Annotated in this window: 51 protein-coding genes (2 of these 51 cut by a window edge); 20 read left to right on the top strand and 31 right to left on the bottom strand. The window is 66.5% G+C overall.

The genetic code is table 11. The features are described 5' to 3' along the window. A protein-coding gene (locus tag BBA01S_RS00505) for an ABC transporter substrate-binding protein (RefSeq protein ID WP_027814713.1) crosses the window boundary here: on the top strand, nucleotides 1–890 show its 3' portion. Its footprint begins 235 nt before the window's first position; only the last 890 of its 1125 coding nucleotides appear in the window; the start codon falls outside the window, past its left edge; it ends in the stop codon at nucleotides 888–890. Continuing rightward, a complete protein-coding gene (locus BBA01S_RS39555) occupies nucleotides 887–2749 on the top strand; it encodes a PAS domain S-box protein (protein WP_245641394.1) in 1863 nt (620 codons plus the stop codon). Before BBA01S_RS00505 ends, BBA01S_RS39555 begins: the two co-directional genes overlap by 4 nt. Nucleotides 2750–2778: 29 nt before the next feature. Here the strand turns inward: BBA01S_RS39555 and BBA01S_RS00495 are convergent, their stop codons facing one another. Together BBA01S_RS00495 and BBA01S_RS39550 are read right to left on the bottom strand one after the other, a co-directional pair. Beyond that, nucleotides 2779–3075: a hypothetical protein gene (locus BBA01S_RS00495; RefSeq protein ID WP_052391639.1), complete on the bottom strand. Its 297-nt coding sequence runs from the start codon at nucleotides 3073–3075 to the stop codon at nucleotides 2779–2781. A gap of 1 nt (nucleotide 3076) precedes the next feature. Then, nucleotides 3077–4645, bottom strand: a complete 1569-nt coding sequence (locus tag BBA01S_RS39550) for a methyl-accepting chemotaxis protein (protein WP_281176924.1) — start codon at nucleotides 4643–4645, stop codon at nucleotides 3077–3079. A 319-nt stretch (nucleotides 4646–4964) separates the two neighbouring features. Here BBA01S_RS39550 and BBA01S_RS00485 point away from each other — a divergent pair, with 319 nt between their 5' ends. Together BBA01S_RS00485 and BBA01S_RS00480 are read left to right on the top strand one after the other, a co-directional pair. Beyond that, on the top strand, nucleotides 4965–5159 hold the full coding sequence (locus BBA01S_RS00485; protein ID WP_027814711.1) for a hypothetical protein: 195 nt from the start codon (nucleotides 4965–4967) through the stop codon (nucleotides 5157–5159). A gap of 151 nt (nucleotides 5160–5310) precedes the next feature. Then, nucleotides 5311–7224: a tetratricopeptide repeat protein gene (locus BBA01S_RS00480; protein ID WP_027814710.1), complete on the top strand. Its 1914-nt coding sequence runs from the start codon at nucleotides 5311–5313 to the stop codon at nucleotides 7222–7224. Here the strand turns inward: BBA01S_RS00480 and BBA01S_RS00475 are convergent. Beyond that, nucleotides 7205–7612 carry a PRC-barrel domain-containing protein gene (locus BBA01S_RS00475; RefSeq protein ID WP_027814709.1) on the bottom strand — a complete coding sequence of 136 codons (408 nt, stop codon included), beginning with the start codon at nucleotides 7610–7612 and terminating at the stop codon, nucleotides 7205–7207. The genes BBA01S_RS00480 and BBA01S_RS00475 overlap by 20 nt on opposite strands. 211 nt (nucleotides 7613–7823) lie before the next feature. Between BBA01S_RS00475 and BBA01S_RS39545 the strand changes: the two genes are divergently transcribed. Further along, nucleotides 7824–8018, top strand: coding sequence for a hypothetical protein (locus BBA01S_RS39545; RefSeq protein WP_042295514.1), 195 nt, complete (start codon nucleotides 7824–7826; stop codon nucleotides 8016–8018). Nucleotides 8019–8042: 24 nt separating this feature from the next. Here the strand turns inward: BBA01S_RS39545 and BBA01S_RS45065 are convergent, their stop codons facing one another. Continuing rightward, on the bottom strand, nucleotides 8043–12434 hold the full coding sequence (locus BBA01S_RS45065) for an ATP-binding protein (protein ID WP_052391638.1): 4392 nt from the start codon (nucleotides 12432–12434) through the stop codon (nucleotides 8043–8045). 422 nt (nucleotides 12435–12856) lie between these two features. On the opposite strand from BBA01S_RS45065, the gene BBA01S_RS00460 reads away from it, so the two are divergent. Then, nucleotides 12857–13300, top strand: coding sequence for a thioesterase family protein (locus BBA01S_RS00460; RefSeq protein WP_027814708.1), 444 nt, complete (start codon nucleotides 12857–12859; stop codon nucleotides 13298–13300). A 70-nt stretch (nucleotides 13301–13370) separates the two neighbouring features. On the opposite strand, the gene BBA01S_RS00455 is transcribed toward BBA01S_RS00460, so the two are convergent. From BBA01S_RS00455 to BBA01S_RS39535, 3 genes are all read right to left on the bottom strand, one after another. Then, nucleotides 13371–13688 carry a YnfA family protein gene (locus tag BBA01S_RS00455; RefSeq protein ID WP_027814707.1) on the bottom strand — a complete coding sequence of 106 codons (318 nt, stop codon included), beginning with the start codon at nucleotides 13686–13688 and terminating at the stop codon, nucleotides 13371–13373. Between the two features lie 280 nt (nucleotides 13689–13968). After that, a complete protein-coding gene (gene phnX, locus BBA01S_RS00450; protein WP_027814706.1) occupies nucleotides 13969–14772 on the bottom strand; it encodes a phosphonoacetaldehyde hydrolase in 804 nt (267 codons plus the stop codon). 72 nt (nucleotides 14773–14844) lie between these two features. Continuing rightward, nucleotides 14845–16041, bottom strand: a complete 1197-nt coding sequence (locus BBA01S_RS39535; RefSeq protein WP_042295513.1) for a 2-aminoethylphosphonate--pyruvate transaminase — start codon at nucleotides 16039–16041, stop codon at nucleotides 14845–14847. A gap of 125 nt (nucleotides 16042–16166) precedes the next feature. Between BBA01S_RS39535 and BBA01S_RS00440 the strand changes: the two genes are divergently transcribed. Further along, nucleotides 16167–17024 (top strand): LysR substrate-binding domain-containing protein, encoded by an 858-nt coding sequence (locus tag BBA01S_RS00440; protein WP_027814705.1) that lies wholly within the window; start codon nucleotides 16167–16169, stop codon nucleotides 17022–17024. A 21-nt stretch (nucleotides 17025–17045) separates the two neighbouring features. Here the strand turns inward: BBA01S_RS00440 and BBA01S_RS00435 are convergent, their stop codons facing one another. Further along, entirely contained in the window at nucleotides 17046–17276 is a 231-nt protein-coding gene (locus tag BBA01S_RS00435) for a hypothetical protein (protein ID WP_027814704.1), read from the bottom strand. Between the two features lie 302 nt (nucleotides 17277–17578). Between BBA01S_RS00435 and BBA01S_RS00430 the strand changes: the two genes are divergently transcribed. Next, nucleotides 17579–18268, top strand: coding sequence for a phosphoribosyltransferase (locus BBA01S_RS00430; RefSeq protein ID WP_027814703.1), 690 nt, complete (start codon nucleotides 17579–17581; stop codon nucleotides 18266–18268). 52 nt (nucleotides 18269–18320) lie between these two features. Here the strand turns inward: BBA01S_RS00430 and BBA01S_RS00425 are convergent, their stop codons facing one another. After that, nucleotides 18321–18617 (bottom strand): YciI-like protein, encoded by a 297-nt coding sequence (locus BBA01S_RS00425; RefSeq protein WP_027814702.1) that lies wholly within the window; start codon nucleotides 18615–18617, stop codon nucleotides 18321–18323. 197 nt (nucleotides 18618–18814) lie between these two features. Between BBA01S_RS00425 and BBA01S_RS00420 the strand changes: the two genes are divergently transcribed. From BBA01S_RS00420 to BBA01S_RS00410, 3 genes are all read left to right on the top strand, one after another. Next, nucleotides 18815–19135 (top strand): PsiF family protein, encoded by a 321-nt coding sequence (locus tag BBA01S_RS00420; protein ID WP_027814701.1) that lies wholly within the window; start codon nucleotides 18815–18817, stop codon nucleotides 19133–19135. A 284-nt stretch (nucleotides 19136–19419) separates the two neighbouring features. Beyond that, on the top strand, nucleotides 19420–19866 hold the full coding sequence (locus BBA01S_RS00415; RefSeq protein WP_027814700.1) for a hypothetical protein: 447 nt from the start codon (nucleotides 19420–19422) through the stop codon (nucleotides 19864–19866). Between the two features lie 204 nt (nucleotides 19867–20070). Further along, nucleotides 20071–20658: a BPSL1445 family SYLF domain-containing lipoprotein gene (locus BBA01S_RS00410; RefSeq protein WP_027814699.1), complete on the top strand. Its 588-nt coding sequence runs from the start codon at nucleotides 20071–20073 to the stop codon at nucleotides 20656–20658. A 42-nt stretch (nucleotides 20659–20700) separates the two neighbouring features. On the opposite strand, the gene BBA01S_RS00405 is transcribed toward BBA01S_RS00410, so the two are convergent. The 10 genes from BBA01S_RS00405 to mltG form a co-directional block, all read right to left on the bottom strand. Further along, nucleotides 20701–21768 carry a glycosyltransferase family 4 protein gene (locus tag BBA01S_RS00405; RefSeq protein ID WP_027814698.1) on the bottom strand — a complete coding sequence of 356 codons (1068 nt, stop codon included), beginning with the start codon at nucleotides 21766–21768 and terminating at the stop codon, nucleotides 20701–20703. Nucleotides 21769–22057: 289 nt separating this feature from the next. Next, a complete protein-coding gene (locus tag BBA01S_RS00400) occupies nucleotides 22058–23233 on the bottom strand; it encodes an AAA family ATPase (protein ID WP_027814697.1) in 1176 nt (391 codons plus the stop codon). A 69-nt stretch (nucleotides 23234–23302) separates the two neighbouring features. Continuing rightward, nucleotides 23303–24721, bottom strand: coding sequence for an alpha,alpha-trehalose-phosphate synthase (UDP-forming) (gene otsA, locus BBA01S_RS00395; protein ID WP_027814696.1), 1419 nt, complete (start codon nucleotides 24719–24721; stop codon nucleotides 23303–23305). A gap of 76 nt (nucleotides 24722–24797) precedes the next feature. Further along, the gene (locus tag BBA01S_RS00390; RefSeq protein ID WP_027814695.1) at nucleotides 24798–26099 is read right to left on the bottom strand and encodes a mechanosensitive ion channel family protein; all 1302 of its coding nucleotides are present in this window, start codon (nucleotides 26097–26099) and stop codon (nucleotides 24798–24800) included. A gap of 279 nt (nucleotides 26100–26378) precedes the next feature. Next, nucleotides 26379–26741, bottom strand: a complete 363-nt coding sequence (locus BBA01S_RS00385) for a Rap1a/Tai family immunity protein (RefSeq protein ID WP_027814694.1) — start codon at nucleotides 26739–26741, stop codon at nucleotides 26379–26381. 207 nt (nucleotides 26742–26948) lie between these two features. Then, nucleotides 26949–27662, bottom strand: coding sequence for an ankyrin repeat domain-containing protein (locus BBA01S_RS00380; RefSeq protein ID WP_027814693.1), 714 nt, complete (start codon nucleotides 27660–27662; stop codon nucleotides 26949–26951). An 89-nt stretch (nucleotides 27663–27751) separates the two neighbouring features. After that, a complete protein-coding gene (locus BBA01S_RS00375; RefSeq protein WP_027814692.1) occupies nucleotides 27752–28537 on the bottom strand; it encodes a TatD family hydrolase in 786 nt (261 codons plus the stop codon). A 101-nt stretch (nucleotides 28538–28638) separates the two neighbouring features. Next, nucleotides 28639–29679 (bottom strand): DNA polymerase III subunit delta', encoded by a 1041-nt coding sequence (locus tag BBA01S_RS00370; protein ID WP_027814691.1) that lies wholly within the window; start codon nucleotides 29677–29679, stop codon nucleotides 28639–28641. Nucleotides 29680–29721: 42 nt separating this feature from the next. After that, nucleotides 29722–30342, bottom strand: coding sequence for a dTMP kinase (gene tmk, locus BBA01S_RS00365; protein ID WP_027814690.1), 621 nt, complete (start codon nucleotides 30340–30342; stop codon nucleotides 29722–29724). Next, on the bottom strand, nucleotides 30343–31353 hold the full coding sequence (mltG, locus tag BBA01S_RS00360) for an endolytic transglycosylase MltG (protein ID WP_027814689.1): 1011 nt from the start codon (nucleotides 31351–31353) through the stop codon (nucleotides 30343–30345). Nucleotides 31354–31430: 77 nt separating this feature from the next. Between mltG and ygfZ the strand changes: the two genes are divergently transcribed. Beyond that, nucleotides 31431–32447 (top strand): CAF17-like 4Fe-4S cluster assembly/insertion protein YgfZ, encoded by a 1017-nt coding sequence (gene ygfZ, locus BBA01S_RS00355; RefSeq protein WP_027814688.1) that lies wholly within the window; start codon nucleotides 31431–31433, stop codon nucleotides 32445–32447. A gap of 45 nt (nucleotides 32448–32492) precedes the next feature. Beyond that, entirely contained in the window at nucleotides 32493–33338 is an 846-nt protein-coding gene (locus BBA01S_RS00350; RefSeq protein WP_027814687.1) for an NRDE family protein, read from the top strand. A 1-nt stretch (nucleotide 33339) separates the two neighbouring features. Here the strand turns inward: BBA01S_RS00350 and BBA01S_RS00345 are convergent, their stop codons facing one another. The 6 genes from BBA01S_RS00345 to BBA01S_RS00320 all read right to left on the bottom strand — a co-directional run bounded on the left by BBA01S_RS00345 (nucleotide 33340) and on the right by BBA01S_RS00320 (nucleotide 38762). Continuing rightward, nucleotides 33340–34302: an alpha/beta hydrolase gene (locus BBA01S_RS00345; RefSeq protein WP_027814686.1), complete on the bottom strand. Its 963-nt coding sequence runs from the start codon at nucleotides 34300–34302 to the stop codon at nucleotides 33340–33342. Between the two features lie 30 nt (nucleotides 34303–34332). Beyond that, entirely contained in the window at nucleotides 34333–35214 is an 882-nt protein-coding gene (locus BBA01S_RS00340) for an SDR family oxidoreductase (protein WP_027814685.1), read from the bottom strand. A gap of 109 nt (nucleotides 35215–35323) precedes the next feature. Next, nucleotides 35324–36322, bottom strand: coding sequence for an NADP-dependent oxidoreductase (locus BBA01S_RS00335; RefSeq protein WP_027814684.1), 999 nt, complete (start codon nucleotides 36320–36322; stop codon nucleotides 35324–35326). A gap of 68 nt (nucleotides 36323–36390) precedes the next feature. Next, on the bottom strand, nucleotides 36391–36873 hold the full coding sequence (locus BBA01S_RS00330) for a PaaI family thioesterase (RefSeq protein ID WP_027814683.1): 483 nt from the start codon (nucleotides 36871–36873) through the stop codon (nucleotides 36391–36393). 20 nt (nucleotides 36874–36893) lie between these two features. Next, on the bottom strand, nucleotides 36894–37196 hold the full coding sequence (locus BBA01S_RS00325) for a Dabb family protein (protein WP_027814682.1): 303 nt from the start codon (nucleotides 37194–37196) through the stop codon (nucleotides 36894–36896). Nucleotides 37197–37295: 99 nt separating this feature from the next. Beyond that, nucleotides 37296–38762: an aminotransferase-like domain-containing protein gene (locus tag BBA01S_RS00320; protein ID WP_042295507.1), complete on the bottom strand. Its 1467-nt coding sequence runs from the start codon at nucleotides 38760–38762 to the stop codon at nucleotides 37296–37298. Between the two features lie 183 nt (nucleotides 38763–38945). Between BBA01S_RS00320 and BBA01S_RS39530 the strand changes: the two genes are divergently transcribed. Continuing rightward, nucleotides 38946–39329 (top strand): hypothetical protein, encoded by a 384-nt coding sequence (locus BBA01S_RS39530; RefSeq protein WP_052391637.1) that lies wholly within the window; start codon nucleotides 38946–38948, stop codon nucleotides 39327–39329. A gap of 14 nt (nucleotides 39330–39343) precedes the next feature. Here the strand turns inward: BBA01S_RS39530 and BBA01S_RS00310 are convergent, their stop codons facing one another. From BBA01S_RS00310 to BBA01S_RS39525, 4 genes are all read right to left on the bottom strand, one after another. Then, entirely contained in the window at nucleotides 39344–40522 is a 1179-nt protein-coding gene (locus BBA01S_RS00310; protein WP_027814680.1) for an acetyl-CoA C-acyltransferase, read from the bottom strand. A 100-nt stretch (nucleotides 40523–40622) separates the two neighbouring features. Continuing rightward, nucleotides 40623–41258, bottom strand: a complete 636-nt coding sequence (pncA, locus tag BBA01S_RS00305) for a bifunctional nicotinamidase/pyrazinamidase (RefSeq protein ID WP_027814679.1) — start codon at nucleotides 41256–41258, stop codon at nucleotides 40623–40625. 29 nt (nucleotides 41259–41287) lie between these two features. Next, a complete protein-coding gene (locus BBA01S_RS00300) occupies nucleotides 41288–43384 on the bottom strand; it encodes a 3-hydroxyacyl-CoA dehydrogenase NAD-binding domain-containing protein (protein WP_042295504.1) in 2097 nt (698 codons plus the stop codon). Between the two features lie 216 nt (nucleotides 43385–43600). Then, on the bottom strand, nucleotides 43601–45352 hold the full coding sequence (locus tag BBA01S_RS39525) for a 3-(methylthio)propionyl-CoA ligase (RefSeq protein WP_042295502.1): 1752 nt from the start codon (nucleotides 45350–45352) through the stop codon (nucleotides 43601–43603). A 213-nt stretch (nucleotides 45353–45565) separates the two neighbouring features. Here BBA01S_RS39525 and BBA01S_RS00290 point away from each other — a divergent pair, with 213 nt between their 5' ends. The 5 genes from BBA01S_RS00290 (at nucleotide 45566) to BBA01S_RS00270 (ending at nucleotide 49368) form a co-directional block, all read left to right on the top strand. Further along, nucleotides 45566–47131 (top strand): protein adenylyltransferase SelO family protein, encoded by a 1566-nt coding sequence (locus BBA01S_RS00290; protein ID WP_027814677.1) that lies wholly within the window; start codon nucleotides 45566–45568, stop codon nucleotides 47129–47131. A gap of 52 nt (nucleotides 47132–47183) precedes the next feature. Then, on the top strand, nucleotides 47184–47603 hold the full coding sequence (gene msrB / locus BBA01S_RS00285; RefSeq protein ID WP_027814676.1) for a peptide-methionine (R)-S-oxide reductase MsrB: 420 nt from the start codon (nucleotides 47184–47186) through the stop codon (nucleotides 47601–47603). Nucleotides 47604–47695: 92 nt separating this feature from the next. Then, entirely contained in the window at nucleotides 47696–48229 is a 534-nt protein-coding gene (locus tag BBA01S_RS00280; protein ID WP_027814675.1) for a septation protein A, read from the top strand. Continuing rightward, on the top strand, nucleotides 48226–48537 hold the full coding sequence (locus BBA01S_RS00275; protein WP_027814674.1) for a BolA family protein: 312 nt from the start codon (nucleotides 48226–48228) through the stop codon (nucleotides 48535–48537). The genes BBA01S_RS00280 and BBA01S_RS00275 overlap by 4 nt, the downstream gene beginning before the upstream one ends. A gap of 48 nt (nucleotides 48538–48585) precedes the next feature. Further along, nucleotides 48586–49368 (top strand): peptidylprolyl isomerase, encoded by a 783-nt coding sequence (locus tag BBA01S_RS00270; RefSeq protein WP_027814673.1) that lies wholly within the window; start codon nucleotides 48586–48588, stop codon nucleotides 49366–49368. A gap of 73 nt (nucleotides 49369–49441) precedes the next feature. Here the strand turns inward: BBA01S_RS00270 and BBA01S_RS00265 are convergent, their stop codons facing one another. Beyond that, complete coding sequence (locus BBA01S_RS00265; protein ID WP_027814672.1) at nucleotides 49442–50563, bottom strand: Fic family protein; 1122 nt, start codon at nucleotides 50561–50563, stop codon at nucleotides 49442–49444. A gap of 211 nt (nucleotides 50564–50774) precedes the next feature. After that, complete coding sequence (gene purL, locus BBA01S_RS00260) at nucleotides 50775–54860, bottom strand: phosphoribosylformylglycinamidine synthase (RefSeq protein ID WP_027814671.1); 4086 nt, start codon at nucleotides 54858–54860, stop codon at nucleotides 50775–50777. A 451-nt stretch (nucleotides 54861–55311) separates the two neighbouring features. Here purL and BBA01S_RS00255 point away from each other — a divergent pair, with 451 nt between their 5' ends. Next, nucleotides 55312–56540: the 5' portion of an FAD-dependent oxidoreductase gene (locus tag BBA01S_RS00255; protein ID WP_027814670.1), read on the top strand. Its footprint extends 67 nt past the window's final position; the window shows 1229 of its 1296 coding nt (coding positions 1–1229); it begins with the start codon at nucleotides 55312–55314; its stop codon lies beyond the right edge, outside the window.

The following is a 56540-nucleotide window of genomic DNA, read 5'->3' as shown; positions in this document are numbered from 1 at the left end:
ACCTGCTGATGCTGCGCCAGGCCGAGTCGATCGTCGCGCGCCGCGTGGCGCCCGACTACGTCGTCATCGTCAACGAGAAGATGACCGCGACCTCGATGCTGCGCACACTCGCGCGCTCGCCGGCCAGGGTGCTGCTGATCCACAACGACCTGACCGATGCGCAACGCGCCGTGACGGGCAACGAGCGCGGCGCGATCGCCAACTGGATCGGCACGGTGACCGCCGATGCGCAGCGCGGCAGCGCCCGCCTCATGGACGATCTCGTGCAACGCCATGGCGACGCGCCCGCGCGCGTGCTCGGCATTACCGGCGATCCTGCCACGCCGGTCTCGCACGAGCGCGCCAGCGGCGCACAGGCGGCGCTCGCCCGCCGCGCCCAGGATCACACCTGCCAGCTCGTCTACGGCGACTGGAGCTACGCCGACGGGCGCGACAAGGCCCTCGTGCTGCTCGCGCGCTACCCGGACGCCAATATCCTTTGGGCTGCCAACGATTCGATGACGCTCGGGGCGCTGAGCGCCGTGCGCGAGCGGCATTCGAACGTGATCGTGGGCGGGTTCGGCGCGCTGCCTGAAGCGGTGGAGTCGGTGATGCGCGGCGATATGGCGGCCATCGTCGCGGGCGACCAGTTCATCGGTGCGTGCGCGATGGTGCTGCTGCACGACTATCATCACGGCGCGGATTTCGCGCAGGCAGGCGGCGTGCGCCAGCGCCTCGACTACCTGAAGGTGCTGCACGACAAGGACGCGGCGCGCTACTACGAGATCGTGTTCGAGCGTCGCGAAGCCCCGGATTTCAGCGCTTTTTCGCGCCTCGCGCGCCTTCAGCACGGCGGCGCCTACGACTTCAACCTCCAGCCCATGCTGAACACTGCCGCAAGGATCGCATGATGTGGCGAACACGGTTGCGGCGCGCTTTTCCGCGCACCTTGCATGCACAGTTGATGCTGTCGCTCGTGGTGCTCGGCATGCTCGTGGCCAGCAGTTGCGCGCTGGTCGTGCTCCAGCACACGCGCGAGCGGCGTATCGTCGAACTCGACGAGCGCGCGAACCGCATCGCCGACCTGCTCGGCCAGTCGCTCGCGCAACCGCTGTGGAACGTCGATCGAGACGCCATCGACCGGCAGTTGAATACGCTCAGTCCGAATCCCGAAGTCGTGCGCCTCACGGTCACTGCGACCCATTACGGCGTGCTCGCCGATGTGCGTAATGCAAGCACGCCAGGCCCCGGCGAAGAGGTCGTGCGCGTGCGGCCGATCGAGTTCACGCCGCCGGGCGACGCGCCGCGCGAGCGTATCGGCGAGGTGCGCGTCGTGCTCACGCGGGCCGTGGCGGAAAGCGGCTTTTCGGCAGCGCGCGCCGTGGTGCTCTGCACGCTCGCGCTGGCGCTGCTGGTCGTCTATATCGTCACGTTCCTGCTGATCCGCCATCTCGTGCGCGAACCGATCCGGCGACTCGAAGAGATGGTCGACCGGATCGCGGGCGGCGACCTGGAGAGCCGCTGCGTGATCGAATCGAGCGCCGAACTGGGTCGCCTCGCCGCGCGCGTGAACCTGATGGCGGCGCGGCTGCACGACTCGACTGCGTCACTCAAGGAAAGCGAGCGCAAGTACCGCAGCATCGTCGAGAATGCGCTCGAAGGCATCTTCGTACTCGATCGCGACGGCGTGCTGCAGGAAGCCAATCCGGCGATGGCGCGTCTGTTCGGCTTTCCCAATGTCGCGGCGCTCATCGCCTCGCTCACGCCGCATGGACGATCGGCGGTGACGGCTGCCGCAGCGCCCTTCTCCACCGCCCAGGTCGAGCAGCTGTTCGCACTCGTGGGCCTGAACGGCGAGATCGCCGGGATGGAAATTGCGCTCGCACGCGCCGACGGCACGACGCTCTGGTGCCTGCTGAACGCGCGCGGCACGTATTGCGATTCGTCGAGCCTGCCCGCGCTGGAAGGCCAGCTCACCGACATCACCTCGCGCAAGCAGGCGATGGAAGACCTCACGCGCCATCGCGACCAGCTGGAGCAGGAAGTGCGTGAGCGCGTGCGAACCGAGCGCGCGCTGCGCGATTCGCGCGAGCAGTTGCGCGAGCTTTCGGCGCACCAGGAATCGATTCGCGAAGAAGAGCGCCGCCAGATCGCCATGACGATCCACGACGAGCTGGGCCAGTTGCTCACCGCCATCAAGATCAACGTCTCGCTGCTGAAGATGCGCCTGAGCCAGGGCAGCGACTGGACGCCCAAATGCAACGATATCGGCGACCTCGTCGAGCGAACCATCGACATCGTGCGCAACGTCGCGAGCCATCTGCGCCCGGCGGCGCTGAACTTCGGGCTGATCTCGGCGCTGGAATGGCTCGTGCAGGACTTCGCGAAACACAACGGGATTCGCTGCACGTTCCGGCTCGAAGGCGCGGAACCCGTGCTGGGCGACGATCGCGCAACCGCCGTGTTCCGCATCGTCCAGGAGGCGCTCACCAACGTGAGCCGCCATGCGCGCGCCTCGCGCGTGGACGTGATCCTGCGCACGCTTGAGCGCTTCGAGATCGAAGTGCGCGACAACGGCTGGGGCTTCGACGTCGCGCTCGCGACGCGCGGCGGCTCCTACGGCGTGCAGGGCATGAAGGAGCGCGCGCGCATGATCGGCGCGCAGTTCCATATCGTGAGCCAGGCGGGCACCGGATCGACGGTGCGGCTCGTGTTCGGCGAGGCGCTGGCGAGCCAGAGCCACGACACCGCGACGCAAACGGGCCGCTGAGCCCGCCGCAGCCTTAGGCCCTCAAGCCCTTAAGCTCCCGCCTTGAGCTTGCGCTCCAGTTCGCGCAGCAGTTCGTTCGTCTTGTCGAGGAAGGCCGTGTGATAGTCGGGCGGCAACAGCGCATCGTCCATCAGCGCCATCACGTCTTCGAGGGTCTTGCGCAGTTGCTGGTGAATCTCTGCGGCTTGCACCGGGCTTAGCGCGGGCATCGCCAGCTCGATGAACTTCTGCATGACCACGGCGCGTCCTGCAAGACGAGAGATACGCGCGGTGACCTCTGCCGTTTGCGCGGCGATCGCCTTCAAGGTGGGCTGACGTTCTTCCATCTCAGGCTCCGCCACGGCGCGCACGCGCGAACTGGAACACCGCGACCGCCTGGCGCAGGTTCACGGCCTGCTCGTCGAGCGAGAGCGCCGCAGCGGCCGCCTGTTCGACGAGCGCGGCGTTCTGCTGGGTGACCGCGTCCATCTGGCGCACCGCCTGGTCGATCTGCTCGATGCCGTCGCTTTGCTCGGACGACGCCGACGCGATCTGCTCCACGAACGCCGAGACCTGCTGGATCGCGTCGCGCACCTGCGCCATCGTCACGCCCACGCCCGCGGCCTGCTGAGAGCCCGCATCGACCAGTTGCGCCGACGTTTCGATCAAGCTCTTGATCTCCCTTGCCGCCGTCGACGAGCGCTGCGCCAGGTTGCGCACCTCGCTCGCGACCACTGCGAAGCCGCGCCCCTGCTCGCCCGCGCGCGCCGCCTCCACGGCCGCGTTCAACGCGAGGATGTTGGTCTGGAACGCGATGCTGTCGATCATCCCCGTGATATCGGCGATGCGCTTCGAGCTTTCGTGAATGCGGCCGATGGTCTGAACCATGTCTTCGACCGCACGGTTGCCTACCTCCGCCATGCCTGCGGCCTTGCTGGCAAGCAGGCTGGCTTCGCGCGCGTTGCCCGCGCTTTGCTGCACCGTGTGCGTGAGCTGCGTCATGCTCGCCGCGGTTTCCTCCAGTGAGGCGGCCTGCTGCTCGGTGCGCGCCGACAGATCGGTGTTGCCCATCGCAATCTCTTTGGTCGTGGTCGCGATCGCTTCACTCGATGCGTGCACCGACCCCAGCGCCTGGGCGATGCGCTCCATCAGCCGGTTGAAGGCCGCCGCGCTCTGCCCGAGTTCGTCCATGCGCGGCACCGGCGCGCGCAGCGTCAGGTCGAGCGATTCGCTGACATCGCCCAGCGCCGAGCGCGTGCGGCGCAAGCCGCCATCGACCACGCGAAACAGCGACACGGCCAGCGCCACGCTCGCGGCCAGTACGGCCGCCGTCAGGCCCGCCATGAACCAGAGCGACTGGGCGTACGCGCCGTCGCCGTCCTCGCGCGACTTGCGGCTGGCGTCGACGTTGTACGCGACGTGTCTGTCGAGCCCCGCGCGCACGGCCTGCGAAGCGGCATCGAGGTCGCCGCGAATCAGCATCGCCGACGCGGCAGCGGTATCGTTCGCGCGCGACGCCGCGAGAAATGTTTCGCGCGCCTGCCGGTAAGCCGCGATATTGGCGCGGTCGGCGAGCGCGAGGCGCTCGTCTTCGGGGTCGCCCTGCACGTCTTCGCGCTCGTACTGGGCAAGCAAGGTGTCGAGGCTATCGTCGGCGGCGTGCATACGGGTCTCGGCGGCACTTTTCGTGGCCGGGTCGCTCGTCAGCGCATGCCGGTACAGCGCGACGCGCAGATCGGTCATGGCCTGCCGCGTTTGATCGAGATTGATCAGGCCCGGCAGGATGTGGGTCTGCACATCGGTGAAACGCTGCTGGGCGCCGCGCAAATGCCAGAAAGAAAATGCGGACGTAACGACGAGTGCGCCCAATGAGAGGCACAAAGTCAGCGCCAGTCGCTGTGCAATGGATATTTTCAACGCCTGAGCCCTTGTAAAAAGTCCGACGATTCAACTATCTGAACTATCGGCGCAAGCGAGGCGGCGCTAAATGAGCGGAACGCTCAATTTGACTGGCGGATTAGCCGAAATTGCGTTCAGGAAATCCTGAAGATCGTGATGTGCGGGCCGCCTGGCTATACGTGCAGGCGCATGACGACGTAGACTGGGCCGGTTAGCATGGTCGCCGCATTGTCAAGAAATAGCCCCAGATGTCTTGCGGCCTTTTGCGGAGTCCAGCGCTGACAATGCGCGTGATAAGTTAGATTCGTCTGATCATTTCAATACTGAGAGACGCATCATGAATCAATCGCCCCAGCCCGACGCCCGACGCAAGACCTACTCGATGTACCGGCTGCGCAAGGCCATGGGCCGCCTGATGGACGCCGACGCGCCCGACGAGCAACAGGTCGCGATGCGCTGGGTCAATGCGTGGAGCGGCATCATCGGCGAACGTCAGATCGCCCAGTTGATCGCCGATCGCAACAACAGCTAGCCCCTGCCGGGCAACGACCTGGCAACCACCAGGCACCGACCAGGCAACCACCAGGACAAACTGGGCGCGCTGGACATCTCAGATTTGTCCGATACCCGTGTAGCCGCCGTGCGCCGATCATCCAGACGATCCCGCACTTCCCACCGCTACCGTGACGACCCAAGCCGTACCCCATCTCTACCAAAGCGCGCTCGCCCTGTTTTCCGGCGGGCGCCCCGCTGACGCCTTCGCCACGCTTGCACCGCTGCTCGGCCCGCAGGCGGCCGACGCCAGCGCCTTGAACCTCGCCGCGCTCTGCCTCGCCACCACCGGCAACAAGGCCGCCGCCGCCGCGCTGTGGCAGCGGGCGATCGCGGCAAAGCCCGATTTGGCGCACGCGCACCGCAATCTCGGCAACGTCCTCTACGAGCTGGGCGATCACGCGGCCGCCACCGCCGCGTTGCGTCACGCGGTCGCGCTCGAACCGCACACGCCTGTGGTGCATCACGACCTCGCGCGCGTGCTGCAAAAAAGCGGCCATCCCGTCGAGGCGGAGCACGAATACCGTCAGGCGCTGGCGCTACAGGCCACCGACGCCAGCCTGCACAACGATCTGGGCGCGCTGCTCAACGCGGCGGGCCGTCATGCCGAAGCCGAAGCCGCCTGTCGCGAGGCCATCCGGCTTCAGCCGGCGTTCGCGCAGGCGCACAACAACCTGGGGGCCGCGCTGCTCGAACTCGGCCGCCTGAGCGACGCCGAAGCGAGCCTGCTCCACGCCTTGACGCTGCTGCCCGACTACGCCACGGCCCACTACAACCTTGGCGCAGCGTATTTCCGGCAGCGCCTTCTGGCCCAGGCGGTGCACGCATGGCATCGCGCCATCGCGCTCCAGCCCGACTACGCCAACGCCTGCACGGCGCTCGGCCTCGCGCTCACCGAACTGGATCGCCACGAAGAAGCCGAAGCGCTCTGCCGTCACGCGGTGGCCATCCAGCCCGATCGATCGACGCTCAACAACCTCGGTCTCGTGCTCTACGAGCGCCAGAAGCTGGCCGAGGCGACCGCGTGTTTTCGCCGCGCCCTGGCACTCGAACCGGAATCGGCGCAGGTGAAGCTGAACCTGGCGCTGAGCCTGCTCGCCGATGGCGATTTCGCGCACGGCTGGCCGCTCTGGGAAGCGCGCTACGACGCCGGTCTCGCGAACCGGCAGACGGTTCCGCCCGCGCTGCCGTTCGCACACTGGCAAGGCGAATCGTTAGCGGGCAAGTCGCTGATCGTCTGGCACGAACAAGGCTATGGCGACAGTTTCCAGTTCAGCCGCTATTTGCCGCTGCTCAAGGCACGCGGCGTCGCGCACCTGAGCGTGGCATGCCTGGGCGCCGCGAAACGCCTGTTCGAGACGATCGAAGGTGTGGACGAATGGATTGCGCTGGACGGCACGCAGCCGATCGGCCGGCACGATTACTGGTGTTTCACGATGAGCCTGCCGCTGCGTTTTGGTACGACGGTCGCGACGATTCCCGCGAACGTGCCGTACCTGCACGCGACGCAGGACGACGTCGAGCGCTGGAAAGCACGGTTGCCTGCCGGAGGGCTCAAGGTCGGGCTAGTCTGGGCTGGCGACCCGCGCCCCGACCATGCCGATTCACGCGTGAGCGCAGCGGATCGGCGGCGCTCGATGACGGCGAGCACCTACCTGCCGTTGCTGACAATGCCGGGCATCGCTTTCGTGAGTCTGCAAAAGGGCGCGACGACGCAGGCGCAGATCGACGACCTGCCGCCCGCGTTGCGTCCGCTCGACCTCATGAACGATGTCCGCGATTTCGCCGATACCTCGGCGATCATCGAAAACCTCGACCTCGTCATTACCGTCGATACGTCGATCGCGCACCTGGCGGGTGCGCTCGGCAAGACGGTGTGGATTCTTTCGCGCTTCGACGGATGCTGGCGCTGGCTGCGCGAGCGCGACGATACGCCGTGGTATCCGCAGGCGCGCCTCTTTCGTCAGACGCGCCCGGGCGACTGGGACGAGGTCATCGCGCGCGTCGCGCAGGCGTTGAGGACGCTCAGTCCTTCGCGTAGTTGAATTCGGGCATCGCCTTCAGGGCGTTCTTGTCGGCATCGAGGACGATCTGCTTGGCGCTGACCTGAAGGTCGTTGAAGCGCACGGCGACCAGGTGCTTGCCCATGCCTAGAAAGCCGCCCACGGAAAGGATCGCGAACGCGCCGTCATTGGGCGATTCGAGCACGATATCGTCGATCTCGCCGATCTTGCTGCCGTGGGTATCGTAGACGTCGGCGCCAACCAGTTTCGACGCGCGAAAGCCGGTGCCCGATTGAACCGTCGCCATACGCTGGACGTTGATCGACTGCGGCGCGCCCTGTGCGTGGACGAGCGGCGACCCAGCGAGCCCCGCGGCTGCGAGGCTCAGCGTGGACAATGCAAAGACAAACGAACGGGCGCGAGTGCTCATGATGGTATCCCCCTGGATATCGATGGTTGTGCGCGATGGTGTGCGACTTGCAACTTCGGCGCGCAAGTCACGTGCCCATCGTCACAGCACACAGCTATCGTTTCCGGAAGGACAAACCATCACGAACACCGGCACAAACACGCCGCGGCACGCGACTTGCGGCGAACTGTCGAATGATTGGCGAACGCCCACAAGCCTTCAGGAGACGCTTATGCCGCATGCCCTGCACCTGAACCCTGGCGCGCGCGCGATCGTGATTCGCGCGCATCTGCCAACGGAGGAAGACCTTCCCGGCAATCCGAAGCCGAAACAACCGCCGCCCCTGCCCGATGGCGACGTGCCGCCGCCTGCGCCGCTAGGCGATCCGCCCTCGGAAGCGCCGCCGGAACGCGCTTTACCTTGCTGAGCGCTCAAGACGCGCAACGCAGTTTCACTCGCCGCGTGTGGGCGCAGCTACAGCGTCGCCGCGCTCGCCCAGCAACTCGCGGCGCGTTCGCGTGAGCAGCAGAATAATTTTCTCGGGATCGGCGGGCTTGGTGATGTGCCAGTCGAAGCCCGCTGCGATGGTCTTTCTACGATCTTCTTCCTGGCCCCAACCCGTGAGCGCGACGACCACCATCTCGCTCGAATCGGGCATGGCGCGCAGCGCGCGCGCCACGTCGTAGCCGCTCAAGCCCGGCATGCCAAGATCGAGCAGCACCGTCTGCGGGCGGAACACCGCGGCGAGTGCGAGCGCGTCCTCGCCCGCATGCGCGACGCGCACCTCATGTCCCGAGATCGAAAGCAGCAGCGCGAGACTTTCGGCGGCGTCGCGGTTGTCGTCGACGACCAGCACGCGGCGCGCGCCAGCCGGTGCGGTGGATGCGTCATCGCCGGTTGCGCCCGCGCGCTGCGTCGGCACGACGATCGGCAGGCTCACGCGGAATTCGCTGCCCAGATTTACGCCCGCCGAACGCGCGTGGATCGTGCCGCCATGCAGCCGAACCAGCCCCTTCGAGAGCGCGAGCCCGATGCCAAGACCGCCTTCCGCGCGCGGCGAACGCGCATCGACCTGCGCGAACATCGCGAAGAGCCGCTCGTGCGCGTCGGGCGGCAGGCCAATGCCGTCGTCCTTCACCGCAAGCTCGACGGTATCGCCCGCAATTGCGATCGTCAGTTCGATATGGCCGCCCGGATCGGTGTACTTGCCCGCGTTGTTCAGCAGGTTCGACACCACCTGGGCGAGGCGCAGCGCATCGGCGTCGATCAGCACGTCGGGCAGCGGCGCATGCACGACGAGCGCGTGATGCTTGCGCTCCAGCAGAGGCCGCGATGCCTCCACGGCGGTCTGGATCACGCCCGCGAGGCTCACCACGTCGCGGCGCAGATCGAGCTTGCCGCACGTGATGCGCGCGAGGTCGAGCAGATCGTCAAGAAGGCCCGACATATGCGTGACCTGACGCCGGATCACATCGGTCGCCCACGCAAGCTGCCCAGGCGTGAGCGAGGCCGAAGCGAGGATCGCGGCCGCGCTGCGGATCGGCGCAAGCGGATTGCGCAGCTCGTGCGAGAGCGTGGCGAGGAACGCGTCCTTCTGGTGATCGGCGGCTTCGAGTTGCTGGCGCACGCGCACGTGCAGCGAAATATCGCGGAAATAGCAGACCAGGCCGAACTGGTCGTCGGGCAGCGGCGTCCGGTGCACTTCCCATTCGTAGCATTCGCTCGTGTCGCGGTCGCGCCGCGCCTCGATGCGCTCGGGCGTGTGATACGGCTGGCCGGTTTCGAGCGTGCGCCTGAAAATATCGACGATTTCCTGCGCGTAGGCCGCATTCCAGACGCGCCGCATGACGACGCCTACGTCCTCGCCGATCAGTTGCGACGCGTCGCCAAAAAATGGCCGCGCCGCCGGATTCACTTCCCGGATGCGCAGGTCGCGGTCGACCAGATAGACGCCCAGCGGCGCTTCGTTCATGAGCGTCTCGAATTGCGCGGTGCGCAGGCGTATCGCTTCCTGGGCCTGCTTGCGCTCGGTCACGTCGGTCATCAGCACGGCCGCGCCTTCGGCGGCCGGATAGATGCGCGTGTCGAACCAGCGGCCTGTCGCCGTGCAGCGCGTTTCGAACTGGCGCGCCTCGCGCGCCGCGAGCGCGTCGCTCAAGGCGGCGGCAAAGCCGTTCGCGGCGCTCTCGGGGCAGACATCGACGAAGCGCTGGCCGAGCGCCTGCGCCGCCGTCATGCCCGCGAGTTCGAGAAAGCGCGGGTTCACGAGCGTCAGGCGCGCGTCCTGATCGAGCAGGAAGAACTGATCCTGGATGCTGGAAAGCGCGAGTTCGAGCAACTGTTCGTTGGCGCGGCGGATCTGCGTGCGCTCAAGCAGCGCGCCCACCCGCGCCGCGAGTTCGCGCGCCGAGAACGGCTTGACGAGATAGTCGTCCGCGCCCGCGTCGAGACCTTCGATGCGCGCGTCCTCGCCCGCGCGCGCGGACAGCAGGATCACGGGCACGTTGCGCAGCGCCGGATCGCGCCGCACCTGCTCAAGCAGGCCGAAGCCGTCGAGGCGCGGCATCATCACGTCCGACACGATCAGGTCGGGCTTGCTGGCGCGCGCGACGTCGAGCGCCTGCACACCATCGGCGGCAAGCTCGACCTGATACGCGCTCGCGAGCAGCGTGCCGACGTAGGCGCGCATATCGGCGTTGTCGTCGACCAGCAGCACGCGCGCGCCGAAGGTCGACGCGAAGCGCCGGTCGCGCAGGCCAGCCGCGAGCGCGCCTGAGGCGGACTCCAGGCGCAGCGCGTCGGTCTCGGCTGTGGCCGGGGTAGCGGACGTAGCGGAGATAGCGGCGGTGGCAGCCTTATCCGCTGGCATCAACGGAGTGAGCGGGTCTTGCCCCGCAGAGATGCGCTGCGTGCCCAGCCACCCCGCGGCCTCGGCGGCGAACGCCGCAGCGACTTGCATACCGCGCATGCCACCGTTGTGCGCCCCGCCCTCGCGCAGATGCGCCGCATCCAGATGCGCGCTGCCCAGCGGCAGGCTGACCGTGAAGCGCGACCCCTGGCCCGGCGCGCTCCACGCCTCGATCGCGCCGCCATGCAGCTTGACCAGTTCGTAGACCAGCGCGAGACCAATCCCCGAGCCCTCCTGGGTTCGCCCGTGCGCGCCCTCCACCCGATGAAAACGCTCGAACAGGCGCGGCATCGCCTGCTCCGGAATGCCGGTGCCGCTGTCCTCGACCGTAAGCAGCGCATGCGAGCCGTGCCGCGCGAGGCTCACGGCGATGCGCCCGTTCAGCGTGAACTTGAAGGCATTCGAGAGCAGGTTCAGGACGATCTTTTCCCACATCTGCCGGTCGACGAAGACGGGTTCGTCCAGGCGGCATTGCACGCGAAACGCGAGGCCGCCGCGTTCGATCGCCGAACGGAACGTGCTCGCCACGTCCTGGGTGAGGCGCGCGAGGTCGGTCGGCTCGTAGCAGACGTCAATGCGCCCGGCCTCGATGCGCGCGAAATCGAGCAGCGAATTCACGAGCCGCAGCAGGCGCTGGCCGCTGCGCCGCGCAAGACGCAGCAAGGCGAGGCGCGCGGGGTCGGCGTCGGCGGCGACCAGGTCGTCGAGCGGCGAGAGCATCAGCATGAGCGGCGTGCGCAACTCATGGCTCACGTTGGAGAAGAACGTGGTCTTGGCGCGGTCGAGCGCGGCGAGTTGCTCGACGCGTTGACGCTCGGTTTCGGCGGCGCGCGCACCTTCAATAATGCTGCTTGCCTGCGCCGCGACGACGTCGATGAAGCGGCGATAGTCGTCGTCGAAGACGAGGCGCGGACTCACGCCCGCGACGAGAAAACCGATGCACTCGCCGGCTGGCCCTGCAGCGGCGGCGCGCGTGAGCGGCACGACGACTGCGTGCGTCGCGGGTTCGGGCCAGGCCGACGGCGCGGGCAGCACGCCGTCGAGCTGGTACGCGTCGACCGCTGCGCCTGTGGTGGCCGCCTCGGCGAATGTGGCAGCCAACGGATCGGCTTGCGCGCCGTGCAGCGGGATATCGACGCCGAAGCGTGCGGCGTCGGGATGATTGGACGCGGCCCGGTGCGCGAAGCTGCCGTCCGCGCCCAGCAGATAAAGCGCGACGAACGGCAAATCGTGGCGATTGCCGTCGAGCGCGGCGACGACCTCGTCGCACGCCAGCGCCACGGACTGCGCGCTGCGAGCCGTGCCTGCCAGTTGCGCGACGCTCGCGAGGCGCCGCTCGGACAGGATCCGCCGGGTGTCTTCGGTCACCACGCAGAGCATGCCTTCGACGTTCCCGCTATCGCCGTGCACCGGGCCATACGAGAACGTGTGATAGGTCTCTTCCTTGAAACCGTTGCGCTCCAGAAACAGCAGCAGGCTTTCGTCCCACGTCGCCTCGCCCGTGGCGAGCACATGTTCGATGCGCGAGCCGGCTTCCGCCCACACTTCGGCCCACACGTTGCGCGACGGCAAGCCGATGAACTGCTGCTTCGCGCCGAGTGTCGGCCGGTAAGCGTCGTTGCACAGGAACGTAAGATCCGGCCCCCAGGCCATCCACATCGCGTAGCGCGAGGCGAGCATCAGGCGCACCACGCTTTTCAGGCTGTGCGGCCAGTGTTCGTACGCGCCTAGCGGCGTAGTTGACCAATCGAAGGCGCTGACGAGGTCGGCCATGCTGCGCGCGTCGCCCGCTTTCTGGACGTCACTGGCCTCGCGCGCGTCCTGCGCGCGCTGCTGCACGCTTTGCCCGACAGCGGCGATAGCCTCGTCGACGACCGTGCGGATCGCGTGCTGCCGCGCCGCGCTGTCGTCGTGGCGCTCTCCTTCACCTGTCATGTGGTCTCCCGCGTGGGCTGAATCGGGCGTGTCGCAAGCTCGTCGAAAACCTGTCGCAAGCGCGAGCGCGCATTGCGGGCGACCTTCATGCGCAATTTTCGCGCCCGCTGCCGAAACCCGTGAATTCGGGCCCGCACAGCGCGTCTGGCGAGCGTGCGCCCTGCTCGCGCGAACTGTCAACGACGGCCCGGCGGCCGCGCTGAAAGCCCTGATTGTGCAGACGAATACCGGGCGCTCGGCCTGCGATCGGGGGCGCCAGGAAACGCCCGAGCCGCTACAATCGCGCACTGCCTGCGGCAAAAGCGCACAGACGCGCATCCGGAATCAGCCCCCGGTCAGCGCACAATCATTGCCAGACGCGCCGCGGCAACGAAATCTGACGTCCAGAGACGCCCCGAGACACCCCAATCCCCGCATTCCCCATGGCCCGCATCGAGCTCCACTTCCCCGAAGACCAGTATTACTACTCGACCCACCTCACGGTGCGCGTCACCGACATCAACTCGGCGAACCACCTCGCGAACGATTCGATGATCTCGATGATTTCGGAGGCCCGTGCGCGCTTTCTGTTCGATGCCGGCATCGAGGAAATGAAGGGCCAGCACACCAGCATCATCGTGACGGATCTCGCGACGACCTACCGCGCCGAAGCCTACGCGCGCGACCAGTTGTGCTTCGAGGTCGGCATCATGGATTTCAACAAGTACGGCGGCGACATCATCTTCCGCATCACGCGGCCCACCGACGGCGCGCTGATCGCGATGGCGAAATCGGGCTTCGTGTTTTTCGATTACGAAGCGAAGAAGGTCGTTCCCATGCCGCACGCGTTCCGCGCGAAGTTTCCGGGCGTGAATACGCTGGTTTGACGCGCTGCGGTTTCGACGCGCGCTATCGATGCACGCTATCGATGCGCGTTTTCGACGGCTTTGGGCCGCCTCAGCGCGGCTGGAAGGCGATCAGCGCCATGCCGGCGAGCGTGAACGCAATGCCAGCCCAGTCCCAGGGGCTCGGGCGAATCGCCTCGACGCCCCACAGCCATAGAATCGCCACGCACACATAGACGCCGCCATAAGCGGCATACGTGCGGCCAGCCGCGCTCGGATGCAGCGTCAGGAGCCAGGCAAACAGGGCCAGCGACGCGGCGGCCGGAACCAGCCACCAGGCGCTCGCGCCCTCGCGCAGCCAGCGGTACGGCAGATAGCAGCCGACGATCTCGGCGAGCGCGGTAACCACGAAAAGCAGGAACGTCTTCATGAGCGAGCGGATATTGGCGGGCGCTCATGGTAACGCAGGCAGCGCTTTTACCTGGCGAAGCATGGGCCGCCGCTCCAATTGCCGGTTCAAATGCCGCTTCAATTGCCGCTTCAATTGCCGACCGAATAGCACCGCTCTGCCCCGCGTTGCCGGTCAGGCCGTCCTGCGGACGGCCAGCGCCTGCTAGGACTTCGCCGCGTCGTGTTGAACGCGCTGCAGGTAAACGGTAAATGGGCGGCACGCGCCGCCCATTTATCAAGCTTCAGCCATCAGCGCCGGATCAAGGACGCTCGCCGCGCGCGAGGCGCGTTTCGATTTCGGTGACCACGGGCAGCAGGTCGGCCACGCTGTCGATCACGTAATGCGCGCCAGCTGCACGCAGCCGCTCGACTGCCGCCGCGCGGCGCACAGCGAATTCGTCGGGCGCGAGCGCGTGGACTTCGCTCTCGGTCATGCCGAACGCGTTGCCGCTCACCGCCACGCCCACGGCCCACGTGCCGCCGTTGAGCCCTTCCTCGATACCGACTTCGGTGTCGTCCACCTTGATCGCGTCGCGGGCGAGCCACACGCCCAGTTGCGGCAGCGTGCGATAGATCATGTACGGCGACGGGCGGCCTTCGGGCGTGTCGCCGGTGCAGACGATGCTGTCGGCCTCGAAACCTTGCGCAGCCGCGCCCGGCACGATCTGGTCGATGATTTCGCGCGTGTAGCCCGTGGTGGAACCGATGCGCACGCCATCGGCGCGCAGTTGCCTCGTCACGGCCGCGACGCCCGGAATCACGTCGCTGTATTGCGCCGCGACGGCAACGTTCTTCGGCACGAAGACGTCGTAGACCGCGTCGATATCAGCGTCGCCCGGCACGTGGCCGTGACGCGCTTCCCACGCCTGCGCCACGCGCGGCAACGCCATCAGCGCGGCGATGTGCGGTCGCTTGGCCATGCCCATCGGGCCGCGCGCTTCGTCGATCGTGATGGGCACGCCGAATTCCTCGAAGGTTTCGACGAATGCGCCCATCGGCGCGCGCGAACCGTAGTCCACCACCGTGCCGGCCCAGTCGAAGATCACTGCCTTGACGTGTTTCATTTGCGTATTTCCTTCGAATTGCGCTGCGTTATGCGTGTATGACGTGTATCGATTGAACGTTCTGGCGGCCAATCAGGCCGCAAGCGCTTCGGGGGCGTCGAGCGAGGCGTGCTCCGGCGCGCCGTCGGGCACGCCCATCGTTTGCAGGGCCGTGCTGCAGGCCTGCACGACGCGGCGCATCACCGACTCGTCGAGCGCGCCGATGCAGCCGATCCGGAAGCTTTCGACATTCGTCAGCTTGCCCGGATAGATGATGAAACCCTGCTCCTTCATCAGTTCGTAGAAGCGCGCGAAGCTGAAGTTCGCATGCGCAGGCGAAAAGAACGTGACAATGATCGGCGAGCGCCATGCATCAGTGAGCAGCGGCTCGAAGCCGAGCGACTGCATGCCCGCGACCATCACGTCGCGATTGCGCGTGTAGCGCGCGAGTCGGCCCGGCTGGCCGCCTTCTTCGGCGTAGAGACGCAGCGCTTCGAGGAAAGCCGCGACGGCATGCGTGGGCGGCGTGAAGCGCCACTGGCCCGTGCGGTTCATCACGTCCCACTGGTCGTGCAGGTCGAGCGCGAGCGAATGGCTGTTGCCCTTCGCAGCTTCGAGCGCGCTTTTCTTCGCGATCACGAAACCGAAGCCCGGCACGCCCTCGATGCACTTGTTCGCCGACGAAACGAACGCTTCGCACGGCAGCGTGCGCACGTCGAGCGGCACCGCGCCAAAGGCGCTCATCGAATCGATCAGCAGGCGGCGGCCGTGGCGCGCCACGACTTCGGCGATTTCGCCGACCGGGTTGAGAATGCCCGAGCTGGTTTCGCAATGGACGACGACGACGTGCGTGATGGCGGCGTTAGCGGCCAGCAGGCGGTCGACATCGGCGGCGCGCGGCGGCAGGTAGTCGCCCGTGTCGTGCACAGTGTGGTCGCGGCCCAGATAGCGCAGCGTCGTGGCGATGCGCTTGCCGTACGCGCCGTTGGCCAGCACGAGCACATGGCCGTCGCGCGGCACGAAGCTGCCCAGCATCGCCTCGACGCAGTAGCTGCCGCTGCCTTGCAGGGGCACACAGTCGTAGTCCAGGCCGGTGGCGCCGGCAATCTCCAGCAACGCGGCGCGCAGGTGCGCCGTCATGGCGCGGAAATCGGCGTCCCACGATCCCCAGTCGCGCTGCATGGCGGCTTTCGTCGAAGCGGCCGTGGTCAGCGGGCCAGGGGTCAGCAGATACGGGACGGCCGGTTGGTCGTCCGCTTGGTCGGCGAGTTGGACGGCGGGGGTGGTCATGCGGGCTGCTCCAGTCGGTGTTCAGCGTGATGGCGTTAAGGTACTGGAACGGCGAGCATCGGTAAAATCGATATAATCGATGTCGATATCAGTCAAACTTATAGCCAGCTAAAGCGGGATCCGTCATGCAATATGCCCAGTTGCGCGCCTTTCACGCCGTCGCCGAGCACGGTGGTTTCTCGCGCGCCGCCCAGGCGCTCTCCCTTACCCAGCCTGCCGTGTCGGATCACGTGCGGCGGCTGGAGAGCGATTTCGGCGTCAAGCTGTTCGAGCGCGCGCCGCGCGGCGTCGAGCTGACCGAACTCGGCCGGCGGCTGTATGCGGTGACGCGCCAGATGGTGGGTTGCGAGCGCGATGCGCGGCGGCTGCTCGAATCGGCCGGCGCGCTCGAATCGGGCGAACTCGCGCTGGTCGCGGACGCGCCCGACCTGGCGATCAAGCTGGTCGGCGCGTTCCGGCGCCGTTATCCGGGCGTGGTGGTGAAGCTTGGGATCGCGAACGCGACCGAGTGCATGCGGCGCGTGCTGTCGAGCGAAGTGGACGCGGCCATCACGGCGGCGCACCAGGTGCACAGCCGCCTGCAGACGCGCGTGCTGCGCGAGGAGCCGCTCGTGGCCGTCGTGCCCGCCGACAGTCCAGTGGCCAAGAAGCGTCGCATGACCTACGAGGAACTCGTGCGCGAGCCGATGATTTTTCGCGAGGCGCACTCGGTCACGCAGCAGTTGCTCGAATCCGAACTGGTGCGCAAGGGGCTGCAGGTGCAGCCCGTGCTTTACGTGGACGGCCGCGAGGCGCTGCAAACCGCCATTGCGCAAGGCGTGGGCGCGGGCGTCATTGCGGGAGCGGAATTCGGCGAATCGCGCCGCATCCGTGCGATTGCGCTGGTGGATTGCCAGGTACGCATGGTCGAATCGCTCACGCGGCTGGCCGATTCGTCATCGTCGAACCTGCTCGACGCGCTGTTCGCGACGCCGCTCGACTGAGCGCGCCAGCTCCAAGCAGGCTTAGCTAGCCGCAGTCACGACGATGTCCGCACCGACCTCGTGCAGCAGGTCGCGCAGCGTTTCCGCCTGCTCCATGCGCGCGCCGCGCCGCAAATGGATGCGCAGCGCGTGGCCCGCGATGCCGTCGATGGGCCGCGCGAGGCGCAGCTCCAGCGCCAGGCCGTGGCCTTCGGGTGCATCGGCTTCGGCGGGTTCGACTACGCGTGGCGAGAAACAGGCGGTGTCGGACATGGCATGAACCTCGTCGGTGAAAGGCACGACCTCATCCTAACCATGCACGCCGGTCGAGCCAAACGAGAAATCCGCGTATGCAAATGAGCACGCTGCGCAAGAGGTTTGCGGCCTGCGCGCTAACGAATCGGGCACAGACGGCAAATGCTCCTGCCCGCTACCCGCTCTGAATAACATTCATTCCCGGCTGACGGTTTTATCCCGGAATTTGCGCCGCAGCCGCGCCGTGCGTGGCACACTGGGTAGATCGTTTCTTGCGCCCCCCGCGCAGAAAACACCGCTGCGTATCAAGAGACATCGTCATGGAACGCTCATTCAGCGATCGACGCGAGGCAGGACGCCTGCTCGCCGCGCAGCTCGTCGCGTCCTACGGCGCGCGGCGCGATGTGGTCGTGCTCGCGCTGCCGCGCGGCGGCGTGCCGGTGGCGTTCGAGGTCGCGCAGGCGCTCGATGCGCCGCTCGACGTGCTGCCGGTCTGCAAGCTGGGCGTGCCCTGGCAACCCGAGCTGGCGATGGGTGCCCTCTCCTCGAACGGCGCGCAATACGTGGATGAAGCGCTGATCCGCGAAGCCGGGGTCAGCGAGCCGCAACTGCAAAGCGCACTCGCGCTCGCGCGTATCGAACTGGGCCGCCGCGAAGCGCGCTATCGCGGCGAGCGCGGGCCGCTGCCGGTTGCGGGGCGCGTGGCGCTATTGATCGACGACGGGATGGCCACGGGCGCATCGCTCAAGGCGGCGGCGCTGGCGCTCGCGTCGCTTGGGCCCGCGCGCATCGTCGCGGCGCTGCCGGTTGCGCCCGCCGGGGCCCGCGAGCGGCTGGCGGGTGCGATCGACGATCTGGTCTGCGTGAAAACGCCCTTGTCGTTCATGAGCGTCGGCCAGTTCTACGCCGACTTCGACCAGACCGACGACGAAACCGTGCGCGACCTGCTCGATCGCGCGGCGGCCAACGGCCCTCAAAGCGACGCGGCTTCTTCAGGCGAATCGCCATAGGCATTGCGTAGCCGTTGCACGCGCAACTCAACTTAACTCAACTCAGTTCAACTCAACGCACCGGACTCGACGCCTGTTCGCCCACGACGGTCTGCCATGGCCGCACGTGCCACGCTTTGACGAGGCCCGCCTGGACGTAGGGATCGGCGCGCGCGAAAGCTTCGGCGGCGGCCGGGCTGTCGCCCTGGAACAGCAGCAGCGCGCTATCGACCGGATCGGCAATCGCCCCGGCGAGCAGCAACTCGCCGCGCTCCGCCGCGGCCCACGCGAGCGCGAGATGGGCGCTGCGATGCTCGGCGCGACGATCGAGGTAGTTCTCCGCGAGTTCGTACATCAAGAGGTAATGCATCACGTGTCTCCTTGCACAGGCTGTGCGCTACTTAACTGTTAACCCGCATTGTGCCGCGACGCCGTCAACCGAAGGTCGTGTCAGTCCGTTTTCAGGGTGGCTTTGCCATAATGGTTGCGGCGATGGGCGAGGATGAACCGAATTGCGGCCAGCGCGCACGACTACCGACAATGTCGAATATCCCATGGGAGTGAACGATGAAAATGCAATCCGTCATTGCTGCAATCGTGCTGGGCGGTGTGTTCGCCGCACCGGCTTTCGCGCAAACCGCTGCACCGGCTGCGGCGCCTGCTGCGAATAGCCAGCAGTCGAAGATGAAGACCTGCAACACGCAGGCCGGCGACAAGAAAGGCGACGACCGCAAGGCCTTCATGAAGCAATGTCTGTCGGCTGCGCCCGCCCCCGCTGCGAAGATGTCCCAACAGGATCGCATGAAGGCCTGCAACGCACAGGCCGCCGACAAGAAGGGCGACGACCGCAAGGCGTTCATGAAGACCTGCCTCTCGACCAAGAGCTGATTTCGCACGAATCGCGCACCGCCCGAATCCGCCAGGCATTCCTGATCAATCTGGCCGGTTCGTGGTTCGAAGACCGTGCACATAGACGACGCGCCCCGGCTTATGCTGCGGCGCGTCGTTTTTTTCAGTAGCGCACAGGCCACGCCCGGGCCACGACGGCAGGGCGTTTTTCTCCTATGATGGCTGCAGCGGCCCTATTCCCTACACAAAACGTCAAACGCCATCGGGCCGGTTAAAAACAGGCTGATCCTGGTTGATGCCAACGGCATCGAACGGAGGCGCAGATGGCATGGAGACACAAGAATCGCTGGTTTCGCCGCTGGATGCTGGTGATGGTCTTCTGGCTGGTGCCGGTGATGATCGTCGCGGTGCGCGAGACCCAGGACGAAATGGCCTATAACCGCGCAGATCTCCAGCGCGGCCTCACCTCGTGGACATTCACCGACGCCGAACGCGCCGCTGGCGCGCCGCAGCACTGCCAGGGTAACGCCGATCAGGCGCGCGCGGCCGGTTGCCCCGCCGCCGTGCTGGCCGCAAACGCCGCCGCCCAGCAGGACGCCCGCGACGAATACGCGCAGCGCCGCGCCACGCTGGTTCGCTATCTCTGGCACGCGTTCGTCGGCTATTGGGTCGTCCCGGCCGTGGCGCTGCTTGCGCTCGGCATCCTGATTGGCGCGGTACGGCGGGCGCTGCGCCGCCCTCCCGCCACCAAAGCCGTGCCCGAACCCTGACTCCTGCCCTTTTTACGTTCCCTGTCGGTCTACCCTCTGTCAGTCCGCCCTGTCAGCCGCACGTAGCAACTTGCGCCGCGCGTGCGCGATTTCCGTGCCCGCTCCGAAAGGTCATTTGAATCGCTGTGCTATAACGGCGAGGCTGATCCGCGATCGGCAGCGCCGTAGCGGTTTGGCTTTCCGGAAAACAGAACGGAGAACAACATGCAAGGACGTCGCTTCATCCTGAGGACATCTGTCGCCATCGCGCTCGCCAGCGCGGCTCTCGCAGGCTGCTCCACCACCGGCAATTCGCCGCCTTCCGAACAAAGCAACGACGCCCGCCGGCAGTCGATCGACGCCAGCGTCGACGGCACGATGTCGCGTCTGTTCCAGACCGTGCCGGGCGCGCGCGAACTCGTCGGCAAGGCGCGCGGCGTGCTGGTCTTCCCGCAGGTGATCCAGGCCGGCATCGGTATCGGCGGCGAACACGGCGACGGCGCATTGCGCGAGGGCGGCAGCACCGTCGGCTACTACAGCACGACCGGCGCGTCGGTGGGCGCGACGCTCGGCATGCAGTCGAAGGCCGTGGTCTATCTCTTCATGACGCAGGACGCGCTGGAACGTCTGCACACCTCGGAAGGCTGGTCGGTAGGCGGCGACGCGTCGGTTGCGCTCGTCAAGGTCGGCGCCAACGGCACGATCGACACCACCACGGCCGTCAAGCCCGTCGAAGTCTTCGTGCTCACCAACAGCGGCCTGATCGGCGATCTCTCGCTCGGCACCACCAAGATCACGCGCCTGAAGCTGTAACGCGCAGACTGGTTACGTCCGCGCGCTTCGCCCGATGTCGCGTCACGTCGCGGACGTATCGATCACCTTGAAGCGCGAACGCCGGTTCGCGCGGATCACCGCCTGGTAGGCCTCCACGTATTGCTGCGCCATGCGATGCGAGGTGAAGCGCTCCTCGAAGCGCCGTCGCACGCCCGCTCGCGGCACGCGCGCGAGGCGATTGATGGCGGCGACCGCGCCGATCTCGTCCTCGACGATAAAACCCGTCACGCCGTCGTCCACCACTTCGGGCACCGCGCCGCGATTGAAGGCGATCACCGGCGTGCCGCAGGCCATCGCCTCGATCATCACAAGGCCGAACGGCTCCGGCCAGTCGATCGGGAACAGCAGCGCGTGCGCGCCCGAGAGGAACTCGGCCTTCTGGCTGTCGTTGATCTCGCCGACGAACTCCACGTTCGGCAGTGCGAACAACGGCTTGATCTGGCGTTCGAAATACTCGCGGTCTGCTTCGTCGACTTTCGCGGCGATACGGATGGGCAGGCCGCAGCGCTGGGCAATGCGGATCGCGGTATCGACGCGCTTTTCCGGCGAAATACGGCCGAGAAACGCCAGATAGCGCTGCTCGACGGGCTTCGGCGTGTAGAGGTGCTCCGGCAGGCCGTGATAGACCGTGCGCAGCCACCTGGCCTGCGGTATCGGCTGGCGCTGGGCATCGGAGATCGAAATGACGGGCGCGGTGTTGAACGTGTCGAATACCGGCTGCTGCTCGGGCAGATCGAGACGGCCGTGCAGCGTGGTCACAAACGGCGTTTCCTGGCGCTTGAACACCGAAAACGAGTAGTAGTCCATATGGAAGTGCAGCACGTCGAACTGGTCGGCCTGGCGGCGCACCAGCTCCATTAGCAGCATGTGCGGCGCAACCCGGTCACGGATGGCAGGATCGAGCCGCAGCGCGCGCGGCCAGACCGGTTCGAGCTTCGCGCTCGTCACGGAATCGCCGCTTGCGAACAGCGTGACGTCGTGGCCGAGTTCGACCAGCGCCTCGGTGATGTACGACACGGCGCGTTCCGTGCCGCCATAGAGCTTGGGCGGAACCGATTCGGTCAGCGGAGCGATCTGCGCAATTCTCATCGAGTGTCTCCAGTGTTCGTCCTGGCGTGCCGGGCTGGCTGTCCGCGCAACGCCTGTCCGGGCAAAGCATCTGGCCGCGCACATTGCGCGCCCGAGCGCCCCGGCAAGCTCGAATCATTGTAAGCGAGGCGTCACAAAGCCGACACGGCGGGCTCCACACAGGGACGGAACGTACAAAGCCTCAGCGCGGTCGGTAAAAGCCCATTATTCGGCAATCGCGCGCATAGTGCCCCGGGACTTTCAATTTTTCATATCGACTTACATGCGGATACATCGCTTGTGCCTCGATTTATCGCGCAGGCCATTTCCATGCAGGAATATCGAGCGAATCGGGATCGGCGAAGGTGGTCGCGCCCAGTCGCCGCTCCAGCACGATCGACTGGCTGCCCGCCTCGCGTTCCAGCGCCGCGACCAGCCGTGCTGCGTGCGAGACCACCAGCACCTGCGATTGCGTCGAAGCCCGCGCGATCAGGCGCGCCAGCGACGGCAGCAGATCGGGATGCAGGCTGGTTTCGGGCTCGTCGAGCACGAGCAGCGCGGGCGGACGCGGGCTTAGCAGCGCCGCGGCCAGCAGCAGATAGCGCAAGGTGCCGTCCGACAGTTCCGCACCGCGCAGCGGCCGCAGCAGCCCTTCCTGGCGCAGCGCCACTTCGAAGCGCCCTTCGTGATTGACGATTTCGACGCGTGCGCCCGGAAAGGCATCACCGATCGCCGCGTCGAGCGCCGCGCCATCGCCGATCTCGCGGATCGTCTGCAACGCCGCCGCGAGATTGGCGCCGTCGTCGGAGAGCACCGGCGAATGCGTGCCGATCTGCACCTGTCGCGCGCTGGCGTGGACGTCCGTGCGGAAGTGATCGTAGAAGCGCCACGAGCGGATCTGCTCGCGCACCGCGATCATCTCGGGCGCGCTGCGCGGGTCGGCGTACTCCGTCATCATGCTGTCGAAGCTCGCCACGGGCTGCGCGAGCGTTGACCATTCGCCGCGCCCTTTCTCTTCGTCGCGGATGCGGATCATCGGCCCCTGGCGATCCACGAGCAGCGCCGACGGGCGCAGCACTGGCCCGCTCCAGATGCACTCGCGCTTGATGACGGGATCGAGCGCAAACTGCGAGGTCGACGCTGGCGGCGGCAAGCCCAGATCGATCGCATAACCGAAGGTCTCGCCCGCGAAGCCGAGCTTCAGGCTCACCGCGTCCTTGCGCACCGTGCCCTGCACCTCGTACTCGCCCGCCGAGACCGCGCGCGAAAAGCGTTCGGGCCCGGCCCAGAGCGTCGATTGCAGGCCGCCCTCGCGCGCCAGCGACGGAATCACGCCGCCGCGCGCGGTGAGCGCGAGCAGACGCAGCGCGCGATAGAGATTGGACTTGCCGCTGCCGTTGGGCCCCGTGATGACGTTGAGCGGCCCGAGCGGCACGATGAGTTCGCGCAGCGAGCGATAGTTGGCAATGGCAAGCGTGGTGAGCATGAGGCGTCGATGAAACGGCGAAGGCGAGGATCAACGCCGGATCATACTCAATCGTGCCTGGCGCCTGACTCAACGTGGCTGCGGCACGCTCGCCAGGTCGCGCAGGAAGCGGTCGCGCCACACGCCCAGGTCGTTATGGCGCAGCGCGTCCATATTGGTTTCGTAGCGCTCCTTGCGCTCTGCGAGCGGCATCGACAGTGCGCGCTCCAGCGCCTCGGACATGCCCGTCGCGTCATGCGGATTGACGAGCAGAGCCCCGCTCAGTTCCGCCGCCGCGCCCGCGAAGATCGACAGCACCAGCACGCCGGGATCGTTGGGATTCTGCGCCGCGACATACTCCTTCGCGACGAGGTTCATGCCGTCGTGCAGCGGCGTGACGTAACCCACCTGCGATTCGCGAAACAGCGACATCAGCTTCCAGCGGTCGTACTGCTGGCTCAGGTAGCGGATCGGCGTGTAGTCGAGTCCCGAATAGCGCCCGTTGATGCGCCCCGCCTCGCGCTCCAGTTCCTCGCGGATCACCTTGTAGCTGGCCACATCCGAGCGCGTGGGCGGCGCGATCTGCACGAGCGTGACCTTGCCGCGCCATTCGGGCGAATGTTCGAGCAGTTGCTCGAAGGCGTGAAAACGCTCGACCAGCCCCTTCGAATAATCGAGCCGGTCGACGCTCATGATGAGCTTGCGCCCTTCGAGACTTTGCTTGAGATCGAGCACATGCTGGCGGCTTTCGTAACGCGCGGCCTGTTCGGCGATCTCGTCGGGGAACACGCCGATGCGATACACGCCCGTGCGCAGCTTGCGGCCATAGGCTTCGATTTCGCCCTCGTGCTCGCCGTGCTTGCCCTTCTCACCCAGTTCGCGCACGACGCCGCGCGCCTCGCGCGCCATGTAGTCGTGGAACGCCTGCTGGTCGTTGCGCGTCTGGAATCCAAGCAGGTCGTAGCAGCACAACGACTTCACCAGCTCGTCGTGCGGCGGGATCGTCTGCAGCACCTGCGGCGAAGGAAAGGGAATGTGCAGGAAAAAACCGATGCGGTTGCGCACGCCTTCGGCGCGCAGGGCTTCGGCGAAAGGAATCAGGTGATAGTCGTGCACCCAGATGATGTCGTCGGGCTCGATCAGCTTGATCAGCTTGTGCGCAAGCCAGGCGTTCACGCGCCGGTAGCCTGCGTATTCGTCGCGCTCGTAGCGTGCGAGGTCGTTGCGGTAGTGGAACACCGGCCAGAGCGTGGCATTCGAAAAGCCCCGGTAGTACTGGTCGTAGTCCTTCCTCGTGAGGCCGACCGTCGCGAACGTGACGGCGCCTTCCTGGACGAGCGTGGGGCCGGCGTTCGCCACGGTCTCGCTGACCACGTCGCCGCTCCAGCCGAACCACACGCCGCCCGCGTCCTTGAGCGCGCCAAATACGCCAACGGCAAGGCCCCCTGCCGACCCTTTGGTCTCCGTGGGCGTCGCCACGCGATTCGAGACGACTATCAGCCTGGCCATCGTTGCACTCCTTCTCGTCTCATCTGCGATGTTTCCTCTGTTTCCTGTTATAGGTTCTGGCGGGCACATTGCGTAATCAGCGCGCCGCCTGTTCGTCCTCCACCGTCTCGCGCGCTTCGCGCGTTTCGCTGTCAGGCTCCTGCCCCACGCGCAGGCTGCTGCCCGCTACCGGATCGGCTTCCGTATGCGCGGCTGTACTCGACGCGGGCTCCGCGGGTGGACGCCACGGCGGCATCGGGCGCGCTCCGGCGTGGCCGGTCTGCACCGTTTCGCCCGACGGCTCGAACGCGCCGCCGTCGATCTGCGCCGCGACCTCGGCGCGCGCCTTCGGCAGGTAACCGGGATAGCGAGCGTTGACGAAATCGAGCAGCCCTTCGCGCACTCGGCAACGCAAGTCCCAGTTCAACCCGGAATCCTGCGAACTCACCAGCACACGCAACTGCATGGCACGCTCGTTGGCGTCGGTCACCTGCAGCACCTGCACGCGCCTGTCCCACTCGGGCGCATGTTCGACGATACGCGCCAGCTCCTCGCGCAGCGGCGCGAGCGGCATGCGGTAATCGAGCCACAGAAACACCGAACCGATGATCTGCGAACTGCTGCGCGTCCAGTTCGTGAACGGATTCTCGATAAACCACTGCAACGGCACGATCAGGCGGCGCTGGTCCCAGATGCGCACCGACACATACGTGCCGGTAATTTCCTCGATACGCCCCCACTCGCCCTGGATCACGACCACGTCGTCGAGCCGGATCGGCTGCGAAATCGCGATCTGCAAACCCGCGATCAGATTACCTAGCACGGGGCGTGCCGCGATACCGGCGACCAGCCCCGCCACGCCCGCCGACGCCAGCAGGCTCGCGCCGATCTGCCGGACGTTCGGGAAGGTCATCAGCGCCGCGCCCACGCCGAAGATGACGATGACGACCATCACCGTGCGTGCGAGCACGCGCGCCTGGGTGTGGATGCGCCGCGCGTGCAGGTTATCGGCGATATCGAGCGGATGCGCGGCCACGATGGCCTCGCCGATGGCCGCCGCACAACGCACCGACAGCCACGTGATCGCGCCGACCAGCGCAAACGCGCACAGCTCGCGCAGGGTCGAGACGAAGCGCAGCGTGTCGGGCGCCTGCCACCAGACAAACTCCAGCGCGACCACGCCGAGCACCGCGCGCGCGGGCTGATGCACATAGCGTACAAACACGCTCACGCGCGGATACGGCCGGGCAATGCGCCGTACGACGCGCGCGCCGAGCCAGTGAAGCGAAATCGCGAAGGCCAGCGCCAGCGCGCTGACGATCAGCGTGCCGAGCCAGTTCTGCAAGGGCGCGTCGGCCAGACGTGCGGCGAAATCGGTAATCGAGTCGAGATTGGGCATCGGCAGCCAGTTCCTCCGGAAGGGGTAGACATCGGGTGGAATGCGGCAGGGAGCGGACGCAGCGAAGCAACGCTACGCGAATGCGCGTAAAAAAACGCTAAAGAATGCAGCAGAGGCTTAATCGCCCTGCTCGTCAATCGACTGAGGAATTCGCCGTAGGTTCAACGGCATTGAGACGCGGCTGCGCGCGCGTGCGCGCAGCCGGCAGGAGAGTCAAGCAGGTTCAAGCATGTTCAGGGCCGCAATGGGAAGCACCAATCGAGCCCGTGATAAATGGTTTCAGCTACCGCTACCCGTCTTGCAGGGAAACGCCTTGCCCAGTCCCAGCGAAATCGCCGTGCTGGCGTTGTAGCCCGCCACATTGGGATTGTCGGCGATGTACTTGCGCACCGCGTCGGTCAACTGCGCCGAACGGGCGTCCGCCGGCAGGCAGAAGTACTGTCCAACCCGCGGGCCGGTCGTGCCGCCGATCGCGTCGATGGTGTTGAAGATGCCGTCGGCGGCCCCTTCTATGTAGGCCGCACAGGCGCTACGCGAGGCTACATCGGTCTTCGAGCAAAGGCGGTTGAGGTCGCTGGCGGTGAATGCGAAAGCCGAGAGCGGCAACATGAGCGCGCCGGCGCAGAACAGAGCCCGCAGCATGGTTCTCCTTGATTCGTCGTGTGGGGCGGCGCCCCCGCGCCGCGTGCCGGTCACTGGCGCGAGCCGGTGGAGGCGTCGGCAGCGATGGGCAATTCCGCTATTGTGCACTGTTTTTGTGGACTGCCGTGCGGCTGGCCGCTTGCGGCGTCCTTTCATATGCGGGCGGCGGGCCTGAAGCCGCGCCCGCCCGAAACGCTGATTGAGTCCTTACTGCGCAGTCTGGCCCATGCGCGCCGACAGATCCTTGATCGCATCCGGCGCCTTGTACTGCTTGGCGAAATCGAGCGCGTTCATGCCGATCTGGTTCTTGGTCTGCAGGTTCGCGCCGTGATCGAGCAGCAGCTTCGCCGTGCTCATGTGATCGCCGCGTGCGGCCATCATCAGCGGCGTCGTGCCGTTGGGCGACGGCGCGTTGACGTCCGCCGAATAGCCGATCAGCAGCTTCGCCACATCGTCGTTGCCGTTCGCGGCCGCGTAGTGCAGCGGCGTCCAGCCCTGCTTGTTCACGTTCGCGCCCTTGGCAATGAGCAGCTTGACGAGATCGACGTCGCCGTTGAGCGAGGCCAGCATCAGTGCGTTTTCGCCGGCTTTGTCTTCGGCGTCGATCTTGGTGTTCGGGTTGTCGAGCAGGAGCGCGGCGACCTTGTCCGACTTCTCGCGCGCGGCCAGCACAAGCAGCGGCATGCCCTGGTCGTCGGTGGCGTTGGGATCCATGCCGTTCGCGATGTCCTTGGCGACGCCCTTGTCGTCGTCGAACTTCACGCCCTTCACGAGCGAGTCGATCGGCGCGGCATAGGCCGGTGCGCTCGCGAAGAAGGCGGCGCCCAGGCCGATGGCGAGCGCGGCGGCGACGCTGCGCAGGCCGGCGGAGCGCGACGCGCGGGTGGCGTGGACGGAGGACGTAAGCGAATTCAGGTTCATGTCAGGCCTTAACGTTATTCGATATCTGATTGATAACAAGCGGATCTGCCAGCGTGCGGACGGCTATGCGGCGTGATGACGCCAAAGCGTCAGGCCGGAACCGGAATCTTGAACAGCCGGAAAAAGTTCTGCGTGGTGGCAGCGCCGAGTTCGGCGTCCGGCAATCCGCGTTGCTGGGCAATGAATCTTCCGACATGGCTCACGTACGCAGGTTCATTCGGTTTGCCCCGAAATGGCACTGGCGCAAGGTATGGCGAGTCCGTTTCGATCAGCAGGCGCTCGATCGGCACGCGGCGCGCGACCTCCTGCACCTCGGTCGCGCTCTTGAACGTGACGATACCCGACAGCGAAATGTAAAAATTCTGCGCGATGGCACGCTCGGCGATCGCCCACGGTTCGGTGAAGCAGTGCATCACGCCGCCGGGTTCGCCGGCGCGCTCCTCTTCCATGATGCGCAGCGTGTCTTCCGACGAGGCGCGCGTGTGGATGATGAGCGGCTTGCCCGTGGCGTGCGCGGCACGAATGTGATTGCGAAAACGCTCGCGCTGCCACTCCATGTCGTCGATCGTGCGCTCGCCCAGGCGGTAGTAATCGAGCCCCGTTTCGCCGATCGCCACGACTTTCGGATGCTTCGCCAGTTCCACGAGATCGGCGACGGAAGGCTCCTGCACGTCCTCGTGATCGGGATGCACGCCCACCGACGCGTAGACGTTCTCAAAGCGGCTCGCGATGTCGAGCACCGACGGCAGCGTCTCCAGATCGACCGAGACGCACAGCGCGTGCGTGACGTCCTGCGCACGCATGTTTTCGAGCACCTGGGGCAGACGGTCGGCGAGGCCCTCGAAATTGATGTGGCAATGCGAATCGACAAACATGGGCGTCCTGCGAAGTAAAAACGGGAAAACGGAAACAGCGCGATTGAAACCTGAAGCGCCGGAAAGCGCCGAAAGTCGCCTGAGGCCGCCTGAAGCCAGGCTCAGGCGAACATTTCACGATAGCCGAGAAAGAGCTCCTCGAACACGAGTCGCGCATTCAGCGGGTGGTTCTCGACGGCGCGCTGGCGCGTCACGGTCTTCAGATAGCGCGCGAGCGCCGGGGCGTCGACCTTGCCAGCGCAGCGCGCCAGCGCTTCCGCCGCCTGCGGGTAGTAACGCGGCCGGCCCGCCGTGCTTTGCGCCAGCAGATCGTAGGCCCAGCGCTGCAACCAGCCGAGCACGAGCGGCACCGGCAGCTTTTGCAGCGTCTCGCCACAGGCGAAGGCGTCGCAGTTCGGCCCGGCGGCAAGCTGGGTCAGCGCCCAGTCGCGCAGCGTGCGGTTTTCGTCGCTTGCGAGCGCCAGTGCCGCAAGCGGCGCGCCGCCCGCTTCGGCCAGCAGCCCCGCCGGATCGGCGACGCCCTGCTGCGCGAGCCAGGCTTGCGCCTGCTGCGGCGAAGGCGTGCCCATCGGCCACTGGCGGCAGCGGCTGATGATGGTCGGCAGCAGCCGGTCGATACGTGCGGAGACCAGCAGGAACACCACGCTCGAAGGCGGCTCTTCCAGCGTCTTCAGGAGCGCGTTGGCGGCCGCGACGTTGAGCGCCTCGGCCGGATACAGCACGACCACGCGCAGCCCGCCGCGATGCGACCCCACGCTCGTGAAATCGAGCAGTGCACGCACCTGTTCGATGCGGATTTCCTTGCTGGGCGTGCGGGTCTTCTTGCCTTCGTCGCCGTCGGCCTTATCGGCTTTGGCGTCGTCCTTGTCGTCGCCCGAGGGGCCGACGAGGCTCGCCAGCGCTTCGGGCACCACCACGCGGTAGTCGGGGTGATTGCCCTGCGCGAACCACGTGCACGCCGGGCAGGTGCCACAGGGCTGGCCGTCGGCTTGCGGCGACTCGCACAGCAGCCCCTTCGCCAGGTGCTGGGCGAACTGGAGCTTGCCGATGCCGGCCTGCCCATGCAGCAGCAACGCGTGCGGCCAGTGACTGCGCAGTTGCTGCAAGCGCTCCCAATCACCGGTTTGCCAGGGATAGATCATTGTGAAATCAGCCAGTTAGAGGCGAGATAGCGCGTGCATGCTTCAGAAAGCCGCGATCACTTGTTCGAGCTTGCGGCGAATCTCTTCGATGCTCTGCGATGAATCGACGATCGCGAAGCGGTACGGTGCTTCCTCGGCGCGGCGCAGGTATTCGGTGCGCGTACGCGTGAAGAACGCATCGGTTTCGCTCTCGAAGCGATCCGGCGCGCGCGCAGCGCCGCGGCGCTCGCTTGCGGTATCGGGGTCGATGTCGAACAGCACGGTCAGGTCGGGCTGGAAGCCGCCCTGCACCCAGCGTTCGAGCGTTTCGAGCTTGTCGCGCGGCAGGCCGCGTCCGCCGCCCTGATAGGCGAAGGTGGCGTCGGTGAAGCGGTCGGACAGCACCCAGTCGCCGCGTGCGAGCGCCGGCTCGATCACGCGCGCGAGATGTTCGCGCCGCGCCGCGAACATCAGCAGCGCCTCGGTTTCGAGATCCATCGGCTCGTTGAGCAGGATCTCGCGCAGCTTCTCGCCCATCGGCGTGCCGCCCGGTTCGCGCGTCATGACCACCGTGCGTCCGGCGGCGGCGAGCTTCTGTTCGAGCTGCTCGCGAAACCACGCCAGATGCGTAGTCTTGCCCGCGCCGTCGATGCCCTCGAACGTGATGAATCGGCCCCGCGCCATTTAGTTACCCCGGATGTACTTATCGACGGCCTTGTTATGGTCGACGAGATTGTCAGAAAAAACGCTGCTGCCGTCGCCGCGCGCCACGAAATACAGTGCGGCGGTCGCGGCCGGATTGAGCGCCGCCTGCAACGAGGCGACGCCGGGCAGCGCGATTGGAGTCGGCGGCAGCCCGAGGCGCAGGTACGTATTGTAAAGAGTGTCGACCTGGAGATCGCGCTTGTGCAGATGCCCCAGGTAGCTTTCCCCCATCCCGTAGATCACCGACGGATCGGTCTGCAACGGCATGCCCACCTTGAGCCGGTTCGTGAACACGGCCGCCACCTGGGCGCGGTCGCCCGCCTTGCCGGTTTCCTTTTCGACCAGCGACGCCAGCGTGAGCGCCTCGTAAGGCGACTTCAGCGGCAGGCCCGGCGCGCGCGCGGCCCACACCTCGTTCAGGTGCGTCTGCATCAGCTTGTAGGCGCGGCGATAGACGTCCAGATCGCTCGAGCCCTTGTCGAACAGGTAGGTATCCGGGAAGAACAGGCCCTCGCCGCTGCCTTGCGGCGCTGGCGGCGCGCCGATGGCGGCGAGCAGTTGCGCGTCCGTCATGGAGGCTGAGTCGTGGCTCAGCGCCGGATTGGCGTCGAGTTCCTGGCGCATGTGCTTGAACGTCCAGCCTTCGATGATGGTCGCGACGTATTCGTTGACGTCGCCGAGCGCCATCTTTTGCAGCACTTCATAGGGCGTAATGCCGGCCTTGAACTCGTAGTTGCCCGACTTGAGCTGACTTTGCAGGCCGAGCACGCGCGTCATCAGCACGAACAGCTGGGGCTGAACCGGCACGCCGCCGCGCCGCAACTGCGTGGTGACGCTGCGCACCGAGCTATGCGGCTTGATCGTGACGTCGAGCTGCGCAACGGCAAGCGAGATGGGTCTTGTGGCCCAATAAGCGACGCCGCCCGCGGCGGCTGCGCCCAGCACGACGAGCGCGGCGCCCGCTGCAAGGCATTTCTTCAGGAGGGACATGGAAACATGACTCTGGGGAACTCCATATAATAACCGCTCGACCTCGCTAAAGTCAGGATTGACTGTTCCTCGAATCCATGAACGCACCGCTCGCAGCACAACCGACCCCCGACACCCCCACCGCGGCCGATTTCGACGCCGTCCTCCACGGCGGCGGCTACGCGATCCTGCCGCAGTTCGGCGTGATCGACGCCAACGGCGACGACGCAGCCAGCTTCCTGCACGGCCAGCTCACCAACGACGTGCAGCATCTCGACGTCGCCGGTGCGCGCCTTGCGGGCTACTGCTCGGCCAAGGGCCGTCTGCTCGCCTCCTTCCTCACCTGGAAGACCGGCGAAGCGATCCGCCTGCTGATTTCGAAGGACGTGCAGGCGCCCGTGCAGAAGCGCCTGTCGATGTTCGTGCTGCGCGCCAAGGCAAAGCTCACCGACGACACCGACAAGCTGCTTGTGGTCGGTTTTGCCGGTGAAGTGCGCGGCGCGCTCGCCCGCGTGTTCGACGCGCTGCCCGACGGCGTGCACGTCAAGGTGGACGATCCCGCCGGCTCGCTGATCCGCGTGCCGGACGCGGCCGGACGCCTGCGCTACCTGTGGGTCGGGCCGAAGGAAGCGGTCGAGGCGAAGCTCGCCACGCTCGATGGCGAACTCAAGGCCGTGTCGCCCGCCGTGTGGGACTGGCTCGACATCCGTGCCGGCGAGCCGCGCATCACCCAGCCGGTGAGCGAGCAGTTCGTGCCGCAGATGGTCAATTACGACGTGCTCGGCGGCGTGAACTTCAAGAAAGGCTGCTATCCGGGCCAGGAGATCGTCGCACGCAGCCAGTATCGCGGCACGATCAAGCGCCGCACGGCGCTGGCGAGCGTCGCGGCCGGCCTCGACGCGGCGCATGCGGGCGTGGAACTGTTCCACTCCGACGACCCGGGCCAGCCCTGCGGCATGATCGTGAACGCGGCGGCAGCGCCCGATGGCGGCGTCGACCTGCTCGCCGAAATCAAGCTCGCCGCGCTCGAATCGGGCAGCGTGCATCTGGGCGCCGCCGATGGCCCCGCGCTGCGCGTTCTGCCACTGCCGTACGCTCTGCCCACCGAAGTCTGACGCCTTGACGCCCGCCGTCGCTGCGCACGAAGGAGACCGCGCGCCATGTGCCTGATCGTATTCGACTGGCGGCCGCGCGCGAGCGACGGCGCGCTCTTCACGCTCGCGGCCAACCGCGACGAATTCCTGCGCCGCACGGCCGCGCCGCTGCAATGGTGGGACGACGCGCCCGACGTGCTGGCGGGCCGCGACCTGGTCGGCGGCGGCACCTGGCTGGGCATGACGCGCGGCGGGCGCTTCGCGGCGCTCACGAACTACCGCGCGCCGCACGAGATGCGCCCCGACGCGCCCACGCGCGGCACGCTGGTCTCGCGCTGGCTTACGGGCGCCCCCGATCTGCCTGACACGCCGCTCGACTATCTCGCCGAGGTGGCGCGCGAAGGCGATCTGTATAACGGTTTCAATCTGATCGTCGGCGACTGGACGCGGCGCGAGCTCGCGTGGTACTGCAACCGCGCCGACCGCGCACCCGCCCTGCTGCCCGACGGCACGCACGGCATTTCGAACGCGGTGCTCGACACGCCCTGGCCGAAGCTCGTGCACAAGCGCGCCGAGCTCGCGCAGCAAGTGGCGAACGGCCCGGACGTGCCGCTCGATACGCTTATCGACATCATGCGCGACCCGCGCGTCGCGCCCGATGCGCAACTGCCGGCCACCGGCATTCCGCTGGAGCGCGAACGCGCGTTGTCGGCGGCTTTTATCGATACGCCCGACTACGGCACGCGCGGCACCACCGCACTACGCGTGCGCCTGAATGGCGAGCAACTGGATGTGGAAACCTGCGAGCGCAGCGACGACGACGGCTCGCACCGCATCAAGCGACCGGGCGGCTTCGAGCGCCGCGAGCGCTACACGGTGAGCGCAACGGTCGGGACTGTCGAACAAGCCTGAATTACCGCGCGGCGTCGAACGCCTCACGCAACGCCTGCGCGGCCTGCCTGTGTGCGCGTCCCGCGTCCTCCACGAAAGCGCCCAGCTTGAAGAACTCGTGGATCATCCCTTCATAGCGCACGAGCGTGACGGCGTTGCCCGCCGCGCGCAGTTTCTCCGCGTACGCCACGCCTTCGTCGATGAGCGGATCGAACTCCGCCACCGCAATCCACGCGGGCGCGACACCATGAAAATCGGGCGCGCCGCGCGTGCCTTCGAGCGGCGAAAAGCGCCAGTCGTCGCGATCGGACACATCGCGCACGTAATGATTGAAGAACCATTGGACGGTGGGCGCATCGAGCAGATAGCCCTCGGCGAAACGCCGGTGCGATTCCGTCTGCTGATGGCTGCCCGTGCCGGGATAGATCAACATTTGCAGCACGGGCGCGATGCCCGCATCGCGCGCGAGCACGGCGCACACCGTGGCGAGCGTGCCGCCCGCACTGTCACCGCCTACCGCGAGGCGCGCCGGATCGATCGCGAATTGCGCCGCGTGCTGGTGCAGCCACGCATAAGCGTCGAAGGCGTCCTCCACGGCGGTCGGGAACTTGTGCTCGGGCGCGAGCCGGTAATCGACCGAGAACACCGCGCAGCCCGCCTCGTGCGCGAACGTGCGGCACAGCGCGTCGTGGGTATTGACACTGCCGACCGTGAAACCGCCGCCATGGAAATAGACCAGCGCGGGCAGCGGCTCAGTCCACTGCGGCTCCACCGGCAGGTACAGCCGCGCGCGGATCGCCACGCCGTCGCGCATCGGCACGTCGAGATCTTCGACCGAGTGCATCGGCACGGCCGGAATCTCCAGCACCGATGCGCTCTTTTCATACGATGCGCGCGCCGCCTGCGGCGTCAGTTCGTGATACGGCTTGCGGCCCGCGCGGGCCACCAGGTCGAGTACGAGAGCGATCTTCGCGTTGAGCGGCATGGGCGTACAGGGCTTCCGGGCTGGCCGCTGCTACGCGCGCGCCTCCTTGACTTCGGGCTTGAGCGAGAGCGGATCGGTGGGATTGCGCAGCGTCTCGATGTCCTCGTGACGCAGCTTGACCGACGCGAGTATGCCCGGATGCGTGAGGATATAAAAGCGCCCATCGCGCACAGCGTCGAAGGTGGCCTTCGCTACGTCGTCGGGCGTGAGGCGGCCCGAGCGCACCGCCCGCTGCAATTGCAGATCGGCAGCCTGCTGCGAGCGCGTGGGCGGCGCATCGTTGCGCAGGTCGTCGGGACGGCTGCGCTCGGCGTTGGCGATGCCGGTCGGCACGAACGCCGGGCACAGCAGCGAGCAGCTCACCTGGCCGCCTACATTGCGCAGGTCGTGATAGAGCGTCTCGGTGAGCGCCACGACCGCGTGCTTCGAGGCGTTATAGACCGCCATCGTGGACGGCGAAAGCAGCCCTGCCACCGACGCCGTATTCACGATATGCGCCCGCTCGCCCTGCGCGAGCATCGCGGGCGTGAAGCTGCGCACGCCGTTGGCGACGCCCATCACGTTGACGCCGAACACCCAGTCCCAGTCCTTCGCGCTGCTTTCCCACACGAAGCCGCCGGTGCCCACGCCCGCGTTGTTGAAGAGCAGATGCACCTTGCCATAGGTGTCGAGCGTCGCCTTCGCGAGCGCATCCACCTGGGCCGGGTCGCGCACATCGGTGCGCACGCCAATCGCCTGTGCGCCCTGATCGCGCATCGCGGCGACCACGCCTTCGAGCGCATCGGCATCGACATCGGCGAGCACGAGTTTCATGCCGAGCGCGGCGGCCTGCTGCGCGAACGCGCGGCCAAAGCCGCTGGCGGCGCCGGTGATCACGGCCACGCGGCCTTCGAACTGGAACGGATCGGACACACGCGTCTCCTGTTGGATTCTGGGTTGATTCTGCTGAATTCGTTAGTACTGCACATGCATCAAGGAAACAGGCCAGCGCATCGCGCCGGCCTGCTTTCCAGACGTGTCGTCAGATCAGCTTGACGAGCTGCTTGCCGAAGTTCTGCCCCTTGAGCATGCCGAGGAACGCGCTCGGTGCGTTCTCCAGGCCTTCTGCCACGCTCTCGCGATACACGAGCTTTTTCTGCGCGACCAGGCCGCCGAGTTCCGAAAGCGCCTGCGGCCACGCGTCCAGATGCTCGGAGACGATGAAGCCCTGCACCAGCAGGCGCTGCGTGAGCAGCAGTTGCGGATACTTGAGCGGCACCGGCTCGCCGTCATAACCGGCGATCATGCCGCACAAGGCGATGCGCCCGAACGCATTCATGCGCGAAAGCGTGGCGTCGAGCACCGCGCCGCCCACGTTCTCGAAGTAGCCATCGACGCCGTCGGGCGTCGCGTTCTTGAGATCCTGGTAGAGATTGCCGGCCTTGTAGTCGACGCAGGCATCGAAGCCCAGTTCTTCCACCACATAGCGGCACTTTTCCGCGCCGCCTGCGATACCCACGGCACGGCAGCCCGCGCGTTTCGCGAGCTGGCCAACCACGCTGCCGACCGCGCCGCTCGCGGCGCTCACCACCACGGTCTGCCCGGCCTTCGGCGCGATGATGCGGTTCAGGCCGTACCAGGCCGTCACGCCCGGCATGCCCACAGGGCCGAGATACGCCGAAAGCGGCACATGCGTCGTATCGACGACGTGAATATCGCTGCCGTCCGAGAGACTGAATTCCTGCCAGCCGCCCATGCCGACCACCTTGTCGCCGACCTTGAACTTCGGGTTCAGCGATTCGACGACTTCGCCCGACGTCCCGCCGATCATCACCGTGTCGAGCGCCTGCGGCGCCGCGTAGGACTTGCTGTCGCTCATGCGCCCGCGCATATACGGATCGAGCGAGAGCCAGTGATTGCGCACGCGCACCTGACCCTGCGCAAGCGGCGCGAGCGGCGTGTCGACGAGACGGAAGTTATCGACGCTGGCGACGCCTTCAGGGCGCGAGGCGAGCAGGATCTGACGATTGGTCTGGGTCATGGCGTTCGGATTGACTTCATGAAAGCGCGGCTTGCACCGCGCGTAGGGAAAACGGCGAGCGCTCAGGCTCAGCCGTCGCTGGGGCCGGGCGTCGCGTCCGGGTCGCTGCGCAGGCGCTGGCGCACCACGTCGCGGCCCACGGCGAGACGCCGCATGTACTTGAAAGTGCCAAGCGCCTTGGCGACGAAGTGGCCTTCGCTATCGCGGATCTCGCCTTCGCAATAGGCCATCGTGGTCGAGCGGTGCAGCACGCGTCCATAGGCGCGCAGTTCGCCGCGGCCAGGCTGCATGAAATTCACCTTCATTTCGACGGTGACGACGCCCACGCCGTCGGCGGCCACGCTGCGCGCGGCCATCGCCAGCGCGATATCGGCAAGCGTCATCGTCACGCCGCCGTGCGCGACCTGCCACGTGTTCATGTGGCGCGGCGCGAGCGGCAGGAGCACTTCGCTTGCACCGTCGCGCGCGCTCACGAGCTTCGCGCCCAGTTCGTCGACGAACGGGCTTTCGATCGTGGGTTGCTGGTTGCCTTGTGCGGTGTCGGGTTTCATATCGACGGTCATCGCTTCAATCACGCAACGTAGTCGACGCACTGACGCGTTTCGACGACGCGCTTGGCGAAGTCCTTCACCTTCATGTGCTCGGGGTGAACCTGGTAGGCGTCGAGCGCGGCCTTATCGGCGAAGTCGGACACCAGCACGAGGTCGTAAGTCGATTCGAGCCCCTCGCCTGCGATGCCGACTTCGAGATGCAGCGTGCCCGGCACCAGATCGCGGCAGCCTTCGAGCAAGGTGCGGAACTTCGCGATGTTCTCGACGCGCGTTGCGCCTTCGGCCGATTCCTTGAGCTTCCACATCACGATATGACGAATCACGTAATCACCTTTTCTGTCTGTCTTGAACGGAGAGCGCGCCGTCCGGGCGCGAAACTGCCGTCATGATAACCGCGTGCCGTGCGCCACGAGACCGCGTTTTCAGCACTCCTGCGCGGCTAATCGGTGAGCAATCGCGCCGATGCGGGCGAGCGCGGCGTCCGCGCTCTGCGGGTCGGGCCCCGGACAACTAACGCGGATAAAGCGCTCGAAACGGCCTGAATTCGAGAACACCGTGCCCGGCATGATGCGAATGCCTTCGGCCAGCGCCGCCTCGAAAACCGCCATCGATCCGGCGCCTGGCGGCAGTTCGATCCAGAACGCCATGCCGCCGGCCGGCGGCGTGAAGCGCGTGCCTGCGGGAAACGATGCGCTAATGCCTTGCGCCATGCGCGCGCGCTGCAAGGCAAGGCGCTCGCGCAGTCTGCGCAGATGACGTTCGTGCGCCTGGCTCTGCAAGAACTCGGCGAGCACGGCTTGCGACAGCGGCTCGTTCAGGCGCGATTGCGCGAACTTGAGCATCGCGATGCGCGAATGCCAGCGCCCGCCCGCCATCCAGCCCACGCGCATGCCGGGCGCGAGCGTCTTGTTGAACGACGTGCAATGGATCACGCCGCCCTGCGTGTCCCACGACTTGAGCGCGCGCGGCGGCGTGTCGCTTTCCACGAGTTCGCGATACGGGTCGTCCTCGATCACCGCGACGCCCGCCTGCGCGCACAACTCGACGATGCGCTGCTTGTGCGCGTCCGGCATCACGCAGCCGAGCGGATTTTGCAGATGCGGCACGACCACCAGCGCCTTGACGTCCGCGTGCTGGCGCAGCGCGAAATCGAGCGCTTCCACCGATAGCCCCGTGGTCGGGCTCGCCGGAATTTCCAGCGCGCGCAGGCCAAGACTTTCGAGCACCTGCAACAAGCCGTAGAAACACGGCGATTCGACCGCGACGGTATCGCCCGGCTGGGTCACGGCCCGCAGCGCGAGATTGACGGCCTCGGTGCCGCCGTGGGTCATGACGATTTCGTCGGGATGGACGGTGAAACCGGCGGCCAGCGCGCGGCGCGCGATCACGGCGCGCAGGCGCGGATCGCCGCGTTCGTGGCCCGGCGACGTCAGCAGGTCGGGCCGATGGCGCAGCGTGCGTACGGCGATTTTCTGGAGCGCTTCACCGGGAAAGAGCGCATCGGCGGCGGTCACGCCGCCCAGGTTCAGCGCATCGGGCACCTGCTGCCAGCGCGCGACCAGCGCGGAAATATTCGCGTGAATGCCGACGAATTGCGCTTCCGTCTGGGTTTCTCGCCAATCGGGTTCGGGCTCGCGCGCACCGGGCAGCGTGCTGGCAATGGCGCGCACGAAATAGCCCTCGCGCGGGCGCGCTTCGATCAGCGCCTCGCGTTCGAGCACGCGGTAGCTTTCGGTGGCGGTGGCGAGACTCACGTCGTGCTGGCGCATGAAGGCGCGCATCGACGGCATGCGGTCGCCGGCACGCAGCACGCCGGTTTCGATACTGCGCCGGTATTGGCCGGCGAGTTGCCGGTAGAGAGGCTGCGTGGACTGGGCGGAGACGTTCATCGGTCGATGATGCCAGACGCGCGGGCGAGCGCGACAGATACACGCAAACGCGGATTGCACCGGTACAGGGCGCGCCGCGCGTGCGCTGTAGCGCAACGATTGACGCCGTGCTGCGGCTGTTGCGGGCGAACGCGCACTTTTAAGCTGGGTGCCTGACTTCGCTTCACCGACCGGATATCGACCATGCACGACTCGTCACGCTCCGAAAATGGCACCCTGCCCGCCGACACCCGCGCCATCGCCCTCGTGCGTGGCGCGATCCACACGATCGAATTGCGCCGCGGTGCGGCGATTGTCGCGGTGGAAGGCGAACTGCTGATCAGGTATCGCGATGCGGCGCTCGCGTCGCTCGGCCAGCTTGCGCCCGAACAGACGCTGCATCTGCACGAGGGCGAGCAGTACGTCGCTCGCGAGCGCAGCTGTTACGCGTTGAGCGCTGCGCAAACGCCGGGGGCGCGCTTCCTGCTGCAAACGCCGCCACGTCCCGCTCGCGCCGCGTGGGCCGCGCTGGCAAACCGCCTGTCACGGGCGGGCGCGTGGCTGCGCGCCCGCCCGCTACGCACCTGAAGCCGTAGACGGCCTTAGACGACTTCGAAGAGGCCCGCTGCACCCTGGCCGCCGCCGATGCACATCGTGACGACGACGAGCTTCGCGCCGCGGCGCTTGCCTTCGATGAGCGCATGGCCCGTGAGACGCGCGCCCGAAACACCATACGGATGGCCGACCGCAATCGCACCGCCGTTCACGTTGAGGCGATCGGCGGGAATGCCCAGCTTGTCGCGGCAGTACAGCACCTGCACGGCGAACGCTTCGTTCAGCTCCCACAGGTCGATGTCCTCGACCTTCAGGCCCGCTTGCTTGAGCAGCTTCGGCACTGCGTAGACCGGGCCGATGCCCATTTCGTCGGGTTCGCAGCCCGCCACCGCGAAGCCGCGGAAAATGCCCAGCGGCTGCAGGCCTTCGCGCTCCGCGACCTTCGCGTTCATCACCACGCAGGCGCTCGCGCCGTCCGAGAACTGGCTCGCGTTGCCTGCCGTGATCACGCCGCCCGGCATCGCCGTGCGAATCTTCGACACGCCTTCGAGCGTCGTATCGGCGCGAATGCCTTCGTCGGCGGAGATCGTGACTTCCTTCGTGATGAGCTGGCCAGTTGCCTTGTCGCCGACACCGGCGAGCACCGTCATCGGCACGATTTCGGCGTTGAAGAGACCTGCCGCTTGCGCCGCCGCCGCGCGCAGTTGCGACTGCACGCCGTATTCGTCCTGACGCTCCTTCGAAATCTCGTAGCGCTTCGCGACGGTTTCCGCCGTTTGCAGCATGCTCCAGTAGATTTCCGGCTTGTGCTGGTTGAGCCAGCCTTCGGCCATCATGTGGCGGTTCATCTCGTTCTGCACGCACGAGATCGACTCCACGCCGCCTGCCACGAACACGTCGCCTTCACCGGCGATCACGCGTTGCGCAGCCAGCGCAATAGTCTGCAGTCCAGACGAACAGAAACGGTTCACGGTCATGCCCGGCACCGACACCGGCAGGCCCGCGCGCAGTGCGATCTGGCGCGCGATGTTGGCGCCCGTCGCGCCTTCGGGGTTCGCGCAGCCCATGATCACGTCCTCGACGCGCGCGGGGTCGATCTTCGCGCGCTCGACGGCGGCCTGCGTGACATGGCCGCCCAGCGTGGCGCCATGCGTCATGTTGAAGGCGCCCTTCCACGATTTGGCAAGGCCCGTACGGGCGGTCGAAACGATTACGGCGTCAGTCATGCGTGTCTCCAGCAAAATTATGGATGCTGCGAATGGTGGCGTTGGACGGTCATCAAGCCGTTTTTCAAGCCGCTTATCAAAGCGCTTTTCGAGCTGTGCTTCAGACGCTGCCCGCGAGCACGTCGGCCGACTGCGCGCGCTTCACGCCCGCCGCCTCCAACTGTTCCCACGCGGCGGCCAGCGACCCGTTCATGTCGATGGCGCGCGAAGCGTCTTCGATCAGCACGGTCTCGAAACCGGCAGCCCGCGCATCGAGCGCAGACCACGCGACGCAATAGTCGGTCGCGAGCCCGCAGCAATAGACGCGCTTCGCGCCGGTCTCGCGCAGATAGCCCGCGAGGCCCGTGGGCGTCGTGCGATCGGCTTCGAGAAACGCGGAGTAGCTGTCGACGTCGGCGTGATGGCCCTTGCGGATCAGCGCACGCGCATGCGGCACGTCGAGATCGCGATGCAGCTGCGCGCCGTGCGTGTCCTGCACGCAATGCGTGGGCCACAGCACCTGCTCGCCGTAGGGCAGCGCGACGGTCTCGAAAGGCTTGCGCCCAGCGTGACTGGCGGCAAACGACACGTGCTCCGCCGGGTGCCAGTCCTGCGTGAGCACCACATGCCTGAAGCCCCGCGCGAGCCGGTTGGCGACCGGCACGACTTCGTCGCCGTGCGCGACGGCCAGCGCCCCGCCCGGCATGAAGTCGTATTGCAGGTCGATCAACAGGAGCACGTCGTCTGCGCTTCTCATGATGTCCGTCCGGATTTAACTCGATCGAATCAGTTGAACGTGGCGCCGCTGTCGGCCTTGTCGGCCAGCGACGCTGCGATCTGCCAGGCGTCGCCGTTGGGCTGCGCCGCGTAACGGCGGATCGCGCGCGCCACGTTGTACAGGCCGACGGTGTCCGCGTAGAGCATCGGGCCGCCGCGCCACAGCGGGAAGCCGTAGCCCGTCAGGTAGACCATGTCGATGTCCGAAGCCTTCGAAGCAATGCCTTCTTCGAGGATCTTCGCGCCTTCGTTGACGAGCGCGAACACGAGACGCTCGACGATTTCCTCATCGCTGATCTTGCGGCGCTCGACGCCCGCTTCCTTCGAGTACGCGACGATCATGTCGTCCACGAGCTTCGAGGGCAGCGCGTTGCGCTCGCCGGCCTTGTAGTCGTACCAGCCCGCGCCGGTCTTCTGGCCGAAACGGCCCTGTTCGCACAGGCGGTCGGCGATCTTCGAATACTTGATGTCCGGCTTTTCCTCATAGCGGCGCTTGCGGATCGCCCAGCCGATGTCGTTGCCCGCGAGGTCGCCCATGCGGAACGGCCCCATCGCGAAGCCGAACTTCTCCGCCGCGCGGTCGACCTGTGCGGGCAGCGCGCCTTCTTCGAGCATGTACAGGCCCTGGCGCACGTACTGCTCGATCATGCGATTGCCGATAAAGCCATCGCACACACCCGACACCACCGCCGTCTTGCGGATCTTCTTAGCGACCTGCATGACCGTGGCGAGCACGTCCTTGGCCGTGTCCTTGCCGCGCACGACTTCGAGCAGCTTCATCACGTTGGCCGGGCTGAAGAAGTGCAGGCCGACCACGTCCTGCGGACGCTTCGTGAAAGCGGCGATCTTGTCGACGTCAAGCGTCGAGGTGTTCGAGGCGAGAATCGCGCCAGCCCTGGCGACTTCGTCCAGACGCTTGAACACCTGCTCCTTCACGCCGAGTTCTTCGAACACGGCTTCGATGATCAGATCGGCCTGCTTGAGGTCGTCGTAGGAGAGCGTCGGGCTGATCAGCGCCATGCGCGCTTCGAGCTTCTCCTGCGTGAGCTTGCCCTTCTTGACCTGCGCTTCGTAGTTCTTGCGGATCGTCGCGATGCCGCGATCGAGCGCTTCCTGCTTCGTTTCCAGCAGCGTGACCGGCAGGCCCGCGTTGAGGAAGTTCATCGTGATGCCGCCGCCCATCGTGCCCGCGCCGATCACCGCGACCTTCTGGATATCGCGCGTGGGCGTGCTCGACGGCACATCGGGGATCTTGCTGGCGGCGCGCTCGCCGAAGAACGCGTGACGCAGCGCATGCGATTCCGGCGTCTGCACGAGTTCGATGAAGCACTCGCGCTCGTAGGCGAGACCCTTGTCGAAGCCCTGCTTCACGCCCGCTGCGATCGCGTCGATGCACTTGACGGGCGCGGGGTAGTTCTTCGACATCGCGCCCACGGTGTTGCGCGAGAACTGCAGGAAGCCTTCGGCGTTCGGATGCTCGATCTTGCGGTTGCGCACGAGCGGATGCGGGCCTTGTTTATCGGCGGCCTTGCGGGCGAACGCGACGGCTTCGGTCAGCAGATCGCCTTCGATCATGGCGTCGAAGAGACCCGACTTCGCGAGCTTTTCGCTGGGCACCGGCGCGCCGCTGACGATCATGTTGAGCGCGGGCTCCAGACCGATGGCGCGCGGCAGGCGCTGCGTGCCGCCTGCGCCCGGCAGGATGCCGAGCTTGACTTCGGGCAGCGCGATCTGCGCGCCCGGTGCGGCGACGCGGTAATGCGCGCCGAGGGCCAGTTCCAGGCCGCCGCCCATCGCCACGCTGTGGATCGCCGCCACGACGGGCTTGGCGCTCTTTTCCACTTCCTTGATGACGGTGTGGAGCGTGGGCTCCTGGGTCGCCCTGGGCGTGTTGAATTCGGTGATGTCGGCGCCGCCGGAGAACGCTTTGCCCGCGCCCGTGATGACGATGGCCGTCACGGCGGGATCGCTGTTGGCGCGCGCGAGGCCGTCGACAATGCCGGTGCGGGTCGAGAGACCCAGGCCGTTGACGGGCGGATTGTTGAGCGTGATGACGGCGACGCCGTCGCGAGTCGTGTAATTCACTGCCGCGTTGTCCACTACCATTTGCCTGCCTCCATGCATGCGGGCCGCGTTGTGCGTCGCCGGCTTCATTGTCCGACATTCCCGGTCAGCAGGCAGAATACCGAAAAAAGTACGCTCGTTCCATTTTTTTCGATAGAGATGGCGTCAGGGTTTGTACCAAGCGGCAAAAAAGGGGCAAAAAAAACGCAGCCCGAGGGCCGCGCCGGAGAAAAGGTTACGCGTTGCCCGCGCTGAAATTCAGTCGCGCATGGCCGCGGATCTGGCGTGATCCTGCGCGCCGCCGCCCTCGCCCTTGCGCAGATCGAGTGGCTCCATCGGGCATTGTTCGGCGGCGGCGAGCGCCGTCGGCAGGACGTGGTCGCGGAACTGTTCGCGCAGCTTGAGCTTTTGCAGCTTGCCGGTGGCCGTGTGCGGCAGTTCGTCGACGAAGGCCACGTCGTCGGGCAGCCACCACTTGACGACCTTGCCGTCGAAAAACGCCAGCAGTTCTTCGCGCGTGACCTCGGCGCCGGGCTTCTTCACCGCGACGATCAGCGGGCGCTCCGTCCAGCGTGGATGCGCACAGGCGATGCAGGCCGCTTCGGCAATAGCCGGATGCGCAACCGCGATGTTTTCCAGTTCGATCGAGCTGATCCATTCGCCGCCCGACTTGATGACGTCCTTGCTGCGGTCGGTGATGTGCAGGAAGCCGTCGGGATCGATGGTCGCGACGTCGCCAGTCGGAAACCAGCCGTCGACTAGCGGCGTGCCCGCTTCCTGGCGGAAATACCGGTCGATCACCCACGGCCCGCGCACATGCAGGTCGCCGAACGCCACGCCGTCCCACGGCAGCTCGCGCCCATCGTCGCCGACGATTTTCATGTCGACGCCAAAAATCACGCGGCCCTGTTTTTCGAGCAGCGCGCGCTGTTCGGCAGGCGGCCTTTGCGCCTGCTCCCAGTTGAGCTTCGCGAGCGTGCCCAGCGGCGACATCTCCGTCATGCCCCACGCGTGAATCACCTGCACGCCGTAGTCGTCCTCATACGTGCGGATCATCGCGGGCGGACACGCCGACCCGCCGATCACCGTGCGATTGAGCGTCGAAAACTTCACGCCCGCCTCGCGCATGTACGTGAGCAGGCCGAGCCAAACGGTCGGCACGCCGGCGGAACAGGTCACGCCTTCGGCCTCCATCAGCTCGTAGAGCGACTTGCCGTCGAGATCCTTGCCGGGCAGCACGAGCTTGGTGCCGTTGAGCGGCGCGGCGTGCGGGATGCCCCAGGCGTTGACATGGAACATCGGCACGACGGGCAGCAAGGCGTCGCGCGCGGACAAGCCGATCGAATCGGGCAGCGACGCCGCGTACGCATGCAGCACCGACGAACGATGCGTGTACAGCGCGCCCTTCGGATTGCCCGTGGTGCCCGAGGTGTAGCAAAGGTTCGAAGCGCTGCGCTCGTCGAGCAGCGGCCATGCGTAATCGCCGTCCTGCGCCGCGAGCAGCGTCTCATAGCAGAGCACCGGCGTGCGCATGGCCGGCAGATGCGCCTCGTCGCACAGGGCGATCCAGCCGCGCACCTGCGGGCACTGCGGCGCGAGCGTGTCGACCAGCGCGGCGAAAGTCGTATCGAACAGGACGTAACGATCGTCGGCATGATTGACGATCCAGGCGATCTGTTCGGGAAAGAGACGCGGATTGACGGTGTGGCACACGGCGCCGAAACCCGTCACGCCGAAGTAGGCCTCCATGTGCCGATAGCCGTTCCACGCCAGCGTCGCCACGCGCTCGCCTGGCTCGACGCCCAGCGCGATCAGCGCCTGCGCAAGCTGCTTCGAGCGCGCCTCGCAATCGCGATACGTATAGCGGTGGATGTCGCCTTCGATGCGCCGCGAGACGATCTGGGCGCTGCCATGATGGCGCGCCGCATGCGCGATCAGCGACGACACCAGCAGCGGCACGTCCATCATCTGGCCCATGAGCGATGCGCTGGGCGTGATCGGCGTGGTCATGGTCGACGGTCTCCTCGACTCGGATGTCTGGAAAGCTCGTTGTGTTGTGTGCCGCGGTCGACGACCGCGCTTATCTCAGGTTCCAGGCTGTCTTACATGGCTCGCGGCGGCGTCCTGCACGCCAGCGGGCGCGGACTTACAATATCGGCTATTCAACAGGCGCTCAACATGTCGTTTTCACCAGGCCCGAATTCCTCTCCCAGCGATTCCCACGTGACCCAGACCGACACGAACCTGCCGACCAGCGGCCCGCTCGCCGACTTCGAGCGCGCGCTCACCGCGCAGCGCGACGACAGTTTTGCCGCGCTCGGCGCGACTTTCTACACGCGCCTGCCCGGCGCGCCGCTGCCCGCGCCGTATGTGGTCGGCTATTCGCCGGAAACGGCGGCGCTGCTGGGCCTCGACCCCGCCGCCGCGAAAGACCCCGCGTTCGCGGCGTTCTTCAGCGGCAACTTCACGCGCGAACGCTCGCCGGGCGCAATGTCGTATGCGACGGTGTATTCGGGGCATCAGTTCGGCGTGTGGGCGGGCCAGCTCGGCGACGGCCGCGCGCTGATGCTCGGCGAAGTCGAACACGCGGGCCTGCGCGAGGAAGTGCAGCTCAAGGGCGCGGGACGCACGCCGTATTCGCGCATGGGCGACGGCCGCGCGGTGCTGCGTTCGTCGATCCGCGAATTCCTGTGCTCCGAGGCCATGCATCACCTGGGCATTCCGACCACGCGCGCGCTCGCCGTGACCGGTTCCGATCAGGCGGTGCGCCGCGAGGAACTGGAAACCGCGGCGGTCGTCACGCGTGTGTCGCCCAGCTTCGTGCGCTTCGGCCACTTCGAGCACTTCTATTCGAACGATAACGTCGAGGCGCTGCGCAAGCTCGCCGATCACGTGATCGAGCGCTTCTACCCGCAACTGCGCGAAGCCGACGACCCGTACCTCGCCCTGCTCGACCAGGCGGTGCGCAGCACGGCGGCGCTGATGGTCGACTGGCAGGCCGTGGGCTTCTGCCACGGCGTGATGAACACCGACAACATGTCGATCCTCGGTCTCACGATCGACTACGGCCCGTTCGGTTTCATCGACGGCTTCGATGCGAACCACATCTGCAATCATTCGGATTCGCAGGGCCGCTACGCGTATCGCATGCAGCCGCAGATCGGCTACTGGAACCTGTTTTGCCTCGCGCAGGCGCTGCTGCCGCTGTTCGGCGCGCACTACGATATCGCCGACGAGAAAGCGCGCGGCGAGCGCTGCGTGGCCGACGCGCAAGGCGTGCTCGAACGCTTCAAGTCGCACTTCGCACCCGCGCTCGAAGCGCGCATGCGCGCGAAGCTGGGCCTGGAGCACGCGCTCGACGGCGACGATCAGCTCGCGAATCGCCTGTTCGACATCATGAACACGAACCGCGCCGATTTCACGCTGACGTTCCGCAATCTCGCGCGCGTGTCGAAGCTCGATGCGCACGGCGACACGACGGTGCGTGACCTGTTCCTCGACCGTCCCGCCTTCGACGCCTGGGCGGCCGACTATCGCGCGCGCCTGCAGCAGGAAACGCGCGACGACGCCGCTCGCGCAGAAGCGATGAACCGCGTGAATCCGAAGTTCGTGCTGCGCAACCATCTCGCGCAGACGGCGATCGAGCGCGCGGCGCAGAAGGATTTCAGCGAAGTCGAACGGCTCGCGAACGTGCTCAAGCGTCCGTTCGACGAGCAGCCGGAAAACGCCGCTTATGCGGCACTGCCGCCCGCGTGGGCCAGCTCGCTCGAAGTCAGTTGTTCTTCGTGAGCGCGGCCCCATCTACGCAGTCTTCCCCGCAGTTTCATCCAAGGAACCCGATATGAGCCAGGACGACCATAACTCCGACGCCTACCCCGGCCACAAGAGCGACGCCGAATGGCGCGCCAAGCTCGATCCGACCCAATACCAGGTGACGCGCCACGCGGCCACCGAGCGCGCCTTCACCGGCAAGTACTGGGATCACAACGAACGCGGCATCTACGACTGCGTCTGTTGCGGCACGCCGTTATTCGAGTCCGACACGAAATTCGACGCTGGCTGCGGCTGGCCGAGCTATTTCCGCCCGATCGACGGCGAGGTCATCGAGGAGCGCACCGACCGCACGCACGGCATGTTGCGCATCGAAGTGCGCTGCAAGAACTGCGGCGCGCATCTGGGCCACGTCTTCGAAGACGGTCCGGCCCCAACGGGCCTTCGGTATTGCATCAATTCGGCTGCGCTACAATTCGAGCCCAAGTAACGCGGGCAGGCATGCGCCCTCCATGCGGGGCGCGTGCCGGATAGCCGCGTTGCGCCCTTTTTGCGGCTCTTTTTGCGGACTCCAGGCCGATAATGAAATTTCTGTTTGATCTGTTCCCGATCATCCTGTTCTTCGTCGCCTTCAAGGTGTGGGGCATCTATACGGCCACGACCGTGGCGATCGTCGCGACGCTCGTGCAGATCGCCTGGGTGGCGTTCCGGCACCGCAAGGTCGATCCGATGCTATGGCTGTCGCTGGGCATCGTCGTCGTATTCGGCGGCGCCACGCTGATCCTGCACGACGAGACCTTCATCAAGTGGAAGCCCACGGTGCTCTACTGGGCCTTCTCGGTCGTTCTGCTGGTCTCGCAGGTGGCGTTCGGCAAGAACCTCATCGAAGCGATGATGGGCAAGCAGATCTCCCTGCCCCAGCGCGTCTGGACGCAACTGAACTTCGTCTGGTCGATCTTCTTCGCGCTGCTCGGCATTCTCAATCTGTTCGTTGCCTTCCACTTCTCCACCGACGCGTGGGTCGACTTCAAGCTGTTTGGCGCGACCGGGATCCTGGTCGTGTTTATCGTCGGCCAGAGTCTCTGGCTGTCGCGTCACATGAAGGAAGAAGAATGAGCGACGTATTCCTCAACGCCAGTCCCGCCGAGCGCCTCGCGCTGATCGAGACGCGCCTCACGGCCGCGCTCGCGCCGGTCGAATCGATCGTCGTGCGCGACGACAGCGCGCTGCATGCGGGCCATGCCGGCGCGTCTGCCGGTGGTCATTTTCATGTCACGATCGTTGCGTCCGCATTCACGGGGAAAGCCCGCGTGGCAAGGCATCGCTTAGTGTATGATGCGCTGGCCGAGGCCATGCAGCGCGGCATTCACGCGCTGGCGATCACGGCGCTCACGCCCGAAGAAGCCGCGGCGCTGCCCCGATAAAGCCCACCGATAAGCCCCACTTTTGATTCGCCCTGTTAGGATTTTTCGATGACCTTGAAGAAAACCCGTCTCTGGGTGTTGCTGGCTGCGTGCGCGGCGGCTCCCGCCTTTGCACAGAATGTCGCCGTCGTGAACGGCACGCCGATTCCGACGTCGCGCGCCAACGCGCTCGTCGCCCAGGTCGTGGCCCAGGGCCAGCAAGACACGCCGGATCTGCAAAAGGCCGTGCGTGAAGAACTGATCAACCGCGAAGTGCTGATGCAGGAAGCCGCGCGTCTGGGCATCCCGAATCGTCCGGACGTGAAGGCACAACTGGCGATGGCGCAGCAGCAGGTCATCCTGCACGCGTGGATCGAGGACTTCCTCAAGAACAACCAGCCGAGCGACGCCGAAGTCAAGGCGATGTACGACAAGGTCACGCAGGGCGCGGGCGGCGGCAAGGAATATCACCTGCACCACATCCTCGTCGCCGACGAGCAGCAGGCCAAAGACCTGATCGCGAAGATCAAGGCCGGCGCAAGCTTCGAAGACCTCGCGAAGCAGTACTCGAAGGATCCGGGTTCGGCGAAGAACGGCGGCGACCTCGACTGGTCGGATCCGAAGGCATACGTGCCGGAATTCGCCGCTGCCGCGACGTCGCTGCAGAAGGGCCAGGTGACCGACACGCCGGTGCATACGCAGTTCGGCTGGCACATCATCCGTGTCGACGACATTCGCGCGATCGCCCCGCCGCCGCTTGAGCAGGTTCGCCCGCAGATCGTGCAACAGCTCCAGCAGGAAAAGCTGCTCGCGTTCGAAAAGCAACTGCGCGCGCAAGCGAAGATCCAGTAAGACCGCACTGCGAGACCGCACTGCAGTTTCGCTGCAAGAAAAACCCCGCGACCTGCAAAGGCGCGGGGTTTTTTCATGGCGGCGGCATCAGTTCGTAACTCGTGCTGCGCCCGCCGCCTTCGGCCTTGCGCAACATACCGCGCGCGACCAGGTCGTTGATGTCCCGCAACGCGGTATCCGACGAACATTTGGCGATGGCGGCCCATTTGCCAGTCGTCAGCTTGCCGTCGAAACCGTCGAGCAGTTTGTTCAGCAGCTTCGCCTGCCGCTCGTTGAACGGCGTGTCGGCCCACTGATGCCAGAAACGCGCCTTCACGAGCACCGAATCCAGGGTGAGTTGCGCGTGATCGACGGCGCGATGCAGCGTCTCGAGAAACCACGCGAGCCATTGCGTCACATCCATCGAGCCTTTCTGCGTGCGTTCGAGGATCTCGTAGTAAGCCTTGCGCTCGCGCTGGATCTGCGACGACAGGCTGTAGAAGCGTTGCGTGCTGCCATCGGCGCGCGACAGCAGCAGGTCGCCGATGGCGCGCGCAATACGCCCGTTGCCGTCGTCGAACGGATGCAACGTGACGAACCACAGATGCGCGAGTCCCGCCTTGATGAGCGGCGGCATCGGCGTGGGCTGGTTGATCCAGTCGAGAAAACGTTTTAGCTGCACGTCGAGTAACGGCGCGGGCGGCGCCTCGAAATGCACTCGCTGACGGCCGATCGGGCCGGACACGACCTGCATGGGCCCAGTGGCGTCGTCGCGCCAGGCGCCGACCGTGATCCGCGAGAGTCCCGCATAGCCAGTTGGGAACAGCGCCGCGTGCCAGCCAAAGAGGCGTTCACGCGTGACCGCAAGCCGGTGGTTAGCCGTCGCATCGAGCACCATGGCGACCACTCCTTCCACGTGCCGGTCGACCGGAGCCAGCGCGCCGATATCGACGCCCAGACGCCGCGCAATCGACGAGCGCACCGACGCGACACTCAGGCGCTCGCCTTCGATCTCGCTGGTCTTGAGCACGTCCTCGGTGAGTGCCGCGAGACTCGCCTGATCGCGCAGGCGCATACCGACGTCAGCCAGACGGCCCAGCAGGACGCCCTGGGCTCGGCTCGCTTCGGCCATGGGGCCAGCGAGCGCCGTCATGTCGAAGCGCCACTGTGGCCAGTCGCCGGCTTGCCAGATGTAGAGATAATCGCCGCTATTCATGCGGGGATTATGGGCTGTATTCGCCGCATAGGCAATTTATTCACCGCAATATCTGCGGCGAATAAGGCCGCTATTCACCGCACCCCAACGCCGCACGTAAAACACGTAAGACAAAAAACCCCGGTCATTTCCGCCGAAGCAGACATGACCGGGGTTTCCGGGATTCGATGCGCCGGGCGCCCAACAGGCGACCGGCGGCGTCAAACGAGATTTAACCGACCCATTTGCGCGCGTTCTGGAACGCACGCAGCCACGGGCTCGCCTCGCCCCAGCCTTCGGGGTGCCAGCTCATCGTCACGGTGCGGTGCACGCGCTCCATGTGCGGCATCAGCACGGTGAAGCGGCCGTCGGCGGTCGTCACCGAGGTAATGCCTTGCGGCGAGCCATTCGGGTTGAACGGATAGCCTTCGGTCGGCTGGCCACGGTGATCGACGTAGCGCATCGCCACTGCCACCTTCGAGATGTCGCCTTGCTGCGAGAAGTCCGCGAAACCTTCGCCGTGCGCGACCGCGACCGGAATGCGCGAGCCTTCCATGCCGGCGAAGAAGATCGACGGCGAGCTTTGCACTTCGGCGAGCGAGAAGCGCGCTTCGAACTGCTCCGACTTGTTACGCGTGAACTTCGGCCAGGCTTCGGCGCCCGGGATCATCGAGGCGAGGCTCGACAGCATCTGGCAGCCGTTGCAGATACCCAGCGCGAAGGTGTCCTCGCGCCCGAAGAACGCCGCGAACATGTCCGCAAGCTGCGCGTTGAAGCGGATCGTCTTGGCCCAGCCTTCGCCCGCGCCCAGCACGTCGCCGTACGAGAAGCCGCCGCAGGCGACCGCGCCCGCGAAATCGGCCAGCGTAGCGCGGCCTTCCAGCAGGTCGCTCATGTGCACGTCGTGCGCGTCGAAGCCCGCACGGTCGAACGCATAGGCGGTTTCAAGGTGCGAGTTCACGCCCTGCTCGCGCAGGATCGCCACGCGCGGACGCGCGCCCTTGCCGATGAACGGCGCGGCGATGTCCTCGGCAGCATCGAACGTGAGCGTCGGCTGCATGCCCGGATCGGCCGCGTCGAGCAGCGCATCGTATTCGGCGTCGGCACAGGCCGGGTTGTCGCGCAGGCGCGCAATGCGCCAGCTCACTTCGCTCCACACGCGGTGCAGCTCAGCGCGCGGCGCTTCAAAGATGCGCTTGGCGTCGCGGTAAATTTCGATCGAGTCGCGGTTGTTGAGCGTGCCGATCACGTTCGAGCAGACCGACAGGTTGTGCTCGCGCAGCACCGCCATCACGGCGTCGCGTTGCGTTGCCGGCACCTGGATCACGGCGCCCAGTTCTTCCGAGAACAGTGCGCGCAGCGTGCGGTCGTCGCGGCGGCCGCTGGTCTGCTTCGCCCAGTCCTTGGCGTCGCCGAAGTCCGTGCCGTGCTCGCCGTCGAGCGTGAGCATGTCCACGTTCAGCGACACGCCCGTGTGGCCAGCAAACGCCATTTCGCAAACGGTCGCCCACAGGCCGCCGTCCGAGCGGTCGTGGTACGCGAGCACCTGCTCGTTGGCGTTGAGTTTCTGGATCGCGTTGAAGAACTGCTTGAGGTCTTCGGCGCTGTCGACGTCAGGCGCGTCGTTGCCGACCTGCTGCGTGACCTGCGCGAAGATCGAGCCGCCCATGCGGTTCTTGCCACGGCCCAGGTCGATCGAGATGAGCACCGATTCGCCCACTTCGTCGATGCGGCGCAGTTGCGGCGTGAGGTGACGGCGCACGTCTTCGACCGGCGCGAATGCCGAAATGATCAGCGAAACCGGCGCGACCACTTCCTTCGCGACGCCTTCGTCGTTCCACTTCGTGCGCATCGACAGCGAATCCTTGCCGACCGGAATGCCGATACCCAGCGCCGGGCACAGTTCCATGCCGATCGCCTTCACGGTGTCGTAAAGCGCGGCGTCTTCGCCCGGTGCGCCGCACGCGGCCATCCAGTTCGCGGAGAGCTTGAGCTTGTCGAGCGACGCGATCGGAGCGCTGGCGATGTTGGTGATCGCCTCACCCACGGCCATGCGGCCCGATGCGGGCGCGTTGATGACGGCCAGCGGCGTGCGCTCGGCCATCGTCATCGCTTCGCCCTTGAAGCCGGCGTAGTCGAGCGCGGTGATCGCGCAGTCGGCGACCGGCACCTGCCACGGGCCGACCATCTGGTCGCGCACGTTCATGCCGCCCACCGAGCGGTCGCCGATCGTGATGAGGAACGACTTGCTGCCGACCGTCGGGTGACGCAGCACGCTCTTCGCGACTTCGTCGAGCGAGATGCCCGTGACGTCGACCGGCACGAGCGGCGTGCTCGCGTGTTCGACGTTGCGGTGCATGCGCGGCGGCTTGCCGAGCAGGATGTCCATCGGCATGTCGACCGGCTGGTGGCCGCCGTTGGCGGCAAGCGCCTGCTCGTCGGTGTCGATCAGCTTGAGTTCGCGTGCGTCGGTGGCGACGCCCACGACCGCGAACGGGCAGCGCTCACGTGCGCAGATCGCCTCAAAAGCGGGCAGATCGGCCGGCGCGATCGCCAGGACGTAACGTTCCTGCGATTCGTTCGACCAGATCTCGCGCGGCGACAGGCCCGATTCTTCGAGCTGAACCTTGCGCAGTTCGAAGCGCGCGCCCTTGTCCGCGCCGTCGACGAGTTCGGGGAACGCGTTCGACAGGCCGCCCGCGCCCACGTCGTGGATGCTCAGGATCGGATTGGCTTCGCCGAGTTGCCAGCACGAGTTGATGACTTCCTGTGCGCGACGCTCGATTTCCGGGTTGCCGCGCTGAACCGAGTCGAAGTCGAGTTCGGCGGTGTTGGTGCCGGTCGCCATCGAGCTGGCCGCGCCGCCGCCCATGCCGATGCGCATGCCGGGGCCGCCAATCTGGATCAGCAGCGAGCCGGCGGGCAGGTCGTGCTTGTGCGTGTGCTGGTCGCTGATGTTGCCGAGGCCGCCGGCAATCATGATCGGCTTGTGGTAGCCGCGCACGGTGCCCGCGACGTTCTGCTCGTAGACGCGGAAGTAGCCGCCGAGGTTCGGGCGGCCGAATTCGTTGTTGAACGCGGCGCCGCCGAGCGGGCCGTCGATCATGATCTGCAGCGGCGAGGCGATGCGGTCGGGGCGGCCGTAGGTCGCCTGCGCGCCGGATGCATCGGCGGGATTGCGGTGCGCGAGCGGCACGGCGGCGTCGCGGGCGTTTTCCCACGTTTCGCGTGCGTCGGGCAGATCGAGGTTCGAGACCGTGAAGCCCGTGAGACCGGCCTTCGGACGCGCGCCGCGGCCCGTTGCGCCTTCGTCGCGGATTTCGCCGCCCGAGCCCGTGGCCGCGCCGGCAAACGGCGAGATCGCGGTCGGGTGGTTGTGCGTCTCCACCTTCATCAGCGTGTGCGTGAGTTCGGTGTGGCGACCGTACTGCTCGCCCGGCGCGCCGTCGGCGCCGCTCTTGCGCGGGAACCAGCGCTCGGCCACCGCGCCTTCCATGATCGACGAGTTGTCCGAATACGCGACGATGGTGCCTTGCGGGCTGATCTTTTCCGTATTGCGGATCATCGCGAACAGCGACAGATCCTGGTCCTGGCCGTCGATCGTCCAGCTCGCGTTGAAGATCTTGTGGCGGCAGTGTTCGCTGTTGGCCTGCGCGAACATCATCAGTTCGACGTCGGTCGGGTTGCGGCCGAGCTTCGTGAAGTTCTCGACGAGGTAGTCGATCTCGTCGTCGGCGAGCGCGAGGCCCAGTTCGCCGTTGGCCGTTTCCAGCGCCGCGCGGCCGTGGCCGAGCACGTCGACCGTCTGCATCGGGCGCGCCGGCAGTTCGTCGAACAGATGCAGCGCCGCGTCGCGCGACGGCGCCACGCTTTCGGTCATGCGGTCGTGCAGCGCGGCGGCAACCTGCTCGTGCGCGTCGTCCGACAGCGTCTTCTTGCCGCCCAGCAGGCCGCTCTTGAGGATCACCGTGTATTCGACGCCACGCTCGATGCGGCGCACCTGCTCGAGACCGCAGTGATGGGCGATGTCGGTGGCTTTCGAGGCCCACGGCGACACCGTGCCGAAGCGCGGCACCACGAGGAAGGTCACCGCGCTGCCGCGCTCCTGCGCAGCCGCGAACGGCGCGCCGTAGTGCATCAGCGCCTCGATCTTCGCGCTGTCGTCAGCGGAAAGCGGCGTGGCCGAGTTGACGAAGTGCAGATACTGGCCGTGCACGCCGACGATATTGGCGTCGATACGCTGGAGCGTGTCGAGCAGGCGGGTCTGACGGAAGTCGGAAAGGGCCGAAGCACCGGGGAAACACGAGAAGTGGGCCATGGACTGGGGCGTTGCGTCGAGGTTACATCGCGGCTTCGCCTCGCGCGGTTGCGTCGCAAGGTGGCGATGCGTCGCGCGGGGCTGTGGCGACGGTCAGGCGAAGGGAGACCGCGATTATAACCCGGAAGCCCCGCTCCGACCGCCCTGGAGACGGTTCGACAACGCCGCGCGCAGCACGTCCGTGCGCCTTTTCGCGATACGGGAAAAAGGCGCGCCCCTGACTCGCGCTGCATTAGGCCTTTTTTTGCGATCGGATGACGGTCGCGGGGCCAGCCTGGGGCTGGCGCGGCGCAGCCACGCGCATGGCGACGACGCCCGAATGGCTGCTATGATTGCTCGTTTCACCCGATCGGCGCAGCACTACGCGCGCGTCGCACGTCTCACCCTCTTCGGCAGGGCGCCAGGTTCACAACGACCAACGGCGCGCGGCCTGCCAGCAGATCGAATCATCATGGATGTCATCGTCATTGGCGGCGGAATTGCCGGCGTCGCCACCGCCTACCAGTTGCGCGCGGCGGGCCATCGCGTCTGCGTGGTCGAGCGCCACGCCACCGTCGCCCAGGGCGCGACCTACGGTCATAGCGGAGTCGTGCTGCCGACGCCGCTCGACGTCTGGTTCGGCCCCACCTTCCTGCGCAACGGCCGGCAGTCCTCGGGCGGCGTGATCAGCAAGACCGGCTTCACCGGCCAGGCGCGCGCGTTCGTCAAGCGCCTCGCGACGCTGCACGGCTCCGATGCGTTTGCCGCGCGCTACGCGCTGCTGCGCCCGCTGATCGAGTCGGCCCAGGCGGCGCTCGACGATATCGAAAACCGTTTCCAGCTCGAATACGAGCAGCGCGAAGGCCTGCTCTATCTCGTGCGCGCCACCGACGAGTGGTCGCTCAACCAGCCCGCGCTGGAGCTGCTGCGTCGTTTCGAGACGCCGCACCACGTGCTCACGCCCCACGAATGCGTGGCCGCCGAGCACACCATTCCCGCTGATCCGCCGTTCGCGGGCGCGGTGCGCTTCGATCATGCACGCGTCGCCAACTGCCCGCTCTTCGTCAAGCAGCTCAAGCAGACGCTGGATACGCTCGGCGGCGTGCAGTTCGAGACCGGCCGCACGGTGAGCGCGATCCGCGTCGAGAGCCAGCGCGCGGCCGTCGAGCTCGCGCCGCGCCCCGACGAATCCGGCAAGCGCCGCGATGTCGAGGTCATTTCCGCCGACGCCGTGGTGGTCGCCGCAGGCGCGCAGACACCGAAGCTGCTCGCGCCGCTCGGCATCAAGCTGCCGCTCTATCCGGTGCGCGTGCATACGCTGAACGCGCCGGTCGCGCACGAGGAATGCGTGCCGAATTCGACGCTCGTCGATGCAGCGCGGCGCATCGTCGTCACGCGCACGAATCACCGGCTGCGCATCGCGGGCGGCGCGGTGCTCCAGCACAGCAAGCAACTGGAGCAGGCCATGCCCGAGGCGTTGACCGAAGAGGCGCTCGCCCTGCTCGGCGAAGCCTCGCGCGACTGGGCGCCGGGTGCGGCGCGCATCTCGGCGGCGCTCGCGTGGGAAGGCATGAAGCTGCTTTCCGCGGACGGGCTGCCTGCCGTCGGCAACACCGGCAGTCCACGGCTGTTCGTCAATGCGGGGCACGGCCCGTCGGGATGGGCGCTCGCGCTCGGCTCGGCGCGCCTGATCGCCGCGCA

It is taken from the genome of Paraburkholderia bannensis NBRC 103871, assembly GCF_000685015.1.
GTDB lineage: Bacteria > Pseudomonadota > Gammaproteobacteria > Burkholderiales > Burkholderiaceae > Paraburkholderia > Paraburkholderia bannensis.
This window is presented reverse-complemented; position numbering and strand designations above follow the sequence as displayed.

Bases quoted from the DNA above. Each gene is read 5' to 3' on its own strand.
- BBA01S_RS00375 (WP_027814692.1), bottom strand. From the start codon at position 28,537: ATGTTTGTCGATTCGCATTGCCACATCAATTTCGAGGGCCTCGCCGAC.
- BBA01S_RS00370 (WP_027814691.1), bottom strand. From the start codon at position 29,679: ATGATCTATCCCTGGCAAACCGGTGATTGGGAGCGCTTGCAGCAACTG.
- BBA01S_RS00410 (WP_027814699.1), top strand. From the start codon at position 20,071: ATGCAAGGACGTCGCTTCATCCTGAGGACATCTGTCGCCATCGCGCTC.
- BBA01S_RS00440 (WP_027814705.1), top strand. From the start codon at position 16,167: ATGCAATATGCCCAGTTGCGCGCCTTTCACGCCGTCGCCGAGCACGGT.
- mltG (WP_027814689.1), bottom strand. From the start codon at position 31,353: ATGTCCCTCCTGAAGAAATGCCTTGCAGCGGGCGCCGCGCTCGTCGTG.
- BBA01S_RS00300 (WP_042295504.1), bottom strand. From the start codon at position 43,384: ATGGTAGTGGACAACGCGGCAGTGAATTACACGACTCGCGACGGCGTC.
- phnX (WP_027814706.1), bottom strand. From the start codon at position 14,772: ATGAAACACGTCAAGGCAGTGATCTTCGACTGGGCCGGCACGGTGGTG.
- BBA01S_RS00335 (WP_027814684.1), bottom strand. From the start codon at position 36,322: ATGACCCAGACCAATCGTCAGATCCTGCTCGCCTCGCGCCCTGAAGGC.
- BBA01S_RS00455 (WP_027814707.1), bottom strand. From the start codon at position 13,688: ATGAAGACGTTCCTGCTTTTCGTGGTTACCGCGCTCGCCGAGATCGTC.
- BBA01S_RS00420 (WP_027814701.1), top strand. From the start codon at position 18,815: ATGAAAATGCAATCCGTCATTGCTGCAATCGTGCTGGGCGGTGTGTTC.
- BBA01S_RS39545 (WP_042295514.1), top strand. From the start codon at position 7,824: ATGCCGCATGCCCTGCACCTGAACCCTGGCGCGCGCGCGATCGTGATT.
- BBA01S_RS39555 (WP_245641394.1), top strand. From the start codon at position 887: ATGATGTGGCGAACACGGTTGCGGCGCGCTTTTCCGCGCACCTTGCAT.
- BBA01S_RS00460 (WP_027814708.1), top strand. From the start codon at position 12,857: ATGGCCCGCATCGAGCTCCACTTCCCCGAAGACCAGTATTACTACTCG.
- BBA01S_RS00380 (WP_027814693.1), bottom strand. From the start codon at position 27,662: ATGAACCTGAATTCGCTTACGTCCTCCGTCCACGCCACCCGCGCGTCG.
- BBA01S_RS45065 (WP_052391638.1), bottom strand. From the start codon at position 12,434: ATGACAGGTGAAGGAGAGCGCCACGACGACAGCGCGGCGCGGCAGCAC.
- BBA01S_RS39525 (WP_042295502.1), bottom strand. From the start codon at position 45,352: ATGACCACGCCGATCACGCCCAGCGCATCGCTCATGGGCCAGATGATG.
- purL (WP_027814671.1), bottom strand. From the start codon at position 54,860: ATGGCCCACTTCTCGTGTTTCCCCGGTGCTTCGGCCCTTTCCGACTTC.
- BBA01S_RS00275 (WP_027814674.1), top strand. From the start codon at position 48,226: ATGAGCGACGTATTCCTCAACGCCAGTCCCGCCGAGCGCCTCGCGCTG.
- BBA01S_RS00310 (WP_027814680.1), bottom strand. From the start codon at position 40,522: ATGACTGACGCCGTAATCGTTTCGACCGCCCGTACGGGCCTTGCCAAA.
- ygfZ (WP_027814688.1), top strand. From the start codon at position 31,431: ATGAACGCACCGCTCGCAGCACAACCGACCCCCGACACCCCCACCGCG.
- BBA01S_RS39530 (WP_052391637.1), top strand. From the start codon at position 38,946: ATGCACGACTCGTCACGCTCCGAAAATGGCACCCTGCCCGCCGACACC.
- BBA01S_RS00270 (WP_027814673.1), top strand. From the start codon at position 48,586: ATGACCTTGAAGAAAACCCGTCTCTGGGTGTTGCTGGCTGCGTGCGCG.
- BBA01S_RS00265 (WP_027814672.1), bottom strand. From the start codon at position 50,563: ATGAATAGCGGCGATTATCTCTACATCTGGCAAGCCGGCGACTGGCCA.
- BBA01S_RS00385 (WP_027814694.1), bottom strand. From the start codon at position 26,741: ATGCTGCGGGCTCTGTTCTGCGCCGGCGCGCTCATGTTGCCGCTCTCG.
- tmk (WP_027814690.1), bottom strand. From the start codon at position 30,342: ATGGCGCGGGGCCGATTCATCACGTTCGAGGGCATCGACGGCGCGGGC.
- BBA01S_RS00475 (WP_027814709.1), bottom strand. From the start codon at position 7,612: ATGAGCACTCGCGCCCGTTCGTTTGTCTTTGCATTGTCCACGCTGAGC.
- BBA01S_RS00430 (WP_027814703.1), top strand. From the start codon at position 17,579: ATGGAACGCTCATTCAGCGATCGACGCGAGGCAGGACGCCTGCTCGCC.
- BBA01S_RS00405 (WP_027814698.1), bottom strand. From the start codon at position 21,768: ATGAGAATTGCGCAGATCGCTCCGCTGACCGAATCGGTTCCGCCCAAG.
- BBA01S_RS00435 (WP_027814704.1), bottom strand. From the start codon at position 17,276: ATGTCCGACACCGCCTGTTTCTCGCCACGCGTAGTCGAACCCGCCGAA.
- BBA01S_RS00320 (WP_042295507.1), bottom strand. From the start codon at position 38,762: ATGAACGTCTCCGCCCAGTCCACGCAGCCTCTCTACCGGCAACTCGCC.
- BBA01S_RS00345 (WP_027814686.1), bottom strand. From the start codon at position 34,302: ATGCCGCTCAACGCGAAGATCGCTCTCGTACTCGACCTGGTGGCCCGC.
- msrB (WP_027814676.1), top strand. From the start codon at position 47,184: ATGAGCCAGGACGACCATAACTCCGACGCCTACCCCGGCCACAAGAGC.
- BBA01S_RS00415 (WP_027814700.1), top strand. From the start codon at position 19,420: ATGGCATGGAGACACAAGAATCGCTGGTTTCGCCGCTGGATGCTGGTG.
- BBA01S_RS00425 (WP_027814702.1), bottom strand. From the start codon at position 18,617: ATGCATTACCTCTTGATGTACGAACTCGCGGAGAACTACCTCGATCGT.
- pncA (WP_027814679.1), bottom strand. From the start codon at position 41,258: ATGAGAAGCGCAGACGACGTGCTCCTGTTGATCGACCTGCAATACGAC.
- BBA01S_RS00350 (WP_027814687.1), top strand. From the start codon at position 32,493: ATGTGCCTGATCGTATTCGACTGGCGGCCGCGCGCGAGCGACGGCGCG.
- otsA (WP_027814696.1), bottom strand. From the start codon at position 24,721: ATGGCCAGGCTGATAGTCGTCTCGAATCGCGTGGCGACGCCCACGGAG.
- BBA01S_RS39535 (WP_042295513.1), bottom strand. From the start codon at position 16,041: ATGACCACCCCCGCCGTCCAACTCGCCGACCAAGCGGACGACCAACCG.
- BBA01S_RS00280 (WP_027814675.1), top strand. From the start codon at position 47,696: ATGAAATTTCTGTTTGATCTGTTCCCGATCATCCTGTTCTTCGTCGCC.
- BBA01S_RS00390 (WP_027814695.1), bottom strand. From the start codon at position 26,099: ATGCCCAATCTCGACTCGATTACCGATTTCGCCGCACGTCTGGCCGAC.
- BBA01S_RS00400 (WP_027814697.1), bottom strand. From the start codon at position 23,233: ATGCTCACCACGCTTGCCATTGCCAACTATCGCTCGCTGCGCGAACTC.
- BBA01S_RS00495 (WP_052391639.1), bottom strand. From the start codon at position 3,075: ATGGAAGAACGTCAGCCCACCTTGAAGGCGATCGCCGCGCAAACGGCA.
- BBA01S_RS00330 (WP_027814683.1), bottom strand. From the start codon at position 36,873: ATGAAACCCGACACCGCACAAGGCAACCAGCAACCCACGATCGAAAGC.
- BBA01S_RS00485 (WP_027814711.1), top strand. From the start codon at position 4,965: ATGAATCAATCGCCCCAGCCCGACGCCCGACGCAAGACCTACTCGATG.